Consider the following 56,542-nt stretch of genomic DNA (forward strand, 5'->3'; position numbering starts at 1 on the left):
CGTCCCACATTTGGGGATCGCTGAGCTGGCGGAGCGACCACATGTCCGCAATGACGGCGTCGTGCCGGGCGGCGACAGTCCGCAGGTTCTCGTTGTAGATGGCAACCTTGCTGCGGATCCTGCCGAGCACGGACGTGCCGGTGTCCGGGCCGTTGAACAGCACCACCGTGGCGCCGCCCATCGTAAGGATCTGAACCACGGAATCGAGCTTTGCGGCGAGGACGTCGGGATCCCCGCCCCGCCGCAGCAGGTCGTTTCCGCCCGCGGACAGGGTGACCAGGTCCGGCTTCAGCGCAAGGCACGGGGCGAGCTGCTGGTCCACGATCTGCTGCAGCAGCCGCCCGCGGACGGCGAGGTTGGCATAGGCGAAGTCCGGCTGGGTGCGGCCCAGTTCCTCGGCAACGCGGTCCGCCCAGCCGCGGAACCCGCCCGGGCTTGAGGGCTCGGGGTCCCCGATGCCTTCGGTAAAGGAGTCACCCATGGCCACATACCGGCTCCAAGGGTGGGAGCCGGCGGTCATGGATGGGGTCTCGATGGCGCTTGTGTCACTCACGGTCCTATCCTGCCTTTCGCTTCCCTGGCTACGCCAACGTAGGTAGTTACCTGTGGGTAACTGGTATGAATGGAAACCATGACTGACGCCGAAGTATTTCCTGCCCCTGTTGTCCTGTGGTCCCATCCGGAGGACCAGCGTGATGGCAAGCCCTTGCTGGTGCTCCTGCACGGCTACGGCGCGAACGAACAGGACCTGCTGAGCCTGGCCGACATGCTGCCCGGCGGCTTTGCCGTCGCGTCCGTCCGCGCCCCCATCGCCATGGGCCCGGGCTTCACCTGGTTCCCGCTCACGGCGTCCATCGACTACTCGCTGGACCGCGTCAAGGAAGCATCGGCCTACGTGCTCGAGTGGATCGACGCCATCCGGGTGGGACACCCGTCGGTTACCCTTCTTGGCTTCTCGATGGGCATGGCTATGGCCACCACCCTGCTGCGGCAGCGGCCCACCGACTTCGCCGCCGTCGTCGGACTCTCAGGCTTCGTGGTGGACGCCGGCGACGATCCCAGCTTCCGGGACAGCGAGCTGGACGGCACCGTGCCCATGTTCTGGGGCCGCGACCAGCAGGACCCCGTGATCACCCCGGACAAGATCGACTTCACCATGGCCTGGGTCCGCAAGCACGTCAAGCTCACCAAGGTCCTCTACACGGGCATGTGGCACGGGATCAACCAGCAGGAGATCGGGCACGTGGGCGAGTTCCTCACGCATGAGGTTCTCAAGAAATAGAACGTACGACGGCGGGCGGCGGCTTCAGCGGCCCGGCCGGCGCCGGAGGCCTGCCTGCCCTGTCTGCCTGCCTGCCCTGCCTGTCTTCCTGCCCTGCGGGGGCGGTCAGGCCTCCGGCGCGACGACCTTCACGGTCTGGCCGTTCACCGTGACGGTGTCGCCATTGTGCAGCTGCCGGCCGCGGCGGTCGTCGATCTCCCCGTTGACCTTGACGAGACCGTTCTTGATGAGCTCCGCCGCCTCCACTCCGTCCTCCACCAGGTTGGCGAGCTTCAACAGCTGGCCCAGGCGGATCATGCTGTCGCGGATGGTGATCTCTTCAACATTGCTCATACAAGCAATGATGCCTGACGTAGGGTTGATTCAATGACTTCCAGCCCCCGCCTGCCGCTGCTCGCAGGCCTTCCACTCGCGGTGGGCGCGGGCCTCGCCATTCCTGTCCAGGGCCGGATTAACGGCGCCCTCGGCACCCGTCTCAATGACGGCATCGCCGCAGCGGTGGTGAGCTTCAGCACAGGGCTGGTGGTGATGATCCTGATCTCGCTGCTCCTGCCGCGCGGCCGGGCCGGCCTTGCGCGGATCCTGCCCGCGGTCCGCAGCCGGGCGTTTCCACGCATCTATGTACTGGCCGGCGGCATCGGTGCGCTGTTCGTCTTCGCCCAGTCCTTCACGGTTGGCATCCTCGGCGTCGCCCTCTTCACCGTGGCAACTGTCACCGGCCAGACCGTCAGCGGCCTGCTGGTGGACAAGCTCGGTATTGGACCGGCCGGCCGGAAGTCGGTTACTGCCATCCGGGTCATCGGGTGCCTCCTGACCATCGCCGCCGTTGCCTGGGCTGTGTCACCCCGGTTCGCCGCGGCTGGCGGCACTCCGGGAATGGCGGCCGACGGCGGGGCAGGACCAGGCGGCCCCGCGGCCCTCCTGGTTCCACTCCTCCTGCCGGTGGCGGCAGGGTTCCTGATGAGCTTCCAGCAGGCCATGAACGGGACGGCCACAGTCCACTACGGCACGCCCATCGCGGCCACCCTGGTCAACTTCATTGCGGGCTCCGTAGTGCTGTGGACGGCCTACGCGGTCAAAGTTTCCGTGGCCGGGCCGGGGAACCCGCTGCCCGCCGAGTGGTGGTACTACCTTGGCGGCCCCATGGGATGCGTGTTCATCGGCCTTGGCGCGCTGCTGGTCCGGAGCCTGGGCGTGCTGGTCACCGGGCTGGGCATGATCGCCGGGCAGCTGCTGGGCTCGCTCGCCCTCGACGTGGTGCTGCCGGCTCCGGGAACAATTGTGGCTCCGGCCACGGTCCTGGGCACCATCCTTACCCTCGCCGCCATCATCCTGGCCACCCTGCCCTGGCCCCGGGGCGCCCTGCGCAGATAACGCCTGCGCAGATAACGCCTGCGCAGATAACGTCCGGGCAGGTAGCGGCCGGTAGGCTGGTACACGCAGCTTTTTCGCACTTTCCTTCACCCGCCCCGCCCTGCAGCCAGAGGTATCCCGCCGCTGGCTTCGCCGGGGCCAGAAACCGCGGACCGCACCCAGCGGCCCTGTAGAAATTGGAGTTACCCCCATGGCAGCAAAATCCGTACTCGACCAGGTCATCTCCCTCTCCAAGCGCAGGGGATTCGTGTTCCAGGCCGGTGAGATTTACGGAGGTTCGCGCTCTGCCTGGGACTACGGGCCCCTCGGCGCAGAACTGAAGGAAAACATCAAGCGCCAGTGGTGGCAGTCCATGGTCCGCGGCCGCGAGGACGTGGTGGGCCTGGATTCCTCCGTGATCCTGCCCCGCCAGGTCTGGGAAGCCTCCGGCCACGTTGAGGTCTTCTCCGATCCGCTGGTGGAGTGCCTCTCCTGCCACAAGCGCTACCGCGCGGACCACCTCGAGGAAGAGTACGAGGAAAAGAAGGGCCGCCCCGCCGAGAACGGCCTCAAGGACATCGCCTGCGCCAACTGCGGCACCCGCGGCGAATGGACCGAGCCGCAGGAGTTCTCCGGCCTGCTCAAGACCTACCTGGGCCCCGTTGCCAGCGAAGAGGGCCTGCACTACCTGCGTCCCGAAACGGCACAGGGCATCTTCGTGAACTTCAACAACGTGCTCACCACCTCCCGGAAGAAGCCGCCGTTCGGCATCGGCCAGATCGGCAAGTCCTTCCGCAACGAGATCACCCCGGGCAACTTCATCTTCCGCACCCGCGAGTTCGAGCAGATGGAAATGGAGTTCTTCGTGGAGCCCGGCACGGATGAAGAATGGCACCAGTACTGGATGAAGGAGCGCATGGCCTGGTACACCGGCCTGGGCATCCGGGAAGAAAACCTGCGCTTCTTCGAGCACCCGCAGGAAAAGCTGAGCCACTACTCCAAGGGCACCACGGACATCGAGTACCGCTTCGGCTTCCAGGGCTCCGAATGGGGCGAGCTGGAGGGCATCGCCAACCGCACCGACTTTGACCTCTCCACCCACGCCAAGGCCTCCGGCACGGACCTGAGCTACTTCAACCAGGCCACCAACGAGCGCTACACCCCGTACGTGATCGAGCCCGCCGCGGGCCTGACCCGTTCCTTCATGGCGTTCCTGGTGGACGCCTACACCGAGGACGAGGCTCCCAACGCCAAGGGCGGCGTGGACGTCCGCACCGTCCTGAAGCTGGATCCGCGCCTGGCGCCGGTCAAGGCCGCCGTCCTGCCGCTGAGCCGCAACGAGGACCTCTCCCCGAAGGCCAAGGACCTCGGCGCCCAGCTGCGCAAGAACTGGAACATCGACTTCGATGATGCCGGCGCCATTGGCCGCCGTTACCGCCGCCAGGACGAAATCGGCACCCCGTTCTGCATCACCGTGGACTTCGACACCCTCGAGGACCAGGCCGTGACCATCCGCGAGCGGGACACCATGAGCCAGGAACGCGTCTCCCTGGACAAGGTGGAAGGCTACCTGGCCGCACGCCTGATCGGCGCCTGACCATGGCCATCGAATACCGCGAATGGCGGGAAGGGGACGACCTGGCGCTGCTGGAAATCTGGGGCGACCCGGAAACCCACCAGGCCCGCCAGTTCCGTGGCGCGCTGGCTCTTTCCTCCGCCGGGACCAACGGCACGCCGTGGCGGCGCTGCATCGTGGCCGAGGACGTGATCGACGGCGTCGGGATTCCGGTTGCCGCCGGCGTCGTCTACGAAGCTTCCCTGCATCCCGAACGGCTCTGGGCCTACATCGAGGTGGCGCGGGACCACCGGCGCGCCGGCATCGGTGCCACGCTCCTGGCGATGCTGCGCCGCGAAGCTGAACACTCGCCGTCGGGCGTTACCAGGCTCCGCGCCAAAGTGGAGCCGGGCACCCCGGGTGCCGCCTTCGTAGAGGCCTTCGAGCTGGAACCCATCCAGCGCTCCCGGCTGGTGGTCATCGAACCGGGAGCCCTGCGGCTGCCGGTGTTCCCGGCCAAGGACGACGGCGGGGGGCCGGCCAACGACGAGAACGCGGGCTCCGACGTCGTAATGGACCTGGCCACGGGCTCCGTGGAACTGACCGACGTTGTGGGCAGGTACTACACCTCCATCCACGGCTGGGACTCGCCGGGCGTACTGTCAATGGGCCAGGTGCAGAAGCTCTTCCTGGACGACCTCACCGGCGCCCACGGCGCAATCGTGCTGCGGGCCCAGCCTGAGTCGGCTTTCGGGGCAGGCGTTGCACCCAGCAAGAAGGGCCGGATCCGGGCCTTCGCCGTGAGCTACGCGGCGCCGGCCAATCCGGATGGGGCACCTGGCCAGGAGGATACCGGGGCGGAAACGCCCACGGACGTCTTCGTCGGCCACGAGACCGCGCTGGCCCCGGACGACGCCGCGGAAGCCGTGCGCGACATGCTCGCGCTGATCGCGTACCAGCACCCGGTCATGCTGGAACTGGACGACTCCATGACCGCCCTCCGCGCCGCCGTCGAACCCCTGCTCGAGAACGGCAAGGCGCGGCTGGCAGGAGCAGAAACCCTGGTGGTCTCGGACTAGGCGCCGCTACCCAACCAGGTGGCAGCAGGTGTCGTTGTGGAGCCCCATTTCGACATCTGCTGCTGCCTAGTTTGGGCGGGGATCACGACGGCGGCCCCTGGCGGCGTCCTCCGCGTCGAGTACCTGCCGCTCGGGTTCGGTCGGTGCGCCGCCACCCAGGTGGGCGGGCATCCACCATGCGCCCGGCTCCGGCTGCAGCGGAAAGTCCACAATGCACTTCCCAATCCCGTCCTGGAGGCGGGCACGGAGTTCCTTAGTACCGGCCTCAACATCGTCGCCCGGCGCGAAGGCCAGCGGCTCACCCACATGGATCCGAACCGGGGCCCGCCATGTCCTTCCGGCCGAAAAACCGTGACCGCGGGTAAGGATCCGGTGGGCGCCCCAGACGGCGACAGGGATGACCGGAACCCCGGCTTCGGCCGCCATCCGGACCGCGCCGGTCCTGCACTCGCGCACGGTGAAGCTGCGGCTCACGCCTGCCTCCGGGAACACGCCAACATACTCCCCGGCGCGCAGCTTTGCCACCGCCGCATCGTAGGCGTCCGAACGTCCGCTGTACCCCACCACCACGTGGCCGGCAGCGCTGATGGCCGGTCCGGCAAGCCAGTGATCGGCCGCGCCCTGATGGACCAGGAACCGCAGCTCCGCGCGCAAGTGCTTCCACAGGAGGAGCTCGGCGACGGCAAAATCGACGTAGCCAAAGTGCGTGATGGCAAAAACGGCGCCGCTGCCCGGAACCACAGCCCTTGAGGTGCCGGTCCGCGGCCCCGGAGGCGGCAGGTGTTGCGTCCCGCTGCTGATGATCCGGGTCCGGAAGATCCGGCGAAGCAGGAGTCCACAGCGGACAATCACACGGTAGAAGGGGTCATTGGGTGCGGGCCGCCATGCCATGGAAAGTCCCTACAGGGTCACCTGGACGGACGATTCCGGCAGCAGCCTGGTGAAGTCCGCGGGGAGGGGTAGCTCCTTGCCGATGCTTTCCGAGAATGCCTTCATCACAAAGCCGGTGGTCAGCGTCTGCCACACCCCGATCTTGCGGAGCATGAAGTGGCCGGCGCCCTTGAGGGCAACGTACTGCATGCTGGCTGCCTCGGTGGAGGCACGCCGGGCGAACAGCAGGGACGCCGAGGCGCTGGTCCACCTGTCCGTGGTTCCGTGCACAATAAGCACCTTGCGGTTGGCCACTCCGGACGTGGGAGTTGCGGGGTTGAGCCAAGGGGCAAGGGCGACGACGGCCTCCACGCCTGGGTGGTCCGCGGCGATCACAGCGGTGAGCCCGCCCATGGAATGTCCTACCAGGAACACGGGCACGTCCGGGTGCTGCTCCTGGATCCGGGCGAGTGCCCAGCGCGCGTCCTGCAGTGGGGACATGTCAGGGCCATTCCAGCCGCGAACGCTGTTGCGGAGCGACCATACGGCCAGGCCGTGCTTCCGGCCGGCGCGGTGCAGGTGCCAGGCGAAGGGCACCATCCTTGCCGGACTGAGGTGCTTGGCCTCCACCGGCTCACGGCTTTGGGATTTGCCCCCATGCAGGACCAGTGCAACTCCCCGCGTGGGGCCTGACGAACTGCGGACGCTGAGTACTGCCTGGCGGGCCGCCCCGTGTCCTTCGGAAGGGCGCGTGCCATTGTTTTTGTCAGTATTGCTGTTGGCCATACCTGGTACCTCCCAGTCCCCGATGATCCATTTATCAACCCTACGGTGCCGGACGTAGAGTTCAATGTATGAGGTTCTACAGCTGATGGGGTCCGGTCACTCCCACGCTTCCACAGGTCATTCGGAGCCAACACCGCAGGCGATGGCCGCCCGGCGGAAGGCAAACCGCATCCTCGCGGCAGTACTGATTCCGCTGACGCTGCTCACCCTCGCAGGGATGGCGATGCTCTGGCCCTCCGGCAGCAAGGAGGGCATCTCCCTGGCCAACCCCTACTCCGCCGCGCCCGGAGTCACCTTCGATACCGGCGCCATCCAAAGCGTGGTGACGGAAAACTGCATGCAGGGCATTGCCCAGCAGGGCCAGGGAGAGCCGGCGCAAACCCAGCAGGGCCAGCAAAGCCAACAGGGATCTGACTGCACCTTTGCCTACACGGAACCGGACAAGGGAGGAAGCCCGGTCAAAGTGGTGATCAACCCGGACGTCGCGAAGTCGCACGGGGTGAAGCCCGGTGACCAGATCAGGTATCTGAACCTGTCCAACGCCCAGGGCGCCTCCGCCTCCCAGGGTTCGCCCGCCTTCATCTTCGTGGACTTCGTCCGGACCCTGCCGATCGTCCTGCTGGCGCTGCTGTACGCGGCGGTGGTGATCGCGGTGGCCCGCTGGCGGGGCCTCCGCGCCCTGATCGGGCTTGTCGGCGCGTACTTCGTGCTGGCCAGCTTTATGCTTCCCGGGCTGGTGGAAGGGAAACCGCCCCTCCTGCTGGCCCTGGTGGGATCCACGGTGATCATGATCGGGGTCCTGTATTTCGCCCACGGCTTCTCCGCCCGGACTTCCACCGCACTGCTGGGCACAATGTTCGGGCTGGGCATCACCGCGCTCCTGGCGGCATGGGCAACCGGCGCGGCGAACCTCGCCGGGGTGGGGAACCACGAGGCAACCACCCTGGTGAACACCTCCGCCAACATCTCCATCTCCGGCGTCATCCTGTGCGGGCTCATCATCTCCGGCCTGGGTGTCCTCAACGACGTGACCATCACCCAGTCCTCCGCGGTGTGGGAACTGTACGAACTGGCGCCGGGCAGCAGTGCCCGGAAACTCTTCACCTCGGCCATGCGGATCGGCCGGGACCACATTGCGTCCACCGTCTACACCATCGCGTTCGCCTACGCCGGCGCGGCCCTTCCCATCCTCATCATCGTGATGCTTTACGACCGCCCGCTCGCTGACACGCTCACCAGCGCGGAGCTGTCCGAGGAAGTCATCCGGACCCTCGTGGGCTCCATCGGGCTGGTCCTGGCCATTCCGGTCACCACGCTGATCGCTGTGCTGGTGGTCAAGGCCACCGGCGTCCGGGCAGGAGGCCCGGAGGCACAGGAGCCCCAGGCAGCGGAACCAGGCAGCCAGGGGGAGCCGGGCGTGGATGACAACGGGTCGCTGGCCGCAGCAGCCCTTGCCCGCCGGTCGCGGCTTTCCGCCGCTGAGCTGGAGGACGCACCGCCCACCAGGCGTGGGCGCCGGGCAGACCGCGGCTGACCACCTTGGTTGCCCAGCACGTCCGGCAGCCCGATTTGCCCGGCTTTGCAACAATGGACAGGTGACTGTTGCAGCAACCCCTCCCGCCCCCAAGCTGGAACTCCCGCCCCTGAAGCTGGGTCCCATCACCGTGGACACGCCGGTGATCCTGGCGCCCATGGCCGGCATCACCAACTCCGCCTTCCGCAGGCTCTGCCGTGAATACGGCGGCGGCATGTACGTGGCGGAGATGGTCACCTCCCGTGCCCTGGTGGAGCGGACACCGGAGTCCCTGCGGATCATTTCCCACGACGACGACGAAAAGGTGCGCTCGGTCCAGCTGTACGGCGTGGACCCGGTGACAGTAGGCGCGGCTGTGCGCATGCTCGTCGAGGAGGACCGCGCGGACCATATCGACCTCAACTTCGGCTGCCCCGTTCCCAAGGTCACCCGCAGGGGCGGCGGCTCGGCCCTGCCCTGGAAGATCGACCTTTTCACCTCGATCGTGCAGACCGCCGTCAGGGAAGCGTCGAAGGGCAACGTCCCGCTGACCATCAAGATGCGCAAGGGCATCGACGATGACCACCTCACGTACCTCGACGCCGGCCGCATCGCCCGCGACTCCGGAGTGGCCGCCGTCGCCCTTCACGGCCGCACGGCCGCCCAGTTCTACTCCGGTCAGGCCGACTGGTCCGCCATCGCGCGCCTGCGCGAGGCCCTGCCGGACATCCCGGTGCTGGGCAACGGGGATATCTGGTCCGCGGAAGACGCGGTCCGGATGGTCCGCGAAACCGGTGTTGACGGCGTAGTGGTGGGCCGCGGCTGCCAGGGCCGGCCCTGGCTGTTCGGTGACCTGCAGGCTGCCTTCGAAGGCAGCGACACCCGGCACAAGCCGAATCTGGGCCAAGTAGCCCAGGGGGTTTACCGGCACGCCGAACTCATGGTGGAAACCTTCGCTGACGAGGGCAAGGCGCTGCGGGAGATCCGCAAGCACATCGCCTGGTACTTCAAGGGCTACGTGGTGGGAGGCGAGCTCCGCACGCGGATGGCGCTGGTAAACAGCCTTGAGGAACTGCGCTCTGCCCTGGACGAGCTGGACACCGAGTCTCCCTACCCCGGGGTCGACGCCGAAGGCCCCCGCGGCCGGGCCGGCTCGCCCAAGCGGCCCGCGCTGCCAAAGGACTGGCTGGAATCCCGCGCCCTCAATGCGGACCAGTCACGGGACATCTCCGCGGCGGAACTGGACGTTTCCGGTGGCTGAAACGCGTACTGCCGCCCCGGTCCTGCCGGGCTATGACACCCACGACTCCGCGCGCTGGGTGGAGGAGCCGCCCAAGAACGTCTACCGCTCGGACTTCGAACGTGACCGCGCCCGCGTGCTGCATTCCTCGGCGCTCCGCCGGCTGGGTGCAAAGACCCAGGTGGTGGCACCGGACACGGATGATTTCGTCCGCACCCGCCTGACCCACAGCCTCGAGGTTGCCCAGGTGGGCCGCGAGCTGGGCCGTTCCCTGGGCTGCGATCCCGACGTCGTGGACACCGCCTGCCTCAGCCACGACCTCGGACACCCGCCGTTCGGGCACAACGGGGAATCGGCGCTCAACGAGGTGGCGCACGCCATCGGAGGTTTCGAGGGCAACGCCCAGACCCTGCGGCTCCTGACCCGGCTCGAGCCCAAGGTGCTGACGCCGGACGGCCAGCCCGCAGGCCTGAACCTCACCAGGGCAAGCCTGGATGCGGCAGCCAAATACCCGTGGTCCGCGCTGGAAGCCCCGGTGATCCACGGCCAGCGGACCAGCAAGTTCGGCGCCTATGAGGACGACCTGCCGATCTTCAACTGGATCCGGGAGGGCGCTCCGGAGCGCCGCTCCTGCCTGGAGGCCCAGGTGATGGACCTTGCGGATGACATTTCGTATTCCGTGCACGACGTCGAGGACGCGATCGTGGCCGGGCACTTCCAGCTGCGGTGGATGGACAACCCGGACCACCGCGCCAGGGTGGTGGGCTACGCCAAGCAGTGGTACCTGCCGCACAATGATCCCGCCGCCATTGACGCCGCCCTGGCCCGGCTCGAAGCCACGGACGTGTGGGTGCGCGAGGCCGACGGCAGCCGCAAATCCATGGCGGCCCTGAAAAACATGACCAGCCAGCTGATCGGCAGGTTCTGCCAGAGCGCGCTGGAAACCACCCGCGCCGTGTACGGCCCGGAGAACCTGACGCGGTTCAACGCCGAGCTTATGGTTCCGGACGAGACCGTCATGGAGATCGCGGTCATGAAGGGCCTGGCCACCACGTTCGTGATGACCACCGAGCACCGCCAGCCCATCTACGAGCGCCAGCGTGAGGTGCTCCACGCCCTGGTCACGGCCCTGAGCGCCACCGGCGACCGCCACCTGGAACCGATGTTCGCGGCGGACTGGCGGGACGCGCCCGACGACGGTGCGCGCCTTCGCGTGGTGATCGACCAGGTAGCGTCGCTGACCGACGGCTCGGCACTGGCCATGTACGAACGGCTGGTGGGGAGCCTGCCGTCGCTGTGGTGAGGAATCCCACGTGGCGCTCATCGCCGTCGTACCCCAAGGCTAGGATGGCTCTGTGCCAGGGCTGATCAAACGCGAAGATATTGACGAAGTCCGCCAGCGCACGGACATCAAGGAAGTGGTTGACGGCTACGTCACGCTCAAGGGCGCCGGGCTGGGGACCTTCAAAGGCCTGTGCCCCTTCCACGACGAACGTTCCCCCTCCTTCACCGTCCGGCCGCAGGTGGGCCGGTACCACTGCTTTGGCTGCGGCGAGGACGGCGACGTCATCGCGTTCGTGCAGAAGCAGGACCACAGTTCGTTCCAGGAAGCCGTGGAGAAGCTGGCCGCCCGGATCGGCTACGAGCTGCGGTACGAGGACGGCGGAACCGGCCCCAACCGCGAGGAAGTGGGGCGCCGGCAGCGGCTGCTGGACGCCCACAAAATCGCCGACGAGTTTTTCCAGGCGCAGCTGCTGACGCCCGGCGCCGCGGAGGCACGCACCTTCCTGCACGGCCGCGGGTTCGACCGGGCGGCCGCAGAGCAGTTCGGCGTGGGCTACGCCCCGCAAGGCTGGGACGCGCTGCTCAAGCACCTCCGCGGCCGGGGCTTTACGGATGCGGAACTCAAGCTGACAGGAATGTTCTCCGAAGGAAACCGGGGAATCTACGACCGCTTCCGGGGGCGCCTGGTCTGGCCCATTCGCGATATCGCCGGCGACACCATCGGCTTCGGCGCCCGCAAGCTCTATGAGGACGACCAAGGCCCCAAGTACCTCAACACCCCCGAGACCGCGCTCTACAAGAAGTCACAGGTGCTGTACGGCATCGACCTCGCCAAGCGCAGCATCGCCAAGGACCGGCAGCTTGTGGTGGTGGAGGGCTATACGGACGTGATGGCCTGCCACCTTGCAGGAATCACGACGGCGGTTGCCACCTGCGGCACCGCGTTCGGCACCGACCACATCAAGATCGCCCGCCGCCTGCTGTCCGACGACGGCACTGGGGGAGAGGTCATCTTCACCTTCGACGGCGACGCCGCCGGGCAGAAGGCGGCGCTGCGCGCCTTCGAGGAGGACCAGCGCTTCACTGCCCAGACCTACGTAGCCGTGGAGCCCACCGGTGCGGATCCCTGCGACCTGCGGCAAAGCAGGGGCGACGAAGCCGTGCACGCCCTGGTGCAGTCCCGCCGGCCCTTGTTTGAATTCGCCATCCGGACAACCCTGAAGCAGTTCAACCTGGATACCGTGGAAGGGCGCGTCCAGGGCCTGAAAGCCTCGGTGCCCGTAGTTGCCGCCATCCGCGACGCCTCCACCCGGACCGGCTACTGCCAGGCCCTCACAGGCTGGCTGGGCATGCCGGACCCGAACGAGGTGCTGCGGCTGGTCACCACGGAAGTCAAAAATGCCGGCAAGCGCGGCGACCAGGGAGGGGCTCCCGCTGCCGCCCCCCGGGCCTCCGCCCCCGCAGCCCCACCCGGCGGGCCCGGCGTAGCTGCAGGGCCGCCGTCGGGAGCTGTGCCGTCCTACCACCGGCCCGACCCCCGGGACCCCGTGGCCTCCATGGAGCGGCAGGCGCTCGAGGTTGCCCTGCAGGAGCCGTCGCTCCTGGCGGGCGGGGTCTGGGAACGCTTTTCCGCCGCCCGCTTCGCCACCCCCGCCTTCCAGGCCGTCCACGACGCCATGCGGGCCACGGATCCCGCCCTCACTGCCGACCCCGTCCGGTGGGTTGAGCATGTGATGCACGAGGTTCCGGAACCATTGCGGCCCCTGGTATCCGAGCTTGCTGTTGTTCCGTTGCCCGCCAGCACCGAAGAAGCCGTGCAGAAGTACTGCCGGGACATCCTCTCCCGGCTGTTCGAGCTTCAAATTACCCGGGTCAAGGCGGACAAGATGGGCCAGCTCCAGCGGCTGGACCCAGCGGCTGATCCGGAAACGTACCAGCGGCTCAACCGTGAACTGATGATGCTGGAGATGGAACGCCGGGCACTCAGGTCTGACGCCTGATCTGATGTTTCTGAGGTCCAGGCCCCCTCGGTCCCGTCCCCGATTTCGCTTCCAGCCGGGGACTTTGCTAGGCTAATACCCGCTTCATTCCTCCTTAGCTCAATTGGCAGAGCATTCGACTGTTAATCGAAGGGTTGCTGGTTCAAGTCCAGCAGGAGGAGCGCACAATCCCCGTTCCGGTCTCCGGAACGGGGATTTTTTATGCCCCCAACTGCCCGTTCCACCCCGGACTAGCGCCGATTTCACTTTGGTCGGAAACCTTTGCTAATGTCATACCTGCTTCATTCCTCCTTAGCTCAATTGGCAGAGCATTCGACTGTTAATCGAAGGGTTGCTGGTTCAAGTCCAGCAGGAGGAGCAACACAGAAAATCCCCGTTCCTCCTTTGTGAGGCACGGGGATTTTTGTTTCTCAGACGAAGTCCATCTCCACCTGCAGGAAGCGCTCCGCCTCCGCAATGGCGGCCAGGAACGCCTCTTTTTCGGTGGGTGACGTCCGGGGCTGGCGGGGGTTCCACTCGTGGGGAGCCGAATGGATTCGCACCACTCCGGTGTCCGGCGGCGCGTAGAAGATACCGAAGCGCTGTACCGGCCATTCGGGGGAGGCCTCAGGGGCTACCAGCAGCGCGGCATTGAAAGCGGGGTTGTACCACTGCGCGATGGGCCTCCGCCGGTCATCAGTAAACAGTCCCGCCGCATACAGCGCTGCTGACTGTTCGCCCGCCTGGGCACACAGCCGTTCCCACCACAGTGGCAGTATCCGGTGATCGCACCGTTGCCATGTGGCCGGAAGCGGCGGTTGTTCCTGCCAGGTGGGCACAAACACTATTTTATCGCGGGCGCCCTGCGGGTGGCAGGTACTCCACGCCCGCCACGCGTTTTGCTTCCGCCCCTGCGGTGCGGCGTCAGGGTCGGTTCCAGGGCCCCGGGTTGACGCGGTACAGCAGTGCCGACCCTGCAACCATGCCCAGGACAATGCCCATGGCAGGGTTGCCCAGGGCCCGGCCGGCGAAGTAGCCCGCGACGGCGCCAATCACCGCTCCGAGGAAAAGTCCCCGGCGGTTCCGGTGCGGCCTGCGCTTTGGCGTGTTCTTCACGGCGTCAGTGGATCGACGGAACGGTACGTGGCCGGACCACCAGCCACAGGGCTGCCATGGCCAGTAGGATGCATGCTCCCTGCACCGCGCCCATGGGGGCGGCGCTGGTGATGCCCAGCCAGCCAACCACCGGTGAGATGAGCCCCGCCATCATGAACGTCGAGAACCCGAGCAGGGAGGCCGCAGTGCCGGCCTGGCCCGGATGGCCGGCCAGGGCGAGCACCTGCACGCAGGGGAACATGAACCCCGTCCCCAGGATGTAGAACCACAGGGGAACCAGCACGCCCCACAAGCCGAAGCCCAGCTGGTCGAACACCACGATCAGCGTGGCCATCACGAACATCCAGGCAGTGGCGGCAGCGATGATCCACTGCGGCGGAACCCGGCGGATGAGGCGGGCGCTGGTTTGGATGCCGGCAACAATACCCAGGGAGTTGATGCCGAACAGCAGGCCGTACTCCTGCGGGGAGAAGCCGAAAACGTCCTGGAACAGGAAAGGGGAGGCCGACAGGTACGTGAAGAGGCCGCCAAAGTTCAGCCCGGCCACCAGCAGCAAACCGACAAACACCCTGTCGCTGAAAAGGACCCGGTAGCGTTGGCGGGCCGTCATGCCGCTCTGTCGGCGTTTTTCAGGCGGCAGGGTCTCACGGACCAGGAACAGGGCGGAGGTGATCACCAGCGTCCCGTAGGCGGCAAGGAACACGAAGATCCCGGGCCATTCCATCACCAGGAGCAGCTGTGAACCGATCACGGGCGCCAGGATGGGTGCCAGCCCGTTCACCAGCGCCATGCGGGAAAACATCTTCACCATGGCGTATCCGGAAAACAGGTCCCGGACCATGGCCATGGCCACAACGCCGCCGCCGGCAGCCCCCACGCCCATCAGCACGCGGAAAATGCCCAGGGTGGTGATGTCAGTGGACAGGGCGGCGCCCACGGAAGCTGCAATGTGGACGGCCGTCGCCAGGATAAGCGGGGTGCGGCGGCCGAACCTGTCGCTGAAGGGGCCCACCACCAGCTGGCCGATGGCGAATCCAACGGTGGTGCCGGCCAGGGTCAGCTGGACCTGGGCCTCGGTCACGCCCAGGCTCGCCTCCAGGGCCGGGAACGCAGGAAGGTAAAGGTCGATCGTGAACGGACCCAACGCCGTCAGGGCGCCGAGCAGCAGGATGTACAAAAGTTTCCGGCGGCGGCTCAACAGGTCGCCCGGATTGCTGGGAATGGTCACGGAGATCAATCCTAGGCCCGGCGCTGCCTAATTTTGCAGCGTTGTAGGCCACGCCGCCCGGCAAGCCCCGAAGTTCGCCCTGAACCTGAATGATAGTTTTGGTGCGGGGACTGTGCAGCTGCACTTTCCTGCAGCACACGGAAGCCGATTCGACCCATAACCAGTAAGGCGGAACCGATGAGCGGACGTCACAGCGGGCGTACCAGCCAGGGATTGCGCATCACTGCGCTGCCCAGGACGCTTAAACTCCTTTTCCGGTTGGCGCCGCGCCAGCTCAATGACGAAATCGCCTTCGCGAAGATTGAGCTTAAGCGCAAGGGAATCCAGGTTGGAGTCGCCGCTGCCTTTTTCGCCGTCGCCCTCGTTTTCCTCCTCTTCCTTGTGGTCGGCCTCATCGTGGCAGCCATCATGGGACTGGCAACCATCATGCCCGCCTGGCTGGCCGCCCTCCTGGTGTCCGCGGCCTTCCTGCTGATCGCGCTGATCGGCGGCCTGATCGGTGCCCGGAAGTTCAAGAAGGCCATGCCGCTCATGCCGGAAGAGACCATCCGCGGCATCAAGCACGATATCGGCGTGGTCAAAGAAGGCTCCGCGTTCAACCCGGCTGTCCTTGACCCGCAGAGTCCCGAAGCCAAGGCGGCGAAGGCCGCAAAGGATGAAGCGGCTGCCAAGGCCAAGGCCGAGAAGGCAGCCAAGGCCGCTGAACACGAGAAGGAATTCCCGCACGCCTCCGAACCGGAGCTGGTGCGCCGGCTCAGCCAGCGCCGCCACCACCTCACCGAAGTGCGCGACGAACTGGGCACCGAACTGGATGTCAAGCCCCAGGGCAGGTACCTGCTGGCAACCGCCCAGGACAAACTGCGCGAAGGCCAGGCCCTGGCCGGCCACGGCAGGGATATTGCCGGCCGGAAATTCGCAGCGTTGTCCGGATCCGCGGACCTGGAGCAGCGCTGGAAGCCGCTGGCAGCGTTTATCGCCGCGGGAACCGTCTTCCTGGTCCTGGTACGCAAGCTCCTCCGGACGTACTAGCACCGGCACCGGGCAGGCTCTTCGGCAGCCCCCGGAAGTTCAGGGAACGGCAATATCGCTCGCAGGGGGCAGCAGGAAGGAAGGGGGACGGGGTGAAGTTCATTGGTGCCGGCTCCCGTCCCGGACGCCCCCAGGTGGACCACGATCTCGTGTTCACCATCCCCAACCTGCTGACCGTGGTGCGCTTCATGGGGGTGCCGCTCTTCATCTGGCTTGTCCTGGCCCAGAAGGAATACGGTGCCGCCGTTGTGGTCCTTGCCGTCATGGCCAGCACCGACTGGGTAGACGGGTACATCGCCCGCCGCTTTGACCAAACCTCGAAACTTGGCAGAGTCCTGGACCCGATCGCCGACCGGCTGGCGCTGATAGCGGTCGCTGTCACGCTGGTGATTGCCGGCGTCGTCCATTGGCTCTACCTGGCCGCCCTGGTGGTTCCGGACGCTGTCCTGCTGACCATGACGCTGTTTTTCTTCCGTGGCCACCCTGACCTTCCCGTGAGCGTGGTTGGCAAGGTGCGCACCGGCCTGCTGCTGCTGGGGACCCCCATGCTGGTCCTCTCACGGCTGGACACAGGGTTCTCGGCCGGGTTGTTCGTCGCCGCGTGGATAGTCCTGGGCCTGGGGTTGATCGGCCACTGGATCGCTGCCTACAACTACTTCTGGGCCATCCTGCGAAAGGGCAGAATGCAGGCACAGCACGACGACGGGACCGCCTGATGGTATGGCTGGCAGTCGGGCTTGCGCTGCTTGGCGCGTTCTGCCTGGCCCTTGGTGCGCAGCGCCAGGGAAGCGCCGTCAAAGCCGACACGGGCGGCCTGGCCCTGAGTTCCAACGGCTTCCTGCGCCTGCTTCGAAATCCCCGCTGGGTGTTCGGACTCCTGCTCCTGTGTGCCGGCATGGCCATGAACGCCGTGGCACTCGTGTCCGCACCGCTCACTGTGGTCCAGCCCATAGGCGCGATCGCCCTGGTGATCACCACCATCATCAATGCCAAGGACCAGAACCTCACCATCAACAGGGCAACGGTGGTGGCCATCGCGGCCTGCGTGACGGGCTCTGCGCTTTTCGTCCTCCTGGCGGTCAACGTCACGCAGGAAAACCACGACGTAACCGTCGCCGACGAGGTCACCATCGTGCTGCTGCTGGCCCTCGCCGTCGGTCTCTTCGGCACCCTGGCCGTGATGTTCAGGCACCGGATCAACGCCTTCGTCTATATCCTCGGCGCCGGGGTCCTCTTCGGGTTCGTTGCCGTCCTGACCCGGATCATCGGCAAGCACCTGCTCGATCCGAACGGGCTGTTCCTGCTGAACGTGCAGTGGTACTCCGTGGTGGCCCTCATCGCCGCGGGCGGGCTGGGGTCGTGGTTTGTCCAGAGCGCCTACTCGTCGGGACCGCCGGACCTGGTGATCGCAGGACTGACCGTCATTGATCCCCTGGTGGGAATAGCCATCGGCATTGTGATCCTCGGCGAACTCCGGCCGGATGTCCACGCCGTGATGGCCATTGCCATGGGAACCGCTGCCTCCCTTGCTATCGTTGGGGTGATCGCCCTTTCCAGGCACCATCCTGAGGTCACGAAGCGCAAGAAGGACGCGCGGAAGGCCGTGGGCCGGGCGAGCCGCTAGCCACTGACCACCAGATCCCGCCGTTTTTTACGCAAGCAAGATCCACCACGAGGCCAGGCGCCACCGCGCCGGCGGCCAACTGTGCTGCCAGTACATGCTGTGCGCACCGTGACCATCAGGAGCTCTCCACGTGACCACGCCCGCAGACCAGCGTCCCCTGACCATCCTGATCGCTGCAGACACCTATCCGCCCCACATCAACGGAGCAGCACAGTTCGGCTACCGCCTGGCCAAGGGAATGACCGGCCGCGGGCACAACGTCCATGTACTGGCCTGCCGCGCGGACAACGGAAAGAGCTTCACGGAGTTTCGGCCCGAAGGGACAGTCCACAGGCTGCGCTCCCACGGCGTCCCCACGCACGAGTACTTCCGGATTTGCCTTCCCTGGGAAATCAAGAAGGAGATCAGCCTCCTCTTCGACCGGGTGAAACCCGACGTGGTGCATATCCAGAGCCACTACATGATCGGCGAGCACGTCCTGTACGAGGCCGTGAAACGCGGCGTCCGGATCGTAGCCACCAACCACTTCATGCCGGAGAACCTCAACCCGTTCCTGCCGTTTCCCCAGTGGTTCAAGGGCATTATCGGCCGGATCTCCTGGAAGGACATGGGCAAGGTCATGGGCAAGGCGGACGTGGTCACCACGCCCACCCCGCTCGCAGCCAAGGCCATGCACCAGCACGCCTTCCTGCGCAAGGTGCTGCCGCTGTCCAACGGCATTGACTCCGCAGCCTACGAACTCCAGCCCGGCGAGCAGATCGAACCCCACCCGCACCCCACCGTAGTGTTTGCCGGGCGGCTGGCCGAGGAGAAGCACGTGGATGTGCTCATCGAAGCCGTCAGCAAGACTCCGCCGGAACTCAACGTCCACCTGGAAATTGTCGGCGGCGGCGAGGTGCGCTCCTCCCTGGAGGAGCTGGTCCGCCGGCTGCGCATGACGGACCGGGTAAAGTTCCTGGGCCTCGCCAGTGACGAGGAACTGCGCCGGGCCTACATCCAGGCCGACCTGTTCTGCATGCCGGGAACGGCGGAGCTGCAGTCCCTGGTCACGCTCGAGGCGATGTCGGCCTCCACTCCTGTAGTGCTGGCGGATGCCATGGCCCTGCCGCACCTGGTGCGCGACGGCGAAAACGGCTACCTGTTCACGCCGAACGACAGCGACGACCTCGCCAAGAAGATCACCATGGTCCTGGAGCTCCCTGCCGACCAGCGTGCCGCCATGGGACAGACCAGCCGGCAGATGGTGGAGCCCCACAGCATCGATGGCACGCTGCAGACCTTCGAGGACCTGTACCGCGGAGCGCGCTTCGAGGACAAGGTGGTCTGAACGCTTTCCCGGGTTTGCTAGAGTAATTTTGCCCTGCCACCGCGTACCGATCGCGGGAGGTTCCGGGCATGAGGGGCTATAGCTCAGCTGGTTAGAGCGCGGGACTCATAATCCTAAGGTCCTCGGTTCAAGTCCGAGTAGCCCTACCCCCCAACGCGGAAACCGCGGCCGGCATGCATGCCGGCCGCGGTTTTCTTTCTTAAGCCTTCGATCTGCGGTATGTTACTGAGCAGTAACTTACCGTGCTCCTTCCCGGCGAGCTCCGGTCACCGCTGATCATTGTGAGGTAACCATGTCCACCACCGCTGCCGACCTCAACGACCTTCCCTATGCCGATGGCGACTTCTACGCCTTCGAACAGCTGCTGAGCGACAAGGAGCGGGACCGGCTGGCGGAGGTCAGGGAGTTCCTGGCCCGCGAAGTGCGGCCCATCGCCGTGGACTGCTGGAACCGGGGGGAGTTCCCGATGGACCTTATCCCGAAGCTTGCCGGCATCGACCTGGTCAGCCCCGTCCACCGGCAGGGCCACTCCAACCTGTTCGCCGGCCTGGTCCACGCCGAAGTGACACGCGCCGACACCTCCATTTCCACCTTCATGGGAGTCCATGACGGGCTGTTCACGGGCTCCATCGAAGCGCTGGCTTCGCAGGAGCAAAAGGATGCCTGGCTCCCGGACATCTACAGCATGAAGAAGATCGGGGCTTTTGGCCTCACTGAGCCGCTTGGCGGATCGGACGTCGCGGGCGGAACCCGCACCACGGCGCGTAGGGAAGGGGACTCCTGGATCCTCAATGGAGAAAAGCGCTGGATTGGAAATGCAACCTTCTCCGACTGGGTGGTGGTCTACGCCCGCGACCTCGCCGATGACAAGGTCAAGGGGTTCCTGGTGGACACGTCACTCGACGGCTTCAGCGCCAGCAAAATCGAGAACAAGATTGCGCTCCGCACCGTCCAGAACGCCGACATCAGCCTGCAGAACGTGGTGGTGCCGGACTTCTACAAGCTTGCCAACGCCAACAGCTTCCGCGACGTCAACAAGGTCCTGAAGGTCACCCGGCTCGGTGTGGCCTGGCAGGCCGTCGGCCAGCAGCTGGCTGCGTTCGACGTGGCCCGGCGCTATGCCGTGGAGCGCCACCAGTTCGGCCGGCCGCTGGCATCCTTCCAGCTGGTGCAAAGCCAGCTGGTCCAGATCCTGGGCAATGCCGTCAGCTCCATGGGCATGATGGTCCGGCTCTCCCAGCTGGAGGACGCCGGCGAGGCCAAGGATGAGCAGTCCGCCCTTGCCAAGGCTTTCACCACCGCGCGGATGCGTGAGAGCGTGGCGATCGGCAGGAGCCTCCTGGGCGGCAACGGCATTGTGACGGACTTTGAGATGGCCAAAATCTTTGCGGACGCAGAAGCCATCTATTCCTACGAAGGAACGCACGAGATCAACACGCTGGTGACCGGCAGGGCCATCACCGGGATCTCAGCCATCGTCTAGGGTCCATGGCAGGCCTCGTCCGGCCTGCTGTTCCCTAGGAGTCCAGGGGCAGCAGGATCGATGGCCTCAGGTCCATCACGAACTGCAGCGGATCCACGTAGTCTTCCCCGCGCCGGACGCCCCAGTGGACACAGGGCACGGTAGGGCAGTGCCCGGGAAGCACCGTGCCGATAACCTGGCCCTCCGCCACTGGGGTCCCGGCGGCAAGGGTGCTGTGAACGGGCTCGAAGCTGCTCCGCAGCCCATCTCCGTGGTCGATGGTGATCACCGGCCGGTCCACCACCATGCCCATATAGCTGACGGTACCCGCCGCCGGGGAGATGACCGGTGCGCCGTCGGCCGTTGCTCCCAAATCAACGCCCCGGTGGCCGCTGAGCCAGGGCTTGGGCGGGGGATCGAAATGCCGCAGCACCTGCGGGCGCGGGGCAAGCGGCCATTGCCACGAAGGCACGGCTACCGCCGGGGAGCTGGCGGCAGCAGGGTAATGCCCCGCCTGCTGCACGGAATAGGCTGGCCCGAACGCCATGGGCTCGCCGGCCGGGGCCAGCGAGGCCGGCAGCAGGAGAAGGGCCGCGAGCTGCCGTGATGGTTTCATGCCACCAGATTGCTCTTGCTCCAAAGGCGCCGGAAGTGCCCACTTCGGCTATGTGGACAAGCCCCGTGCCGGCGTCGCTACTGTCCTCGTCAGTGTCCTCCTGCTGAAGGTGCCTGTAGTACACTTGGTGGAGCAGTTTGCTGCGCCCTCAATGCTTTCGGTCCGGCGGATATCCCAGTGGTCTTTCCAACGGTATATGCCCGTGTCCGGAATGCGTCGGCACATCTCATTCAGGAGTGTGGGGGAGCAGCTGCTGACTACGCGCATCCAGCCCTCCTGCAAGCGACGCTCCGGCCTCGCCGACGGGGGATCAGGCCTCCTGCGGTCAGGACCATCGTCCTGATGGGAAGCATGGTGGATGCCAGGAGCACGGCCCAGCCTGGGCCACGCTAATAAACCGTCAACTATTGGCAGGGTAAGAGAGCCATGGGCTCTCTCATGAATGACCTGCCGGAAGGAGCGCCGGCATGCCCGTCGTAACCATGCGCCAGCTGCTTGACAGCGGCGTCCACTTTGGACACCAGACCCGCCGTTGGAACCCGAAGATGAAGCGCTTCATCTTCACCGAGCGCAACGGCATCTACATCATTGACCTGCAGCAGTCGCTGTCCTACATCGACCGTGCCTACGAGTTCGTGAAGGCCACCGTTGCACACGGCGGCACCGTTCTCTTCGTCGGCACCAAGAAGCAGGCCCAGGAAGCGATCGCCGAGCAGGCCACCCGCGTTGGCCAGCCGTACGTCAACCAGCGTTGGCTTGGCGGTATGCTGACCAACTTCCAGACTGTCTCCAAGCGCATCCAGCGCATGAAGGAACTGGAAGAGATCGACTTCGACGACGTCGCCGGTTCCGCTTACACCAAGAAGGAACTGCTGCTCCTTCGCCGTGAACTCACCAAGCTGGAAACCAACCTCGGTGGTATCCGCAACCTGACCAAGGCACCGTCCGTGCTCTGGATCGTGGACACCAAGAAGGAACACCTCGCCGTTGACGAGGCCAAGAAGCTGAACATCCCCGTTGTGGCCATCCTGGACACCAACTGCGATCCTGACGAAGTCGACTTCCCGATCCCGGGCAACGACGACGCCATCCGCTCCGTGAACCTCCTCACCCGCGTTGTTGCCGACGCCGTTGCCGAGGGCCTCATCGCCCGCAACAACCGCGGCACCGGTGCTGCCGAAGCTCCGGAAGAGCCCCTGGCTGAATGGGAGCGCGAGCTCCTCGAAGGCAGCAAGGCTGAAGAGGCTGCTGCTCCGGCCGCTGAAGAAGCTGCTGCTCCGGCTGCCGAGGAAGCCCCGGCCGCTGCCGAGGCTCCCGCCGAAGACGCCAAGTAACACAAGTACATCCGGATTTTCCGGCGCTGCCTGCAGCGCCGGAGCTGCTGACAGGATGGCGGCCCACCCGTGGGCTGCCGTCCTGTCAGTCCGTACACCACCACACATTTCTAGACAGAGGGGTTCACATGGCGAACTACACTGCCGCGGACATCAAGGCCCTGCGCGAGCGCACCGGCGCCGGCATGATGGACGTCAAGAAGGCTCTTGACGAGGCCAACGGTGACGCCGAGAAGGCCATCGAAATCATCCGCATCAAGGGCCTCAAGGGCGCTACCAAGCGTGAAGGCCGCTCCACCGCTGAAGGCCTGGTGGCCGCCAAGGTCAGCAACGGCGTCGGCGTCATGATCGAGGTCAACTGCGAGACCGACTTCGTGGCCAAGGCCGACAAGTTCATCCAGCTGGCCGACAAGGTCCTGGCCGTCGCCGTCGAGTCCGGCGCTGCCGACCTCGAGACCCTGCTCGCCACCGATGTTGACGGCAAGCCCCTCTCCGAGGTCGTCGTCGAAGAAGGCGCTGTCCTGGGCGAGAAGGTTGTTGTCCGCCGCATCTCCCGCATCGAGGGCGCAACGGTTGACGCTTACCTGCACAAAACCTCCAAGGACCTCCCGGCCCAGGTTGGCGTGCTGTTCGCTGTTGACGGTGAAGGCGAAGCCGCTGCAACTGCAGCACACGACGTCGCAGTCCACATCGCTGCCATGGCTCCGAACTACCTGACCCGCGAGGACGTCCCGTCCGACCTGGTCGAGTCCGAGCGCCGCATCGCCGAAGAGACCGCCAAGGCTGAGGGCAAGCCCGAGGCCGCGCTCACCAAGATCGTGGAAGGCCGCGTTACCGGCTTCTACAAGGGTGAGGTCCTGGTTGACCAGGCATTCGCGAAGGACGCCAAGAAGTCCGTGGCGCAGGTCCTCACTGAGGCCGGTGTCAAGGGAACCGCGTTCACGCGTTTCCGCGTCGGCTCCTAGCCGAAACTGCAAGGGGGTGGCCACTTCGGTGGCCGCCCCTTTTGCATGCGCGGGGGAGGCCTCCGTATGGGGCAGGCCGGAATAAGACCTTTGGCCGCGCAGCAGGATAACCTTTTTAGAGTCCACCAACGGGAAGGCATCATGGAAGCCGTCAACACTGTAATCCAGCCAGAGAAAAGCCGACGCCGGGTCCTCTTGAAGCTTTCAGGTGAAGTCTTCGGCGGCGGAAAGCTGGGCGTTGACCCCGAGACCGTCCGCGACGTCGCCAAGCAGATCGCTGCAGCCGTTCCCCAGGTGGAGGTGGCCATCGTCGTCGGCGGCGGCAACTTCTTCCGCGGTGCGGAGCTCTCCCAGAGCGGCATGGACCGTTCCCGCGCGGACTACATGGGCATGCTCGGCACCGTGATGAACTGCCTGGCCCTGCAGGACTTCCTGGAGCAGGCCGGCGTCGAAACCCGGGTCCAAAGCGCCATCACCATGGGCCAGGTCGCCGAGGCCTACATCCCCCGCCGTGCCATCCGCCACATGGAAAAGGGCCGCGTAGTCATCTTCGGTGCCGGCGCGGGCCTGCCGTACTTCTCCACCGACACCGTCGCCGCCCAGCGGGCCCTCGAGGTCCACGCCGACGTTGTCCTGATGGCCAAGAGCGGCGTGGACGCCGTCTACACCGCCGACCCCAAGAAGGACCCCACCGCCGAGCGGCTGGAAACCCTCAGCTACGACGACGCCCTTCGCCGCGACATCCGCGTCATGGACCAGACCGCCATGACCATGTGCAAGGACAACGACCTTTCCATGGTGGTCTTTGGCATGGAAGGCGAAGGCAACGTCACCAGGGCCATCCTCGGCGAAAAGCTGGGCACGCTGGTCACCACCTAGCTACAGCTAGGATGATTTCAGGACTGTTCCGTTCCTGCCCCTGCGGGCGGGCACGGGCCGGCATCAAAGAACCACGTTTGTGCATGGACCCGGCGCCCCGGACTGCACCAGAATCTGAGGAGAGACCGTGATCGAAGAAACCTTGCTCGAAGCCGAAGAAAAGATGGACAAGGCCGTAGAGGTAGCCAAGGAAGACTTCGCTTCCGTCCGCACCGGGCGTGCCAACCCGGGCCTGTACAACAAGGTCCTGGTGGAGTACTACGGGTCACCCACCCCGCTGCAGCAGCTCGCCTCGTTCGCCATCCCGGACGCCCGCACCATCCTCATCACGCCCTTCGACAAGACGGCGCTGCGGGATATCGAACGTGCGCTCAGTGATTCCGAGGTCGGCGCCAACCCGTCCAACGACGGCAACGTCATCCGGATCACCATCCCGGAACTGACGAAGGAACGCCGCAAGGAATACGTCAAGATCGTCAAGACCAAGGGCGAGGACGCCAAGGTCTCCATCCGCAACATCCGCCGCAAGGCCAAGGAAACCCTGGACCGCCTAGTCAAGGACGGCGAAGCCGGCGAAGACGAAGGCACCCGGGCCGAGAAGGAACTGGACAGCCTGACCAAGGCGCATGTGGACGGCATCGATGAGCTGCTCAAGCGCAAGGAAGCAGAGCTGCTCGAAGTCTGATGGGCCAGGCAGATCAGGCCCCGGCATCCAGGGCGCGCATACGGGGGAAGCAGCCCAGGAGCAACCCGACGCCGAAGGCAGGGAGGAACCTCCCCGCCGCCGTGGTGGTGGGCCTGGCCATGCTCTTCGCCGTATTGGGCGGACTGCTGTTGCTCCCGCTTGCCTTCGTAGCGGTCACCACCACCTTCGCCATTTTCGGCGTGTGGGAAATCTACCGCGCCCTGGAGGCCAACGGCACCAGGATGCCCATCATCCCGGTCATGACGGGTACTGTCGCCATGCCGTTTGCCGCCTACCTCGGAGGCATTGAGAGCCTCCTGTTCGCGATGCTGCTGAGTTCAGTGGCCGTGCTCCTGTGGCGGTCCATCGAAAGCGCGGCAGGTTCCGCCAACAGCATCTTCGCCGGCGTCTTCACGCTCGGCTGGGTGCCGTTCTTCATCAGCTTCGCCATCCTGCCGCTGCACGCGGCCGGCGGTGCAACGCCCCTGGGCCTCTGGCCGGGCGGCACGGTTCCCCACGGCGCGTGGCAGGTGGCCGTGATGCTCCTGCTGGTGGTCTCCAACGACACCTTCGGATACCTGGTGGGTGCGTCCCTGGGCAAGCACCCCATGGCGCCCAAGATCAGTCCCAAGAAGTCCTGGGAAGGTTTCGCCGGCTCCATCGGCGGGGCCATCCTCATTGGAATCCTGGCCTGCCTTTATGTGCTGGACCAGCCCTGGTGGGTGGGTGTCGTCCTGGCGGTCGGCCTGGTGGCGGCTTCCACGGCTGGCGACCTGGCTGAATCCATGGTCAAGCGCGAACTGGGCATCAAGGACATGAGCAGCATCCTGCCCGGGCACGGGGGAGTCATGGACAGGCTCGACTCAATCGTGTTCGCGTCCCCGGCCGCGTTCATCCTGTACGGACTGGTGTCCGTCGCCTGACACAAACCCTGCCGGACCTGCAGAGAACCCCCGGCACAAATAAGCTGGTGCAGAAGCACCACAGCGGAAGAGCATTGAAGGAAGCATAGTGGCATTGGACATTCATCGGCAGATCCCTGCGTCCTTTGAGCGCGTCCAGCGCGGTGAGTACGGCTACAACGCCAAACAGGTGGACCAGTTCCTGCAGCAGGCGCGCGTATCGCTGGAGAATCCGGAATCAGCACCACAGCCCATCAACAGCGCGGACGTGCGGGCTGTCTCCTTCGATCCCGTCAAAGGCGGATATTCCGCCGCCATCGTGGACGCAGCCCTGGACCGGCTCGAGGATGCCTTCGCACGCCGGGAACGTGATGAGCTGATCGCTGCCAGCGGCGAGGAAGCTTGGCTGCGCGAGATCGGACACCTCTCGGGCATCCTGCGCGGCCGCCTGCACAGGCCCGACGGCGACCGCTTCCGCCGCCCCGCCAAGAAGAAGGCCCGCAGCTACAACACGGCCGACGTCGACCGGCTGTGCCGTGAGCTCATCGCCTACCTTGAGCAGGACAAGCCGCTCAGTGTGGACAGTGTCCGCCGGGCGGTCTTCCGCCCCGCCGCGGGCCGCGACGGGTACGAGGAAGCCCAGGTGGATGCCTTCCTGGACCGGGTCGTCGAGCTCATGGCTGCCATCGACTGATCCTGCCGGCCCCGCCTCAGCGTTCGGTGGCCAGCGGCCGCTCGGGGGTGTGCAGCCGGGTCATCACCTTCGACATGGTTTTGGGGATCCGTTGCGACGTTGCGCGGGACACGATGACCATCACCGCAAAGGCGGCGGGAACCGTCCACGCCGCCGGCTGGGCCAGCCAGCCGGGCGTGCTGGCTGCCCCGGCCAGGGCTCCGGCGATCATTGCCCCGCCGCACAGGACCCCGCCGGTCAGCATCCCGGCGATAGCGCCGGCGTCGGTCAGCCCGCGCCACCAGATACCCAGCAGCAGCACCGGGCAGACCGTTGAGGCCGTGAATGCGAACACCAGCCCGACGCTCCCGGCGAGGGCGAACGAATCGGTCATGAAGGCAAAGCCCAGCGGCACCACGGCGGAAATGACTGCTGCCAGCCGGAAGCTGCCCACGCCTGCCCCCAGGACGTCCTGGCTGATAACGCCGGCCAGGGAAACCACCAGCCCCGACGTGGTGGACAGGAACGCGGCGAAGGCTCCCGCCACCACCAGGGCTGACAAAAGGTCGCCCGCCGTTCCGCCCACCAGTTCCCCCGGGAGCAGCAGCACCATGGCGTCCGCCTGGCCCGCAGTAGCCAGGCCGGGAGCGAACATACGTCCCACCAGCCCGTACGCGGTGGGGAACAGGTAGAACACGGACAGCAGGCCCAGGACGATCAGCGTGGTGCGGCGGGCGGACTGCCCGTCCGGGTTGGTGTAGAAGCGCACCAGGACGTGCGGCAGGCCCAGGGTTCCGAACAGGAGGGCCACCAGGAGCGAAACGTTCTGGTAGAGGCCGGCAGGGGGCGCGCCGGTGGGGTTGACCGACGGCTGGGCGAGCGGGGCGGTTCCGCTGCCGGCAAGGACAAAGATGATGAACAGGATGGGTACGGCAAGCGCGGTGAGTTTGAGCCAGTACTGGAACGCCTGGACGAACGTGATGGAGCGCATGCCGCCCGCCACCACGGTGAGGCACACAACGATCACCACCGCCACGGATCCCACCCAGGACGGCAGGCCCGTGGTGATGCGGATGGTGAGGGCAGCACCATGGAGCTGGGGCACGATGTACAGCCAGCCCACCAGCACCACCACCAGGCTGGTCACTTTGCGGACCGGCAGGGAGTCAAGCCTGGCCTCGGTGAAGTCCGGGATGGTGTAGGCCCCGGACCTCCGCAGCGGTGCGGCCACAAAGAGCAGCAGCATCAGGTACCCCGCGGTGTAGCCCACCGGAAACCACAGCGCATCCGTGCCGGACAGCAGGATCAGGCCGGCAACACCCAGGAAGCTGGCGGCGGAAAGGTACTCGCCGCCGATGGCCGAGGCGTTCCACCACGGCCGGACCGTCCGGGAGGCAACATAGAAGTCACCGGTGGTCCGTGAAATTCGCAGGCCGTAGAAGCCGATGACCGCTGTGGCCACGGACACCCCAACCAGGGCAGCTATCGCCACTCCGGGGTTCACGGTGCCCTCACTGGTCCTCGGCCAGGTCCCGGTAGCGCGCCTCGTTGCGCGCCGCCGTCCGGATGTACAGCCACGCGCTGAGCCCGATGACCGGATAGATGCCGGCTCCCAGCAGCAGCCAGGCGAACGGAATGCCGGCCACCCGGGTTTCCGCCAGGCCGGGGACGGCCGCGAGCAGCAGGGGGAAGGCGCAAAGGATCAGCAGGAACCCGGCGGCCACCACCAGGGCCAGCCGCAGCTGGGATCTGATCAGGGACCTGACGAACACCTGGCCCACTTCCGAGTCCTGCGCGGCCTCCCTCGTCTCCTTGGCCGGACGCGCCGCTGTACGTGGAGCCGTCACCCGCACCCTGGTCATGTATTGGGCCTGATCCGGGTGGCCTCAAGCTTTTCCCGGACCGTGGGCAGGTGCCGCCTGCTGATGGGAAGGCTCGCACCCGCCACGGTGACGCTGGGACCGTCCGCGGCGAGCTTCATCGAGGTCACGTGCTTGAGGGCCACCAGGTAGGACCGGTGCGTCCGGATGAACCCCGCATCCGCCCACTGCTGTTCGAGGTCCGCAAGCGGAACCCTGATCAGGTAGCTGGCTTCGGCGGTGTGGAGCCGCGCGTAGTCCCCCTGTGCCTGGACGTACGTCACGTCGTCGCGCCTGATCATTTTGGTGGTCCCGCCCAGGTCCACCGTGATCATCTCCGGGGCGGCGCCGCCGTCGCGCAGTTCACTGATGCGGCCCACGCAGCGTGACAGGCGTTCCACCCGCACGGGCTTGAGCAGATAGTCCACTGCCGCGAGTTCGAAGGCGTCCAGTGCGTGGTCCTCGTCCGCCGTCACGAACACGACGGCGGGCGGGCGGCTGCTCCCGGCGATGGCACGGGCAATGTCCAGGCCGGACACCGCCGGCATGTGGATGTCCAGGAAGACGGCGTCAACAGGGGCGGAGGCGAGCGCTTTGAGCGCATCGCTGCCGGAGGTGGCCCGGAGGATTTTGCCCACGCGCTCGTCCTTGCCCAGCAGGAAGGCCAGTTCCTCTACGGCAGGCAGTTCATCATCAACGACGAGGACGTTAATCATGCTCCTAGGGTAGCTTTCCGGAGCCGTGACACCGTGCCGGCACCCGCGTGCAGGGCCCCGCCAGGGTCACGCATCGTGCCCGGGCTGGGACTTGGGGACCCGCATGGTAATCAGGGTTCCCTCGCCGGGCGCGGTCTCGATGACCAGCCCGTGGTCGTTGCCGTAGACCTGGCGGAGGCGGGCATCGACGTTGCGCAGGCCCACATGTTCGCCGTCCGTGTGGCCGGCCAGCATGGACTGCAGCTGCTCCGGATCCATGCCCACGCCGTCGTCCTCGATGGTCACCTCCGCGAACGCGCCGGCGTCGTTGGCGGTGATACTGATGTGTCCCGGCCCCTCCTTGGCCTCGAGCCCGTGCCGGACCGCGTTCTCCACCAGCGGCTGCAGGCTGAGGAACGGGATAACGGTGCTGAGCACTTCCGGCGCCACCCGCAGGCTGACCTGCACCCGTTCACCGAACCGGGCGCGTTCCAGCAGCAGGTACCGGTCGATGCAGCGGAGTTCCTCAGCCAGCGTGGTGAAGTCCCCGTGCCGCCGGAACGAGTACCGGGTGAAGTCGGCGAACTCAACCACCAGCTCGCGGGCGCGGGCTGGGTCCGTGTTGATGAAGGATGCGATGGCATTGAGCGAGTTGTAGATGAAATGCGGGCTGATCTGCGCGCGCAGGGCCCGCACCTCGGCCTCCATCAGCTGGGTGCGGGAGGCGTCCAGCTCCGCGAGTTCCACCTGCACGGCCACCCAGTCCGCCACTTCGCTGGTGGCCCTGACCAGCCCCGCGCCGGCGGAGGGAGCGAAGGCGGCGACGGCGCCCACCACCCGGGTGCCGGCACGCACCGGTGCGATCACGGCGGCAAGCGGGCCGCCGGTGGCCTCCGTGGCGGCGCCTGCCTCCCCGGCCGGAAGGACAGCTGTCCGGCCGCTGGCCAGGACCCCGGCAGCAAGATCCATCATCCGCGGCTTCAGGTCCTCGCCGGCACCGTCCCACGCCAGCACTCCGGAGGTGTCCATGATGGCCAGGGCGTCACAGCCCAGCAGGGTGCGCAGCTGGCGGCTGGCCTTGGCAGCGCCGGCGGGGTTGAGGCCCCGGCGCAGGTGCTGGCCCGCCTGGGACGCGGCATGCAGGGTGTGGTAAGTGGCGCGTTCAGCATCAGTGCCCAGGTCGCGGAAGGACCTGAGTACCTTGAGCCCCACGCCGACGACGACGGCGATGGCCATGGCGATGACGGCCACGGCCGCGGCGGTCAGGAGGGGGGAGTCCGGCATGGTGCCCAGCGTAGCCGCGGGTGCCGTTTGTCGCAGCATCCCGACCGTTGAGCGCCCGCAGGCCTGCAGGCACTGGAACTGGCGGGATGCAGCCCGCAGAGTGATTGCAGTCACATTTGCGGTATCCCGTCTTCCGGGCCTGCCGTTGGGTGTGTTCAGGCAAGTCTCAACGAGGAGGAACGATGGGTAACGATGCCCACACTCCGGACGCAGCGGCGTCCGTGGACTTCGAGCAGGTCCAGTCGACGGAGCAGTTCAAGGAACTGCGCAAGCGTCACCGCAGCTTTGTCTTCCCCATGGCAGTCGCATTCCTGCTGTGGTACTTCGCATATGTCCTGCTCGCCGACTATGCCGTGGACTTCATGTCCACCAAGGTCTGGGGCAACATCAACGTGGGCCTGATCCTCGGCCTGCTCCAGTTCGTCTCCACGTTCGCCATCACCGGCTGGTACGTCCACTACTCCAACAAGCGCCTCGACCCCATCGCCAAGGAAATCCGGGACGAGATCGAGGGCCACGAATTCGATAAGCACGGAAACCGAGTAGGCGGAGTCACCAAATGATCAATATCGCAACAGCGGTGGACGTGGCCGCCCTCAAGGAAACCACGCTGCTCAACATGGGCATCTTCGGCATCTTCGTGGCCGTCACCATGGTGATCGTGCTCCGCGCCAGCCGGAACAACAAGACCGCCGCGGACTACTACGCGGCCGGCCGCTCCTTCACCGGCTCGCAGAACGGAACCGCCATCGCCGGCGACTACCTTTCCGCCGCCTCCTTCCTGGGCATTACCGGCGCCATCGCCATCAACGGCTACGACGGCTTCATGTACTCCATTGGCTTCCTGGTGGCCTGGCTTGTAGCACTGCTGCTCGTTGCGGAGCTCCTGCGCAACACCGGCAAGTTCACCATGGCCGATGTGCTGTCCTTCAGGCTGAAGCAGCGGCCCGTCCGCATTGCCGCCGCCATCTCCACCCTCGCCGTCTGCTTCTTCTACCTCCTGGCCCAGATGGCAGGCGCAGGAAGCCTGATCTCGCTGCTGCTGGGCATCAGCGATTGGGGCGGCCAGGCCCTGGTGATCATCGTCGTCGGCGCCCTGATGATCATGTACGTCCTGATCGGCGGCATGAAGGGCACCACCTGGGTGCAGATCATCAAGGCCATCCTGCTGATCGCGGGCGCAGCCGTCATGACCCTGTGGGTCCTGGCAATCTACGGCTTCAACCTCTCCAGCCTTCTGGGCGCCGCAGTGGAGACGGCCAACAACCCGGCTGTCCTGAATCCCGGCCTGCAGTACGGCAAGACGGAAACCTCGAAGATCGACTTCATGTCACTTGGCCTCGCCCTGGTCCTGGGCACCGCAGCACTGCCGCACGTACTCATGCGCTTCTACACAGTCCCCACGGCCAAGGAAGCCCGTAAGTCCGTGGTGTGGTCAATTTGGCTGATCGGCCTGTTCTACCTCTTCACCCTGGTGCTTGGTTACGGTGCAGCTGCCCTGGTGGGTGCTGAGACCATCAAGGGCGCACCGGGCGGCGTGAACTCGGCTGCCCCGCTGCTGGCCTTCTACCTGGGTGGGCCGCTGCTGCTGGGCTTCATCTCGGCCGTGGCCTTCGCCACCATCCTCGCCGTTGTGGCCGGCCTGACCATCACGGCTGCCGCCTCCTTTGCCCATGACATCTACGCCAGCGTCATTTCCAAGGGCAAGGCCGACGCCGACACCGAGGTGAAGGTGGCCCGGCGCACCGTTGTGGTCATCGGCGTCCTCGCCATCCTGGGCGGCATTCTTGCCAACGGACAGAACGTGGCGTTCCTCGTGGCGCTCGCATTCGCCGTCGCCGCCTCCGCCAACCTGCCCACGATCGTCTACTCCCTGTTCTGGCGGAAGTTCACCACCCAGGGTGCGGTCTGGAGCATGTACGGCGGCCTGGGTTCCGCGATCATCCTGATCATCTTCTCGCCGGTGGTTTCCGGCGGAGCAACATCCATGATTAAGGACGCCAACTTCGCACTCTTCCCGCTGAGCAACCCGGGCATCGTGTCCATCCCCCTCGCCTTCTTCCTGGGCTGGCTCGGAACGACGCTCGACAAGAAGCGGGAGGACACCGCCAAGCAGGCCGAAATGGAAGTCCGCTCCCTTACGGGGGTGGGTGCCGAAAAGGCCGTCGACCACTGACCTGACGGCTCAATAACAAAGCCTCCGCACCGGGAACAAGTTTTCCGGTGCGGAGGCTTTGTTGTGCTGCCTGAGGCTCCCGTTAGCCTGCCGGCCGCAGCTTGATTTCGGTCATCCTGAGTTCTTCAGTGCCCTCGAAGCGGTAGGCGAGGTCCACTTCTTTGCCGTCGCAGGCGATGAGCCCGGCAACATTTGCAGACTTCACGCCGTTCTCGGTGACCACGTTGAGGTCCCTGTAGTCCGGTGTGCAGGTTTCATCCATCCCAAGACTGTTAACCCCCTCAATGAACGCTTCCTTGGACAGCTGCTCCTGGAGGGCGGGGTCAAGGTATTCGTCGTAGGCCCTTGAGCTGTCTCCGGCGAGGACCAGCTTGGTGAAGCCGTCAGCCAGCCCCCGGGCCTGGTTGGTGGCGCTGCCCACCACGTTCACCAAAATGACTATGCCCAGGACCACCAGGAGGAGGACGCCGCCGGCGCCAGCCAGGATGATCCACAGTTTCCGCCGGCTCCTGGGCGGAGGCTGCCCCGGAAGCCCGAACGGGGATGCCTGTTCCTGCCCGTAGTAGGGAGGATGTGACAGCTGCGGGGACGCCGGCCCGGCGTGGCCCGGCTGAAACGGTTCCTGGGGAGTGCTCAAGGTGGAGCCTTTCCGGAAAAATGGTGCAGCGCACCGCCTGGATGCGGGGCGGCGCTGGGCCTGTCCCGCCAATTAACTGGCATTCAGCCTATAGCGCGGCCCGCCTGGTCCGAACTCCAGCCCCCGCCGCCGTCGTGCTTTCCGCCATTGGGGGCGCCGGCTGCTAAGCCCGCCCGGGTCCACGTTCAAGGAGGGGCTGGACGCGGAAGGGAATAAGCTCTCCCATGGCAAGCGCCGTGTCGGTCCGGTCCACGCCTTCGCACGCCAGGATTTTCCCGTTGATCCGGAACAGGTCCTCGGCGTCCACCGCCACCACGCGCAGCAGCAGGTCCGCCGAACCGGTCAGGCCATAGCCCTCGAGGATCTCGGGAATGTCAGCGAGTTCCTTCGCCAGCTGGGCGAGCCGCTGCTGCTGGACATGGACGGAGATGAAGGCCATCAGCGGGTAGCCCAGGGCCGCCGGATTGATGCGCCGTTCGAAGGACAGGAAGACATGTTTCTTCTCCAGCTGCGCCATCCGCGCCTGCACGGTGTTCCGGGAGAGGCCAAGCTTCTGGGCAAGTGCCACAACGGTTTGCCGCGCATCCTGGGCCAGGGCGGAGAGCAGGCGGGCATCGGTGCCATCCAAGGCTTGCATAATGCGCAACGCTAGCACGGTCCCATGCCCTTCCGCAGAGCATTTTGCTCAGTGATCGCGCCGGTAGTTGTACCTCCTGAGCATTGTGAGTAGGGTCACAAATATCCGGGGCAACGGCGCCCGGGCGGCCGGCGGCTGAAGGGGCCACAAGTCCCAAAACCGCGGGTCAACGACGTGAGAAGGTTGCGGGCTATCGTGTCTACAGACGAAACGGGCCAGGGCGGACCAGCCGCCCCCAACAGCGCCCGGCACCCCCATGGGCAGGGGCGGGATCTGGTCCAACTGGTCACCCCAACCGGAGAGCGGATCAGCCACCCGGAGTTCGACTATTGGGTCAGGGATGTCACTGACGAGCAGTTGTGTTCCCTCTACGAGGACATGACCGTGATCCGGCGCATCGACGTCGAGGCAACTGCCCTGCAGCGGCAGGGCGAACTCGGACTGTGGCCGCCGCTGCTGGGGCAGGAAGCCGCGCAGATCGGTTCGGGCCGGGCGCTCCGCACGGACGACTTTGTGTTCTCCAGCTACCGGGAGAACGGGGTGGCCTACTGCCGGGGAGTGGACCTGACGGACATCCTCCGGGTATGGCGCGGCACTGCGTCCTCGGGCTGGGATCCCTACACCATCAACATGGCCACCCCGCAGATCATCATCGGCGCCCAGACCCTCCACGCCACCGGCTATGCAATGGGCATCCAGAATGACGGCGCCGATTCCGTCGCCGTGACCTATTTCGGTGACGGTGCCACCAGCGAGGGCGATGTCAACGAGGCCATGGTCTTCGCGGCAAGTTTCCAGGTGCCCGTGGTGTTCTTCTGCACCAACAACCACTGGGCCATCTCCGAGCCCGTACGGCTCCAGTCGCACATCCAGCTGGCCGATAGGGCAGCCGGATTCGGCATCCCCAGCCTGCGCGTGGACGGCAACGACGTCCTGGCCGTGATGGCAGCCACCCGCGTGGCCCTGGACCGGGCCCGCCGCGGCGGCGGCCCCACGTTCATCGAGGCCGTCAGTTACCGCATGGGCCCGCACACCACGGCGGATGACCCAACGCGCTACCGCGACGCCAACGAACTCGAGGACTGGGCGGCCCGGGACCCGATCAGCCGGATAGCCGCTCTTCTCGAGCGGAAGGGCCTGCTGTCCGCGGAACTGCAGCAAGACGTTAAGGACAAGGCCGACGCCGTGGCACGCGAGATGCGGACGGGCTGCACCACCATGCCGGACCCGGAGCCCCTGGACGTTTTCAAGAACGTCTACAGCACGCCCAACTCGTGGCTGGACCGGCAGCAGGACCACTACGCCCGTTACCTGGCCACCTTCGGTGATCCCGCAGGAGCCGTTTCAGAAGAAGGTGCACGCTGATGACCCAGATGACCTTTGCCCGCGCCATCAACGCGGGCCTGCGGAAGTCCCTGGAGAACGACCCCAAAGTGGTGCTCATGGGTGAGGACATCGGCACCCTCGGCGGCGTGTTCCGGGTGACCGACGGGCTGCAGAAGGACTTCGGCACGCACCGGGTGGTGGATACCCCCCTGGCCGAATCAGCCATTGTGGGCACCGCCGTCGGCCTCGCCTACCGCGGGTACCGCCCAGTGGTGGAGATCCAGTTCGACGGATTCATCTATCCGGCGTTCGACCAGATCGTCAGCCAGGTGGCCAAGCTCCACTACCGCACCCGCGGGGCAGTCAAGATGCCCATCACCATCAGGGTTCCGTTCGGCGGCGGGATCGGCTCTCCCGAGCACCACTCCGAATCGCCGGAGGCCTACTTCACGCACACATCCGGCCTGCGCGTGGTCACAGTTTCCAGCCCGCAGGATGCCTACACGGTGATCCAGCAGGCCATCTCCTGCGATGACCCCGTGCTCTACTTCGAGCCCAAGCGGCGTTACCACGACAAAGGCGACGTTGATGAGTCCCTTGACCACGCCGCTCCCGTGCCCATGGGCCAGGCGCGCGTCCTCACCCAGGGCACCGACGTCACGCTGGTGGCTTACGGCCCGCTTGTAAAGACGGCTCTGGACGCCGCGTCGGCCGCCGCCGATGAAGGAGTCTCCATCGAGGTCATCGACCTGCGCTCGCTGGCACCGGTGGACTACGAAACAATTGTGGCCTCCGTCCGCAGGACCGGGCACCTGGTCATCACCCACGAGGCCGCACAATCGGGCGGCCTGGGGGCGGAAGTGGCCGCCAGCATTACCGAGCGGTGCTTCTACCACCTGGAGGCGGCACCTGTCCGGGTCACCGGGTTCGATATTCCCTACCCATACTCAAAGCTTGAGATGCACCACCTGCCGGGCCTGGACCGGATCCTGGACGGCGTGGACCGTGCCCTGGGCCGGCCGAACTCCCTCAGCGGGCTGGAAGGATGAGCGGGACCATGATCAAGGAATTCCGGCTGCCGGACCTGGGCGAAGGCCTCACCGAATCGGAGATCCTCAGCTGGAAGGTGGGGGTGGGCGATACCGTCACCCTCAACCAGGTGATCGCCGAGGTTGAGACTGCCAAGGCAGTGGTGGAGCTCCCGTCCCCGTTTGCCGGGGTTATCAGGGAGCTCCACGAACAGCCGGGCGCCGTCGTGGAGGTGGGCAAGCCGATCGTCTCCTTCGAGGTGGCGGATGACGCCGGCCCGGCACCGTCCGGGACAGGCGGCGCCTCTGCTGGGGCCAGGGATGCGGGCCAGGATGCGGTCGAGGATGTTGGCAGGGCCGCGGGGCAGGCAACGGGGGAGAGCTCCGCCGGGACCCCCAAGAGGGAGCCAAACCTCGTGGGCTACGGTGCCGTCGTCGAAAGCACCGGCCGGCCCGCACGGCGCCCGCGGACCTTCCCGGCGGCTGGTCCTGCCGATGCCCTGCCTGCGGAAACCAGGCCCGCGGCAACCACGCCTGCCGAGATCATGCCTGCCGACCCCATGCCCGCGGAGACCACGCGTGACACAGACAAAACTCCCGCGGTTGAGCACACCGCGGCTGCGACGGGCCAGCTCGCAGGCGAGCGCCCACGGTCCACTCCTCCTGTCCGGAAGCTGGCCAAAGACCTTGGCGTGGACCTGGCCAGGGTTACCGGCACTGGACCCCAGGGACTGATTACCCGGGAGGACGTCCAGCACTTCATGGGCAGCCAGTCTGCGGACGCAGGGTCGGCCGGCGGGGATGCCGCGGACCTTGCGGGTGTGCGGGCCGGCCAGGGTGAGCGGGAAACGCGCACGGCCATCAAGGGGGTCCGCAAGTTCACGGCCGCCGCCATGGTGCAGAGTGCTTTCACCGCGCCGCATGCCACTGAATTCCTGACCGTCGACGTCACTCCTTCCATGGAGCTGCTGGCGAGGCTTCGGGACAGCAAGGAGTTTGCGGGCGTCAAGCTCACTCCGCTGACCCTGGCCGCGAAAGCGGTGCTGATCGCCCTCCGGCGGAATCCTGCGCTCAACTCGCGCTGGGACGGGGAGAACCAAGAGATCGTCACGTTCCATTACGTGAACCTGGGCATAGCAGCCGCCACGCCCCGGGGGCTGACGGTACCCAACATCAAGGATGCGGATTCGTTGTCCCTGGTCCGCCTGGCGGAAGCGCTCTCGGCGCTCGCGGACACAGCCCGTGCCGGCAAAACCGCGCCACCCGATCTGTCCGGAGGGACAATCTCGATCACCAATATCGGTGTTTTTGGCATTGATGCCGGCACCCCCATCCTGAACCCGGGCGAAGCGGCGATCCTCGCCCTGGGAGCCGTGCGAAAGATGCCTTGGGAGGACCGCGGGAAAGTTGCCCTGCGCCAGGTGATGACCCTCAGCCTCTCCTTCGACCACCGGCTGGTGGACGGCGAACAGGGCTCGCGCTTCCTTGCGGACGTCGGTGCCATCCTTGCTGACCCCGGCCTGGTGCTGACCATGGTGTGACCCGGGTAGTTTTTGTCCAGATATGCAGGGTTCCAGCCGGTTTAAGCCTGCATACCTGGACAAACTCCGGATTCAGTGGTTGGTGTGGCAGTCCGCCAGCAGTGCGGCGAGGGCCATGCTCTCGAGCAAGGGCCGGGCTGTTCCGGACGCCATCTTCCGGCCGTGGCTTCGGACCGAGTGGGGGGTGGAGTTGATGAGCCCGAACGTGGCATGGGCCCGCATCCGGAGCTCCGAAGCGTCGGTCTCGGGACGGAGCCCCGCGAGGACCTCCACCCACACCTCCACATAGCTCCTTTGAAGGGTCCTGACCGCCTCCTGGTCCTCATCGGAGAGGCAGCTGAAATCCCTGTCCTGGACCCTGATGACGTCCGGCTTGCCCAGCGCGAAGTCCACCTGGAACGCCACCAGGCCGCGCAGGGCCACCAGGGGATCCGCATTTTCTGCCGCCACCCGGCGCCCGCCGTCCAGGAGTTCCTGGCTGACGGTGACCAGCAGGTCCGCCAGGACCGCCTGTTTGCCGGGAAAGTGGCGGTATACGGCCGGGCCGCTGACGCCGGCGGCAGCCCCCAGATCCTCCAGGGAGACACGGCTGAACCCGTGCAGCGCAAACAGCGAAGCTGCAGCGGACAGGAGCGCCTGGCGGCGGTTCTCCTTGGCCCGGCTGCGTTGGGTTGTGCTGGTGGACTGGTTTGGCCTGGCGGGCTCGGGTGGGCTGCTGGGCCGGGTTGCGCTGCCGGGCTGGGTTGTGCTGCTGGCCGCAGCGGCGTCGGTGCTTGGCACAATTCCTCCTCGGACCCCGGAAGTCTAGCAAGGCAGCTGTCGTGTTGGACATCACAGTTAATCGAGACTAACCTGAATTTCAGTTATTGAGCACTAACCGAGTTGGCTTCTTGCCCCCGGCCGGAACAGGAACAGGACGCGTCGATGGAGACCCTTGCCAGCAGGATCGACCCCGCCAGCAGCACTTTCCTGGCAAACCGCGAAGCGCAGCTGCTGCTGACGGAGGACCTGCGGAAAAGGCTCGCGGACGCTGCCCTGGGCGGACCGGAAAAGTCGAGGCAGCGGCACACCGGCAGGGGCAAGCTCCTGCCCCGCGAGCGCATCGACCGGCTCCTGGATGACGGCAGCCCGTTCCTCGAAATCGCCCCGCTGGCAGCCAACGGCATGTACAACAACGAGGCCCCCGGCGCGGGGGTCATTGCAGGCATCGGCCTGGTCCACGGCCGCCACGTGCTGGTGATTTCCAACGACGCCACCGTCAAAGGCGGGACGTACTATCCGCTGACGGTGAAGAAACACCTGCGGGCCCAGGAAATAGCCCTCGAGAACAGGCTTCCGTGCATCTACCTGGTGGATTCCGGCGGCGCTTTCCTGCCCAAGCAGGACGAGGTGTTTCCGGACCGGGACCACTTCGGCCGCATCTTCTACAACCAGGCCCGGCTGTCAGCGGCCAAGATTCCCCAGATCGCCTCGGTCATGGGGTCCTGCACGGCCGGCGGCGCGTACGTGCCTGCCATGAGCGACGAAACAGTGATTGTCCGCAACCAGGGCACCATCTTCCTGGGCGGGCCGCCGCTTGTGAAGGCTGCGATCGGCGAAATCGTCACGCCGGAGGAGCTCGGCGGCGGGGAAGTGCATTCGAGGATCTCCGGCGTCACCGACCACCTCGCCGAAAACGACGAGCACGCGCTGCAGATCATCCGGGACATCGTGTCCACGCTCCCGCCCTCTGCGCCGCCCGCCTGGGAGGTGGACGCCGCCGTCGAACCAACAGCTGCGCAGGCGGAGCTTTACGGTGCCGTCCCCACGGACGTCAACGCCGCCTACGACGTCCATGAGGTCATTGCCCGGCTGGTGGACGGCAGCCGGTTCCACGAATTCAAGAAGGAGTACGGCGCCACGCTGGTCACCGGGTTCGCGCGGCTGCACGGGCACCCGGTGGGGATCGTGGCCAACAACGGCGTGCTCTTCAGCGAATCCTCCCTCAAGGGGGCCCACTTCGTCGAACTCTGCGACCAGCGCGGCATCCCGCTGGTCTTCCTGCAGAACATCTCCGGCTTCATGGTGGGCAGGGACTCGGAACAGGGCGGCATCGCCAAGAACGGGGCCAAGATGGTCACCGCCGTAGCCACCGCCCGGGTACCCAAGCTGACAGTGGTCATTGGTGGTTCCTTCGGCGCCGGCAATTACTCCATGTGCGGGCGTGCCTACTCACCACGGTTCCTGTGGATGTGGCCGGCCGCCCGGATCTCGGTCATGGGCGGCAACCAGGCCTCCAGCGTGCTCGCCACCGTCAAACGGGACCAGTACGAAGCCGCCGGACAGGATTGGTCCGCCGAGGACGAGGAAGCCTTCAAGGAACCCATCCGCCGGCAGTACGAGGACCAGGGCAGCCCGTACTACTCCACAGCCCGCCTCTGGGATGACGGAGTGATCGATCCTGCCGATACACGCACCGTCCTGGGCCTGGCACTGGACGTGGTGGCCCGTACGCCGTTGCCGGAAACCTCATTCGGCCTCTTCAGGATGTGAGCGAGCACATGACCACACCTTCCCTTACCGGAACGCCCGCCGCCACCCGGCCGATGTTCGGAACTGTCCTGGTGGCCAACCGCGGCGAAATCGCCTGCCGCGTGATCCGGACTCTCAGGGCGCTGGGCATCCGTCCGGTGGCCGTCTACAGCGATGCCGACGCCGGTGCCCGGCACGTGCGCGAAGCGGAGACCGCCGTCAGGATCGGCCCGGCAGCGGCCACGGAGAGCTACCTGAACATCGGGGCGATCATCGATGCCTGCCGCAGGACCGGGGCGGAGGCGGTGCACCCCGGCTACGGCTTCCTCAGCGAGAACGTGGAATTCGCCCGGGCCCTGGAACAGGCCGGGATCGCGTTCATCGGCCCGGGCGTGGAGGCCCTGAACATCATGGGGGACAAGATCCGGTCCAAGAACCATGTGGCGGGCTACGGCGTCCCCGTGGTGCCCGGCGTGGCAAAACCGGGGATGACCGATGCGCAGCTGGTTGACGCGGCCGCCGGCGTGGGTTTTCCGCTGCTGATCAAGCCCTCCGCGGGCGGCGGGGGCAAGGGCATGCATGTGGTGCAGCGCCCAGAAGACCTTGCGGCCACGCTGGCCACGGCCAGGCGGGTGGCGGCCAGCGCCTTCGGCGACGACACCCTGTTCCTGGAACGCCTGGTCACCACCCCGCGGCACATTGAGGTGCAGGTCCTGGCGGACAACCACGGCAACGTTATCCACCTGGGCGAACGCGAATGTTCACTGCAGCGGCGGCACCAGAAGGTCATCGAGGAGGCGCCGTCGCCGCTGCTCGAGGCCCTGCCCGACGGCGCCGCCATCCGCGCCCGGATCGGTGAAGCTGCCTGCAGCGCGGCCCGCAGCGTGAACTACAGCGGCGCGGGAACGGTCGAATTCCTCGTCTCCGACGACGCGCCGGACCAGTTCTACTTCATGGAGATGAACACCAGGCTGCAGGTTGAGCATCCCGTCACCGAGATGGTTACCGGCATCGACCTCGTCGAGTGGCAGGTGCGGATCGCCGCCGGCGGGGAACTCACCGTCCGGCAGGCCGACGTCGAACTTCACGGCCACGCCGCGGAAGCGCGCGTCTACGCAGAGGTACCCGAGAGGAACTTCCTGCCTTCCACCGGAACGGTGCTGCTGCTGGACGAACTGCCCGGTCCACAGCAACGTCCCAGTGCCCCCGCCCGCGTGGCAACGGAAACGCCCCGCGGCAGGGTGCGGGTGGACTCGTCCCTGGTGGAGGGTGTGGAGGTTTCCTCCAGCTACGACCCCATGATTTCCAAGGTCATCGCGTGGGGGGAGGACCGTACAGCCGCCCTGGACACCCTGGATGCGGCGCTCGCCGGCTATACGGCGCTCGGCCTGGACACCAATGTGGAATACCTGCGGCTGCTGATCAATGATGCCGATGTCCGCGCCGGGCGGCTGGAGACCGGGCTGATCGAACGCAAACTGCCCGGTTTGTCCTTCCGGAGGGCTGCCGACGCCGAGCTGGCGGCGGCAGCGCTCTTCACCCTCGCCATGGAGGAACAGAACAACACGCCGCCGGCCCCGGGGCCCTGGCAGGCACGCAACGGCTGGCGGCTCGGCGCGCAGGCGCCGCGCCTGGTCAGCCTGGGAACGCCCGACGGCGGCGTTACGGCCGTGCGGGTCAGCGGCGCCCGGGATGCGGGCGGGGACAGGGACGGCGCTGTTCCGGACGGCACGGCTTCGGACGGCACTGTTTCCGGGAGGATGTTCCTCGTGGCCGTGGGGGACGGGCCTGCCCGGCCGGCGCGGCTGGAATTCCCCTCCCGGCGGCAGGCAGTGCTGACCCTCGACGGCCGCACCAGTACGTACTCCATTGCGTCGGTCTTCCGCGGCCCGGCCGACCCAACCCGTGATTCGCCAGTTGTCGGCATACCCGCGGAACTGTTCCTGGGCAATGGGGGCTGGTCCTGCCGGCTGGACGTACTGAGCCGCGAAGCGAGGCTTGACCGGGTGCTTGCGGCCCTCCAGCGGGAGGAGGGCGCCACCGATCCCGCGGTGCGTTCACCCATGCCGGGAACAGTGGTCTCCGTTCCGGTCAGTGACGGGGACACCGTGGCGGCCGGCCAGCTTCTCGTCTCGGTCGAGGCCATGAAGATGGAGCACCAGCTGGTGGCCCCGCTGGACGGCACCGTCCATCTCACCGCCCGCCCCGGCGACCTGGTGAAGGCGGACCAGGTGCTGGCCACCATCCACCCCCACACAGGCGCCGCAGGCGAAGATACGGGCGCAGAAACAGACACACCCAATGGCGAAGGAGCCTAGGCATGGCAGGTTTTGAACTCAACGAGGAATACCAGGACCTCAGCGACACGGTCCGGGACTTCGCGGACAACGTGGTGGCGCCGGTGTCCGCCAAGCACGACGAAGAGCACAGCTTCCCGTACGGCGTGGTCAAGCAGATGGCGGAAATGGGGCTGTTCGGGCTGCCCTTCCCCGAGGAATTCGGCGGCATGGGCGGGGACTACTTTGCCCTGGCCCTCGCCCTGGAGCAGCTGGGCCGGGTGGACCAGTCCGTGGCCATCACCCTGGAAGCCGGCGTCTCGCTGGGAGCCATGCCCATCTACCGCTTTGGCACGGACGCCCAGAAACAGGAGTGGCTGCCCATGCTCGCGTCCGGCCAGGCGCTCGCCGGATTCGGGCTGACCGAACCGGAAGCCGGATCGGACGCGGGCGGCACCAAAACCACGGCGCGGCGCGAGACCGTCGGAGACAAGACAGAGTGGGTGATCAACGGCAATAAGGAGTTCATCACCAACTCCGGAACGGACATCACCCGGCTGGTGACGGTCACCGCTGTTACCGGGCAGAAGGACCGCGGGGACGGCACGGTGCAGAAGGAAATCTCCACCATCCTGGTGCCCACGGACACTCCCGGTTTCAAGGCGGAAAAACCGTACAACAAAGTGGGCTGGAACGCCTCGGACACCCACCCGCTGACGCTGAAGGATGTCCGCGTTCCGGAAGGGAACCTGCTCGGAGCGGAGGGCCGCGGCTACGCCAATTTCCTGTCCATCCTCGATGAAGGGCGGATCGCCATTGCCGCGCTGGCTGCGGGCGCAGCACAGGGCTGCGTGGACCTGTCAGTCAAGTACGCCAAGGAGCGCAGCGCCTTCGGCCACCAGATCGGCAAGTACCAGGCCATCTCCTTCAAGATCGCACGCATGGAGGCCCGTGCCCACACCGCCCGCCTGGCGTACTACGATGCGGCGTTCCGCATGCTTGCCGGAAAGCCGTTCAAGACCCAGGCAGCCATCGCTAAGATGGTCGCAGGCGAGGCAGCCATGGACAACGCGCGGGATGCCACCCAGGTATTCGGCGGCTATGGCTTCATCAACGAGTTCACCGTGGCACGCCACTACCGCGACTCCAAGATCCTTGAAGTGGGGGAAGGCACCACGGAGGTGCAGCTGATGCTGATCGCCCGCGAACTGGGTCTGTAGTACTGGCACTGTAGTAACTGGCACCGTAGCCCGCCTGAGAGGATCACCGATGATTGACAAGGTTGTTGCCAGCGCTGACGAAGCCATAGCGGACATCCCGGACGGCGCCTCCCTGGCCGTGGGCGGATTCGGCCTCTGTGGAATCCCGGTCACCCTCATTGACGCACTGCACCGGGCAGGCACAACAAACCTGGAAACCATCAGCAACAACTGCGGCGTGGACGACTGGGGACTCGGCATCCTGCTCCGGGACGCGCGGATCCGCCGCACCATCAGCTCCTACGTGGGCGAGAACAAGGAGTTCGCCCGGCAGTACCTGGCGGGTGAGCTTGAGGTGGTGCTCACCCCGCAGGGCACCCTGGCCGAGAAGCTGCGCGCCGGCGGCGCCGGGATCCCTGGCTTCTACACCAAGGCAGGGGTGGGCACGCAGGTATCGGAGGGCGGGCTGCCCCAAAAGTACGACGCCGAGGGCGGGATTGCCGTGGCTTCCGCGCCTAAGGAGGTGCGCTCCTTTGGCGGGGTCGACTATGTGCTGGAGGAAGCCCTGACCCCGGACTTCGGGCTTGTCCATGCATGGAAAGGGGACCGGCACGGAAACCTGGTCTTCCACGCCACCGCCATGAACTTCAACCCCCTGTGTGCCATGGCCGGCAGGATCACCATTGCCGAGGTGGAGGAGCTCGTGGAGCCGGGCGAGCTGGACCCGGAACACATCCACACCCCTGGCATCTTCGTCCAGCGTGTGGTCCTCGCCGCAAACGCTGAGAAACGCATCGAAAAACGGACCGTGGCCCTGGCCCGGCCCGGACAGGCAGCATCCGCACACAACGCCGGCAGCCCCCGGCAGGCAGGAGCATAGCCATGGACCCCAACAGCCCCGACGCTCCCCGGCCCGAAGGCGTGCGGCCAGAGTACCGCCGGGCGGCCGCGCAGCAGCACGAGGTGGAGGCTGACGGAGCCGGCGCCAAAGGGTGGACCCGGAACGAACTGGCGGCCCGGGTGGCCAAGGAGCTCAGCAACGGCCAGTACGTCAACCTGGGCATCGGCATGCCCACCCTCATCCCCAACTACATCCCCGATGGCGTGGAAGTGGTGCTCCACTCGGAGAACGGAATCCTCGGCGTCGGCCCCTATCCGGAGGAAAACGCCATTGATCCGGACCTGATCAACGCGGGCAAGGAGACAGTCACCGTCAACAAAGGTGCCGCGTTCTTCGATTCGGCTTCTTCCTTCGGCATGATCCGCGGCGGCCACGTGGACGTGGCCGTCCTGGGCGCCATGGAGGTGGCCGCCAACGGTGACCTGGCCAACTGGATGATTCCGGGCAAGATGGTCAAGGGAATGGGCGGCGCCATGGACCTGGTGTTCGGCGCCAAGAAGGTCATCGTGATGATGGAGCACGTGGACCGCAACGGGAACCCGAAGATCGTCCAGGAGTGCTCCCTGCCGCTGACCGGCAAAGGCTGCGTGGACCGGATCATCACGGACCTGGCCGTCATCGACGTCGTGGCGGACGAATACGGGTCCCGGCTGGTGCTGCGCGAGCTGGCGCCCAACGTGTCAGCGGAGGACGTGGCCGCCGCCACCGGGGCCGAGCTGTTCGAAGAGGACCAGGAACTGACCGTATGAGCGGCGGTGGCGGTGCTGCGGCAGGCTCAACCGGCGGGGAACCGCGGGTGGTCGAACAGCGGGGACTGTACTTCGAGGAACTGGAAGAAGGGGTCACGTACGCCCACCGCCCTGGCCGCACCGTGACAGAGGCGGACAACGTCCTGTTCACCACGCTCACCATGAACACCCAGGCCCTGCACCTGGATGCCGCCTGGAGCGCCGGGCAGCCCTTCGGCCAGCGCCTCATGAACTCCATGTTCACCCTGGCCACCATGGTGGGACAGTCCGTTTCCCAGCTGACCCAGGGGACCATCATTGCGCAGCTTGGCCTTACTGATGTTTCCTTTCCGCACCCGCTCTACCACGGTGACACGCTTTACACCGAGACGGTCATCAGCGGAAAGCGGCTCTCGGGCTCCCGGCCCGGGCAGGGAATCGTCACCATGGAGCACACAGGCCGCAACCAGGACGGCACGGTGGTGGCACTTGCCACGCGGAGCTGCCTGATGTGGACGCGGGAGGCCCATACGGGCCAGCCCGGCAGAGGGCAGGGGAACGGACAGGAGACAATGCCGGTATGACTTTTGTAATGGGTCCCGCCCTGCTGTTCTGCCCCGCCGACCGGCCCGAGCGCTACCAGAAGGCCGCTGCCAGGGCGGACGCCGTGATCCTGGACCTTGAAGACGCCGTGGCGCCGGCGGACAAGCAGCGCGCCCGCGGCGCCATCCTCGCCCAGCTGGGAACCACGGGGGTGGAACCGGAGCTGGAACCCAGCTGCACCATCGTGCGGGTGAATCCCGCGGGCACCGAGGAGTTCGAGAAGGATCTTCACTGCCTGGCCCACACGCCCTACCGGACGGTCATGCTGGCCAAAGCGGAAACCGTCCAGCAGCTCGAAGCCCTGGACGGCTACAAGGTCATCGCTCTGTGTGAAACAGCGCTGGGAGTCCTCAACGCCCCCGCCATGGCAGCCGCCCCCAACGTGGTGGGCCTGATGTGGGGGGCAGAGGACCTGCTGGCATCGCTGGGCGGCACGTCCAGCAGGAAGGCCGACGGCGGTTACCGGGCCGTGGCGCTGCACGCCCGTTCCGCCGTGCTGCTGGCTGCGCGCGCCCACGGCAAGGAGGCGGTGGACGCGGTGTACACGGACATCCCGGATCTTGCCGGGCTGGAGGAGGAAGCGGCCGACGCCGTGGCCTCCGGCTTCAGCTCCAAAGCGTGCATTCATCCGAGCCAGGCCGCCGTGGTCCGGGCCGCCTACGCACCCTCCGCCGCCGACGTCGCGGATGCTGAAGCCCTCCTCGAGGCTGCAGCAGCCGCCGGCTCGGGAGTGTTCAAGCACCAAGGAAAGATGATCGACGGTCCCATCCTCAAGCACGCCCAGGAAATCATCCGCCGCGCCCAGGCCATCGGTTAGCCGCCCGGCTCATCCCATCTGCCCGGGCGGGAGCCGCAGTGACAGCGGCGGAATCGGCTCGTAGAGCAGCGTCCGCACCCAGCGGTTCCCGGTCTCCCGGAACTCTTTCCGGCCGGCAAACCGGTAGTGGTAGCTGCGCACGCGCACCCAGCGCGGCGGTGCGCCGTCGAACGGGTCATGGCGGAGGAGCCGCAGGGTCTGCCGGTCCGCCTCCAGCAGCTTTCCCAGGAAGGCGTAGAACCATTCCTCGTGGACGGTCCTCAGCGGCAGGAACCACATCAGCCAGTCAAGCCGCAGGTGGTAGGGCGCCCACTGCCGGGGGAGCCTGCGGACATCACCCGGCTTGCCCCTGAAACCGTACTCCCGCCAGTCGGAGGACTCGTCCGGATCCTCGTCGAGGGTTCCCTCCACCACAATCTCAATCCGCTGCTTGGTGACGGTGCCGAATGCCCCGTAGGTATTGACCAGCTGCCACCGGTTGAAGCTGGCATTCATCAGCTGGCGGCGGGAGAAAAGGTTGCGCAGCGGCCAGTAGCTGAGGACCACCAGCAGCAGCGTGGCCTGGGTGAGGGCCAGCCACCACAGGGGAGTCTCCCTCTCCACGCCGGCCTGGCCGTGCCAGTCCAGGGGGATGGCCGGCAGCACGGCATGCGCAACGGGATCGCTAACGGCGGCGAAGGCGAGCACGATGGCAATCCAGTTCAGCCAGGCGAAGTTGCCTGTGGCCACCAGCCACAGCTGCGTGAAAATGACGATCCCCGCGGCCACGCTGGCGACGGGCTGGGGTGCGAACAGGAAGAACGGCACCACCAGCTGGGCGAAGTGGTTGCCGAGGACTTCAACCTTGTGCAGGGGCCTCGGCAGGAGGTGCGCCTGGCGGCTCAGCGGCCCCGGCATCGGCTGGGTCTCGTGGTGGTAGTACAGGGCCGTCAGGTCACGCCACTCCTGGCCGCCGCGGATCTTGATCATCCCGGCACCGAATTCCAGCCGGAACACCAGCCACACGATCAGGATCAGGATGGTGCGCGGCGGGTCGGTCTGGTCCGAGCCCAGGAAAGCGACGGTGAAGCCGGCCTCCAGGAGCAGCATCTCCCAGCCGAAGCCGTAGAACGTCTGTCCCACATTGACGATGGACATATACAGCAGCCACAGGGCCAGGAACGCGATGAGTGGAACCCAGGGCGGGCCCTGCTGCGGGATGCCGGCCACCAGCAGCGCCGACACCAGCAGCCCGGTGGCACACACCCAGCGCAGCAGCCGGTCCGTGTACCGCCAGCGGAACAGGGTGGGCCGCCGCAGGCGGCTGAAGCCGGACAGGAAGTCAGGTACCGGGAGGAGGCCACGCTCACCCAGGAGCGCCGGGAACTGGTTCAGCGAGGACAGGAACGCGACGAAGTACAGGGCCGCCACACCCCGCTGCAGCACCTGCCGCGCGAATTCGTATTCCGGCGCATCGAACCAGGAGAGCCAGTCCACGCACTCCACGTTACGCCGACGCCCGTCAGGGATGCCACAGAAGGATGCCGCCAGGGGATGCCACTAGGATCGAGGGATGTTCGTGCTGGTGCTGATCGCCGTTATTGCAGGCGCGCTGGCCCAGCGGATCGCGGGCCTGGGCTTTGGGCTGCTCGTTTCCCCGGTGCTGGTGGTGCTCCTGGGCCCCTTCGACGGCGTGATGATCGTCAACCTCTGCGGTGCCACGTCATCGCTCCTTATCCTCTCCCGGGTGTGGCGGCACGTGGCCTGGAAGAAGTACTTCGGGCTGGCGCTCGCAGCACTGGCCGGCGTATTGCCCGGTGCCTGGCTGGCAAGCAACGTGCCGGAGGCCCCGCTGCAGATCTGCATCGGCGTCCTGCTCCTCATCGCCCTGCTCGCGTCCCAGCGGCTGACCAGGAGTTCCTGGCGCGCCAGCGGCCCGGTCCCCATGGCATCCCTGGGGTTTTCCAGCGGCCTGATGAATGCCGCCGCGGGCGTTGGCGGTCCTGCCATCACGGCCTATGCCATCGCCACCCGCTGGGAGCAGAAGAGCTTCAGCGCCACCCTGCAGCCGTACTTCATCACCACAGGGTTCACGTCGCTGCTCAGCAAGTACGTGCTGTCCGGCGGGCACGTCCCTGCCTTGGAAGGCTGGCAGTGGCTGGCGATCCTGGCAGCGATGATTGCGGGCATCGTTGCGGGGGACCTGCTGGCCGGCCGGGTGCGCCCCGCGTCCGCCCGCCGCATCGTCACGGTCATTGCCTACCTGGGTGCCGTGGCCACGCTGGCCAAGGGCCTGGTGGAACTCGCGGCCGCCTGAGTGCTTGGCCCGGTGCGCCGGGCTGCACAAACATGTTTTGCTGGATCCATGACACGTGTTGCGGTAATAGGTGCAGGTATCGTCGGGCTGTCCACAGCCCATGCCCTCCAGAAGGCGGGTGTGGACGTCATCGTCTACGAGTCCGGGACCCCGGGCTCAGGACAGTCCGCCGGGGAGTCGAGGATCTTCCGGCACGCCCACGACGACGTCCGGCTGGCCGCGTTCGTGCGTCACAGCCGCGCCCTCTGGCGGGAGTGGGAGGCGGAGTTCGGTGTGGAACTGGTCTCCGGCGCCGGTGCGGTGGCTATTGGGGACAGCGTGGAGGACAAGCTCCGCGTTCTCAGCGGCCTGCCGGAGATTCCAGTGAGGCTGCTGGCACCGGCAGAACTCGCGGCGGCGCTGCCGATCCTCGCGGACTTCCAGGGCAAGGCGATGTTCGATGCCCAGGGCGGGGCAATCCGCACCCGCGCCGCGTTCCGCGCCCTGGCCGGGACACTTGAGGACGCCCTCGTGGCGGACCACGTGCTGACTGTCCGGCCTGCCGGCCGCAGTGTGGAGGTCCGCACCGGGACACGGGTAGACCGGTTCGACCATGCGGTCCTGTGCGCCGGCCGCGGGACGGCAGCGCTGGCCCGGGGCGCGGGGCTGGACATACCCGTTGAACACGCCGCGCATGCCCGGGTGACGTTCCGTGTGCGGGATGGCGCGTCCGCTCCGCTGCCAACATTCCAGGACGGCAGCGGAGTATTCGGTGAAACCGGCGTCTATGCTGCGCCCTCGGCCGACAACCGGCGTTACGCGGTGGGCCTGAGCGAAACAACAGACGTGCGCCAGGACGGGAGCCTCGCCGATCCCGCTGCCCTGGAATCACTGTCGGCCCGTGCGGCGGCCTACGTAAGGACGGCACTGCCCGGCCTGGATCCCGAACCGGACGGCTACGTCCACTGCTGGGTGACGCGACTGCCGTGGGGCGATGACGGCGTGGGAATCTGGTCTGCCGGCAGCGTCAGCGCCGTGGCCGGGCACAACCTCTTCAAGCAGGCACCGGCGCTGGGGGAGGCGCTGGCAGAAACAGCACTGTCCGGCGTCGTTCCCGCTGTCCTGCGGCCTGAATCACAGCTCGGAAAGTCCTGAACGGCCGGGCACCACGGTGCGCGATACTTAAGCAATGCAGCCACGCAGAATCGTCCTCCTCGGATCCACCGGTTCCATCGGCACCCAGGCGATTGACGTCGTCGACGGCGCCCCGCACCTTTTCGAGGTAGTGGCCCTCAGCGCCGGGGGAGGGAACCTGGAGCTCCTCGCCCGCCAGGCGGTGCACACTGGCGCGTCGGTCATCGGCATTGCCTACGGTGACCCCGGAACGCTGGCATCGCTCATTGCCGACGCTGCCGCGGCGGCAGGAAAGCCCGGCTACCGGCCCGAAATCTTCGCCGGACCGGACGCCTCCACCCGGATCGCCGGCGTTGAAGCGGACGTGGTGCTCAATGGAATCACCGGATCGATCGGCCTGGCACCCACGCTGGCGGCCTTGAATTCCGGGGCCACGCTTGCCCTGGCCAACAAGGAATCCCTCATCGTGGGCGGATCGCTGGTGAAGGCGGCAGCCCGGGAGGGCCAGATCGTCCCCGTTGACTCCGAGCACTCAGCGATCGCCCAGTGCCTGCGCTCGGGCTCGGCCGCGGAAGTGGAAAAACTGATCCTCACAGCATCCGGCGGTCCTTTCCGCGGCAGGAGCAGGGACGAGCTGCATGGGGTGACCCCCCAGGAAGCGCTGGCCCACCCCACCTGGGACATGGGGGTCATGGTCACCACCAACTCCGCCACGCTCGTCAACAAGGGCCTGGAAGTCATCGAGGCACACCTGCTCTTCGACGTGCCGCTTGACCGCATCGACGTGGTGGTCCATCCCCAGTCCGTGGTGCACTCCATGGTGCAGTTCATCGACGGGTCCATCATCGCCCAGGCGTCCCCGCCCGACATGCGCCTTCCCATCGCCCTGGGGCTGGGCTGGCCGGACCGGGTGCCGGGAGCGGCGGCCGCCTGCGACTGGACGCGGGCAGCCACCTGGACGTTCGAGCCGCTGGACACGGAAGCCTTTCCCGCCGTCGGACTTGCCAAGCACGCAGCGAGGCAGGGCAGCACGTTTCCCGCCGTGTTCAACGCCGCGAATGAGGAAGCCGTCACAGCTTTCCACGCCGGGCGCATTAGGTTCACGGACATCGTGGACACGATCGATGCCGTCCTCAGCAAACACCCAGGGTCCTCCGGGCTGACAGTGGAGTCAGTGCTGGATGCTGAAAGCTGGGCACGTGCCCGCGCCAATGAACGTTTAGCAGTCAGAAGTCTCTAGGAAGCAGCAGCACGTCCATGACCCCCGTCCTCCTTTTTGTCCTCGGCGTCGTCTTTGTGGCGATCGGCATTGCCGTGTCCATCGCGCTGCACGAAGTAGGGCACCTGGTGCCCGCCAAGCTGTTCAAGGTCCGCGTCACCAAATACATGATCGGCTTCGGCCCCACCCTCTGGTCCAGGCGGAAGGGTGAAACCGAATACGGGGTGAAGGCCATCCCGCTGGGCGGCTTCGTGTCCATGATCGGCATGTACCCGCCCAACAAGGACGACGGGTCCGTCCGCCCCTCCAGCACCGGCATGTTCCAGACCCTTGCCACCGAAGCCAGGTCCATGGCCCACGAGGAAGTGGGGCCAGGTGACGAAAAGCGGGTGTTCTACCGGCTTCCGGTCTGGAAGAAGGTCATCGTGATGCTGGGCGGCCCGGCCATGAACATGGTCCTCGGCGTGCTCCTCACCGCGGTCCTGCTCATGGGCTTTGGCATGGCCACGGCCACCACCACCATCTCCGAGGTGTCCAAATGCCAGGTGGCGGCGGGGGAGACCGTGGACCCGGATTCGGCGGACTGCCAGCCCACGCCCGCTGCCGCGGCCGGCCTCAAACCGAACGACAGGATCACCTCCTTCGACGGCAAAGCCGTGACCGGCTGGGACCAGCTGACGGAATGGATCCGGGCCTCCGCGGGGCGCGAGGTGGGCATCACCGTTGAGCGGGACGGTGCCCAGGTGTCCACCACGGTGACCCCGGTGCTCTCGGCCCGGCCCGTCATCGGGGCGGACGGCCGGCAGGAAACGGACGACGCCGGCACCCTCCGCTACCAGGACGTCGGCTTCCTGGGCATCGGCTCCCAGACCGAACTTGTGGCCCAGCCGGCGTCGTCCGTCCTGCCCATGGCGGGGGAGAACATCCGCCAGGTGGCAGGGGTGGTCTTCAACCTGCCCGCCCGCGTGGTGGGTGTGGCAAAGGCTGCCTTCAGCGAGGAACCCCGCGACCCCAACGGCCCCATCAGCGTGGTGGGCGTAGGACGGGTCGCCGGGGAAGTGGCCGCCATGGAAGAAATCCCGGTGCAGTCCCGGCTGGCCGCACTGGTCGGGCTGCTGGCGGGCCTGAACTTCGCACTCGCGGTCTTCAACCTGATACCGCTGCTGCCCCTCGACGGCGGCCACGTTGCCGGTGCCCTGTACGAGGGGGCCCGGCGCCAGGTGGCCAAGCTGTTTGGCAAACCTGACCCGGGCGCCTTCGACATCGCCAAGCTGCTGCCGGTGACCTACGTGGTGGCCGCCCTGCTGATGGGCATGAGCGCCCTCCTTATCTACGCTGACATCGTGAAGCCGGTGAACCTCTTCGGCTGACACCTGGAGCCCAGCCTGACCAGGAGAAGCCCGGCGTGGTTCAGCCCCGCAGGAGCGGGAGTTAGCTCCTGCGGGGTGATTATCAAAAATCAGCCTATTTCGACTGATAGTAAATAATCAGCCAAATATGTTTGATCGGGGATCGTCACCCGCGTACGGTTGGGGCATGTACGTCCTCACGATCGACCAGCAGGGCAGCACGTCCGATATTGACCGCGTCCCTGAGCTGATAACCGCCCTGCGGAACCTTACGCCCGTGCCCTTTGAACGTTCGGTGGGCGACGAACTCCAGGGGGTCGTGGAACAGGCCGCCGATGTGGTGGATGTGGCACTGCACGCGCTCCGCGACGGGCACTGGTACGTGGGCATAGGAATCGGGGCGGTGGGGCTGGTACCAGGTGCCAGCCCGCGTGAGGGCTCCGGAAGCGGCTTTGTGGCGGCACGCAAAGCCGTGGAACTCGCCAAGGGTGCCGCCGGCCAGGTTCCGTTGTCAGTGGTGTCCGGCACCATGGTCCGCAGTAAGGATCTTCAAGCCCATGCCGGGGAGGACGCCATGGCCAGCGCAAATGCCCAGGCGGTGCTTCGCTTGATTGGACGCCTGGTGCAGCAGCGCACCGACGCCCAGTGGCGGGTGGTGGACCGGCTGCGGGCCGCCCAGGGTGAAGCCAGGCATGGCAGCCAGAAGCAGGTGGCCCGGGAGTTGGGAATAACCGAACAGTCGGTGAGCCGGGCCGTGCTGAGGTCCGGGTGGCAGGAAGAATGGGCGGCGAGGCCGGCAGCCGCCATGCTGCTGGACTACGCCCATTCCCTGGCCGCCCGCACTTCAACGGAAGGAAACCCGTGAACGTACTCTGGATTACGGTTGCGCTGCTCGTTGCCGGATTCGCCGGGTGGCCAGTGACCGCGCTGGTGTTCCGGCTGGCCAGGACCATCGATGACAGGGCAGACGCAGCCAAGGCTGCGGAGGAAGCCAAAAGGGCCGCCGAAGATCCGTCCGCGGATGTGACAGTTGACCTGCCGCCAGCGGGCGGGTCCCAGGGCGTCGACGGAGAGCTGACCGCAGCTGCCGACACGCCGCCGTCGGGCCTTGCCGGCTCCGGGGCGGCCGCTCCCGCCCAGCGCATCCTTCGGGGCGGTGCCATTATCGGAATCCTCGAGCGGCTGGGAGTCTGCCTCGCCATCCTCACCGGCCAGCCGGTGGCCATCGCCTACATTGTGGCCATCAAGGGCCTGGGCAGGTTCGCGGAGCTCAAGGAAACGCCGGTGGCTGCTGAACGGTTCATAATTGGAACGCTGGCGTCCATGCTGTGGGCGGCGGGAACAGCCGCAGCCATCAAGGTCCTCTTCCTGGCCTGAACGCAGGCATCCCTGACAGCTGCCACGCCGCCCCTCCGGCCGGGCGCGTCCACCCTCCGGATGGGTGCGAAGGCAGGCAGGGAGATAGGGTAGCGGTATGACAGTTTTTGCCGTTGAGTACGTTTATGCCGCCGATTCCACAGAAGACCGCAACGCAGCCCGGGCAGCGCACCGCGAATGGCTCTCGGGCCTTGCGGAGGACGGTGCCGTCCTTGCCAGCGGACCATACGGTGACGGGGCCGGCGCGCTGCTGATTTTCAAGGCAGCAGACGAGGCCGCCCTCAACTCGATCCTCAAGCAGGATCCCTTCGCCGCTGCCGGAGTCGTAGCCGGGACACGCATCACGGAGTGGTCACCCATCATCGGCGTGCTCGCCGGCCTCACCGCCTAAGCCACCTCCCTTTTTTCAATCTCTAGGAGTCCTCGTGACCTCGGTCAGCCTGGGAATGCCCTCAGCACCGCCTCCCGTCCTTGCCCCCCGCCGCAAGACCCGGCAGATCAAAGTCGGTTCCGTGGGCGTGGGATCGGACTCGCCCATCAGCGTGCAGTCCATGACGACCACGCCCACCACGGACATCAACGCCACCCTGCAGCAGATCGCCGAACTGACGGCGTCCGGCTGCGACATTGTGCGCGTGGCCTGCCCGTCCGCCGATGACGCCGAGGCGCTGCCGATCATCGCGCGGAAGTCGCAGATCCCGGTCATTGCGGACATCCACTTCCAGCCCAAATACGTCTTCGCGGCGATCGAGGCCGGCTGCGCAGCGGTACGCGTGAACCCCGGCAACATCCGCAAGTTCGATGACCAGGTCAAGGAGATCGCCGCTGCGGCGCGCGACCACGGCACGTCCATCCGCATCGGCGTCAACGCCGGATCCCTGGAGCCGGGCATCCTCAAGAAGTACGGCAAGGCAACCCCCGAAGCGCTGGTGGAATCCGCCGTCTGGGAAGCGTCCCTCTTCGAGGAGCATGGTTTCCACGACTTCAAGATCTCGGTCAAGCACAATGACCCCGTCATCATGGTGGCGGCCTACGAAATGCTGGCGGAGAAAGGCGACTGGCCCCTGCACCTCGGCGTCACCGAGGCCGGCCCGGCGTTCCAGGGAACCATCAAGTCGGCCACGGCCTTCGGCGCGCTCCTGTCCAGGGGCATCGGCGACACCATCCGGGTTTCCCTTTCGGCCCCGCCGGTGGAGGAAATCAAGGTGGGAAACCAGATCCTGCAGTCCCTCAACCTGCGTCCCCGCAAGCTCGAAATCGTCTCCTGCCCCTCCTGCGGCCGCGCCCAGGTGGACGTGTACACGCTGGCCGAGCAGGTCACTGCCGGACTGGAAGGAATGGAGATTCCGCTGCGCGTCGCCGTCATGGGCTGCGTGGTGAACGGACCCGGGGAGGCCCGCGAAGCCGATCTTGGCGTTGCCTCAGGCAATGGCAAGGGCCAGATCTTTGTGAAGGGAGAGGTCATCAAGACTGTGCCCGAGAGCCAGATTGTTGAGACACTGATCGAAGAGGCCATGCGTATCGCGGAAGAGATGGGGGAGGCCGATGGCGAAGATGCTGTCAAGGGTAGCCCCGTGGTTAGCGTCTCGTAAGGACGTCCCCGACCCGCCGGGGATTTCCGTCCGCATCCTTGACGGGGACGACACCGCTGCCTTGGTGCTCCTGGCGCAGCGTGATCCGGTCTCCAACGTGTTCATCCTCGCGCACCTGCGCGCAGCCGGCACCGCCGCTCCCACCAGCGGCGGTGCCGGTGTCCTGGGCGTGTTCGACGACGGCGTCCTGGCAGGTGCGTGCTGGGCCGGGGCCAACCTGGTGCCCGTCCAGCTTGATCCCACCCTGGCCGGAGTGGTGGCCGCCGCCGCCAACAGGTCCGGACGCCGCTACGCATCCGCCTTCGGGCCGGCCACTGCCGTGCTTGCGCTGCACGCCGAACTGGTTGAATTGGGACACCGGGCCCATGAAGTCCGCCCGGACCAGCCGTTGATGACCATCAGCGAGCCGCCGTCCGCGGAGCCGAACCCGGGGCTGGCGCTGGGAAACCTCGCGGACTTCGACCGTATCCTGCCGGCCTGCGCCGCCATGTTCGAAGAAGAAGTGGGGTACTCGCCCTTCCTGGGCGGCAGGGAATTCTACAGCCGCCGCGTGGAGGGCCTGATCCGGCAGGGCCACTCCCTGGTGCATCTGAACGA

Annotated in this window: 56 protein-coding genes and 3 tRNA genes (2 of these 59 running past the window's edge); 43 read left to right on the top strand and 16 right to left on the bottom strand. The window is 66.4% G+C overall.

Annotated elements, in window-relative coordinates; genetic code table 11:
- Positions 1-553 carry the 5' portion of an SGNH/GDSL hydrolase family protein gene (locus IEX43_RS04750; RefSeq protein ID WP_377102432.1) on the bottom strand. Its footprint begins 317 nt before the window's first position, so the window shows 553 of its 870 coding nt (coding positions 1-553); its start codon is at positions 551-553; its stop codon lies off the left edge, out of view.
- A gap of 78 nt (positions 554-631) precedes the next feature.
- On the opposite strand from IEX43_RS04750, the gene IEX43_RS04755 reads away from it, so the two are divergent.
- The gene (locus IEX43_RS04755) at positions 632-1,282 is read left to right on the top strand and encodes an alpha/beta hydrolase (RefSeq protein WP_104185258.1); all 651 of its coding nucleotides are present in this window, start codon (positions 632-634) and stop codon (positions 1,280-1,282) included.
- 105 nt (positions 1,283-1,387) lie between these two features.
- Here IEX43_RS04755 and IEX43_RS04760 read toward each other — a convergent pair whose 3' ends face one another.
- Complete coding sequence (locus IEX43_RS04760) at positions 1,388-1,615, bottom strand: RNA-binding S4 domain-containing protein (RefSeq protein ID WP_174178903.1); 228 nt, start codon at positions 1,613-1,615, stop codon at positions 1,388-1,390.
- A gap of 33 nt (positions 1,616-1,648) precedes the next feature.
- Between IEX43_RS04760 and IEX43_RS04765 the strand changes: the two genes are divergently transcribed.
- The 3 genes from IEX43_RS04765 (at position 1,649) to IEX43_RS04775 (ending at position 5,269) form a co-directional block, all read left to right on the top strand.
- A complete protein-coding gene (locus IEX43_RS04765) occupies positions 1,649-2,656 on the top strand; it encodes a DMT family transporter (RefSeq protein WP_188809305.1) in 1,008 nt (335 codons plus the stop codon).
- Positions 2,657-2,846: 190 nt separating this feature from the next.
- Complete coding sequence (locus IEX43_RS04770; protein ID WP_104185255.1) at positions 2,847-4,232, top strand: glycine--tRNA ligase; 1,386 nt, start codon at positions 2,847-2,849, stop codon at positions 4,230-4,232.
- 2 nt (positions 4,233-4,234) lie between these two features.
- On the top strand, positions 4,235-5,269 hold the full coding sequence (locus IEX43_RS04775; protein ID WP_188809306.1) for a GNAT family N-acetyltransferase: 1,035 nt from the start codon (positions 4,235-4,237) through the stop codon (positions 5,267-5,269).
- A gap of 66 nt (positions 5,270-5,335) precedes the next feature.
- On the opposite strand, the gene IEX43_RS04780 is transcribed toward IEX43_RS04775, so the two are convergent.
- Together IEX43_RS04780 and IEX43_RS04785 are read right to left on the bottom strand one after the other, a co-directional pair.
- On the bottom strand, positions 5,336-6,160 hold the full coding sequence (locus tag IEX43_RS04780) for a lysophospholipid acyltransferase family protein (RefSeq protein ID WP_188809307.1): 825 nt from the start codon (positions 6,158-6,160) through the stop codon (positions 5,336-5,338).
- Between the two features lie 9 nt (positions 6,161-6,169).
- Positions 6,170-6,925, bottom strand: coding sequence for an alpha/beta hydrolase (locus IEX43_RS04785; RefSeq protein ID WP_188809308.1), 756 nt, complete (start codon positions 6,923-6,925; stop codon positions 6,170-6,172).
- A gap of 142 nt (positions 6,926-7,067) precedes the next feature.
- Between IEX43_RS04785 and IEX43_RS04790 the strand changes: the two genes are divergently transcribed.
- From IEX43_RS04790 to IEX43_RS04815, 6 genes are all read left to right on the top strand, one after another.
- Positions 7,068-8,459 (top strand): YibE/F family protein, encoded by a 1,392-nt coding sequence (locus IEX43_RS04790; protein ID WP_188809309.1) that lies wholly within the window; start codon positions 7,068-7,070, stop codon positions 8,457-8,459.
- A gap of 61 nt (positions 8,460-8,520) precedes the next feature.
- Positions 8,521-9,699, top strand: a complete 1,179-nt coding sequence (gene dusB, locus IEX43_RS04795) for a tRNA dihydrouridine synthase DusB (RefSeq protein ID WP_188809310.1) — start codon at positions 8,521-8,523, stop codon at positions 9,697-9,699.
- Positions 9,692-10,981 (top strand): deoxyguanosinetriphosphate triphosphohydrolase, encoded by a 1,290-nt coding sequence (locus IEX43_RS04800; protein WP_104185250.1) that lies wholly within the window; start codon positions 9,692-9,694, stop codon positions 10,979-10,981. The genes dusB and IEX43_RS04800 overlap by 8 nt, the downstream gene beginning before the upstream one ends.
- A gap of 52 nt (positions 10,982-11,033) precedes the next feature.
- On the top strand, positions 11,034-12,962 hold the full coding sequence (dnaG, locus tag IEX43_RS04805) for a DNA primase (RefSeq protein WP_188809311.1): 1,929 nt from the start codon (positions 11,034-11,036) through the stop codon (positions 12,960-12,962).
- A gap of 88 nt (positions 12,963-13,050) precedes the next feature.
- Positions 13,051-13,123, top strand: a tRNA-Asn gene (locus IEX43_RS04810).
- 124 nt (positions 13,124-13,247) lie between these two features.
- Positions 13,248-13,320 (top strand) — tRNA-Asn (locus IEX43_RS04815).
- A 52-nt stretch (positions 13,321-13,372) separates the two neighbouring features.
- Here the strand turns inward: IEX43_RS04815 and IEX43_RS04820 are convergent.
- The 3 genes from IEX43_RS04820 to IEX43_RS04830 form a co-directional block, all read right to left on the bottom strand.
- Positions 13,373-13,780: a hypothetical protein gene (locus tag IEX43_RS04820; RefSeq protein ID WP_188809312.1), complete on the bottom strand. Its 408-nt coding sequence runs from the start codon at positions 13,778-13,780 to the stop codon at positions 13,373-13,375.
- An 85-nt stretch (positions 13,781-13,865) separates the two neighbouring features.
- Complete coding sequence (locus tag IEX43_RS04825; protein ID WP_188809313.1) at positions 13,866-14,057, bottom strand: hypothetical protein; 192 nt, start codon at positions 14,055-14,057, stop codon at positions 13,866-13,868.
- Between the two features lie 4 nt (positions 14,058-14,061).
- Entirely contained in the window at positions 14,062-15,285 is a 1,224-nt protein-coding gene (locus tag IEX43_RS04830) for a multidrug effflux MFS transporter (protein ID WP_188809314.1), read from the bottom strand.
- Positions 15,286-15,462: 177 nt separating this feature from the next.
- On the opposite strand from IEX43_RS04830, the gene IEX43_RS04835 reads away from it, so the two are divergent.
- From IEX43_RS04835 to IEX43_RS04860, 6 genes are all read left to right on the top strand, one after another.
- Positions 15,463-16,314: a phage holin family protein gene (locus IEX43_RS04835; RefSeq protein ID WP_104185247.1), complete on the top strand. Its 852-nt coding sequence runs from the start codon at positions 15,463-15,465 to the stop codon at positions 16,312-16,314.
- A gap of 92 nt (positions 16,315-16,406) precedes the next feature.
- A complete protein-coding gene (locus IEX43_RS04840; protein ID WP_188809315.1) occupies positions 16,407-17,030 on the top strand; it encodes a CDP-alcohol phosphatidyltransferase family protein in 624 nt (207 codons plus the stop codon).
- Positions 17,030-17,938: a DMT family transporter gene (locus IEX43_RS04845; RefSeq protein WP_188809316.1), complete on the top strand. Its 909-nt coding sequence runs from the start codon at positions 17,030-17,032 to the stop codon at positions 17,936-17,938. The genes IEX43_RS04840 and IEX43_RS04845 overlap by 1 nt, the downstream gene beginning before the upstream one ends.
- A 130-nt stretch (positions 17,939-18,068) precedes the next feature.
- The gene (locus IEX43_RS04850) at positions 18,069-19,265 is read left to right on the top strand and encodes a glycosyltransferase (RefSeq protein ID WP_188809317.1); all 1,197 of its coding nucleotides are present in this window, start codon (positions 18,069-18,071) and stop codon (positions 19,263-19,265) included.
- Positions 19,266-19,337: 72 nt separating this feature from the next.
- Positions 19,338-19,411 (top strand) — tRNA-Ile (locus IEX43_RS04855).
- 146 nt (positions 19,412-19,557) lie between these two features.
- Entirely contained in the window at positions 19,558-20,748 is a 1,191-nt protein-coding gene (locus IEX43_RS04860) for an acyl-CoA dehydrogenase family protein (RefSeq protein WP_188809318.1), read from the top strand.
- Between the two features lie 34 nt (positions 20,749-20,782).
- On the opposite strand, the gene IEX43_RS04865 is transcribed toward IEX43_RS04860, so the two are convergent.
- Positions 20,783-21,343 (bottom strand): M23 family metallopeptidase, encoded by a 561-nt coding sequence (locus IEX43_RS04865; RefSeq protein ID WP_188809319.1) that lies wholly within the window; start codon positions 21,341-21,343, stop codon positions 20,783-20,785.
- A gap of 467 nt (positions 21,344-21,810) precedes the next feature.
- Here IEX43_RS04865 and rpsB point away from each other — a divergent pair, with 467 nt between their 5' ends.
- The 6 genes from rpsB (at position 21,811) to IEX43_RS04895 (ending at position 26,802) form a co-directional block, all read left to right on the top strand.
- Complete coding sequence (gene rpsB / locus IEX43_RS04870; RefSeq protein ID WP_188732164.1) at positions 21,811-22,677, top strand: 30S ribosomal protein S2; 867 nt, start codon at positions 21,811-21,813, stop codon at positions 22,675-22,677.
- Positions 22,678-22,805: 128 nt separating this feature from the next.
- Entirely contained in the window at positions 22,806-23,642 is an 837-nt protein-coding gene (gene tsf / locus IEX43_RS04875) for a translation elongation factor Ts (protein WP_066274704.1), read from the top strand.
- 141 nt (positions 23,643-23,783) lie between these two features.
- On the top strand, positions 23,784-24,521 hold the full coding sequence (gene pyrH / locus IEX43_RS04880; protein WP_066274706.1) for a UMP kinase: 738 nt from the start codon (positions 23,784-23,786) through the stop codon (positions 24,519-24,521).
- Between the two features lie 127 nt (positions 24,522-24,648).
- On the top strand, positions 24,649-25,206 hold the full coding sequence (frr, locus tag IEX43_RS04885) for a ribosome recycling factor (protein WP_066274709.1): 558 nt from the start codon (positions 24,649-24,651) through the stop codon (positions 25,204-25,206).
- A complete protein-coding gene (locus tag IEX43_RS04890; protein ID WP_188732163.1) occupies positions 25,206-26,129 on the top strand; it encodes a phosphatidate cytidylyltransferase in 924 nt (307 codons plus the stop codon). Before frr ends, IEX43_RS04890 begins: the two co-directional genes overlap by 1 nt.
- Positions 26,130-26,217: 88 nt before the next feature.
- A complete protein-coding gene (locus IEX43_RS04895) occupies positions 26,218-26,802 on the top strand; it encodes a DivIVA domain-containing protein (protein WP_188809320.1) in 585 nt (194 codons plus the stop codon).
- A 16-nt stretch (positions 26,803-26,818) separates the two neighbouring features.
- Here the strand turns inward: IEX43_RS04895 and IEX43_RS04900 are convergent, their stop codons facing one another.
- The 4 genes from IEX43_RS04900 to IEX43_RS04915 form a co-directional block, all read right to left on the bottom strand.
- A complete protein-coding gene (locus tag IEX43_RS04900; RefSeq protein ID WP_188809321.1) occupies positions 26,819-28,285 on the bottom strand; it encodes a sodium/solute symporter in 1,467 nt (488 codons plus the stop codon).
- A gap of 7 nt (positions 28,286-28,292) precedes the next feature.
- Positions 28,293-28,643, bottom strand: coding sequence for a DUF485 domain-containing protein (locus tag IEX43_RS04905; protein ID WP_104185237.1), 351 nt, complete (start codon positions 28,641-28,643; stop codon positions 28,293-28,295).
- Positions 28,640-29,356: a LytR/AlgR family response regulator transcription factor gene (locus IEX43_RS04910; protein WP_188809322.1), complete on the bottom strand. Its 717-nt coding sequence runs from the start codon at positions 29,354-29,356 to the stop codon at positions 28,640-28,642. Before IEX43_RS04910 ends, IEX43_RS04905 begins: the two co-directional genes overlap by 4 nt.
- A gap of 66 nt (positions 29,357-29,422) precedes the next feature.
- Entirely contained in the window at positions 29,423-30,619 is a 1,197-nt protein-coding gene (locus IEX43_RS04915) for a sensor histidine kinase (RefSeq protein WP_066280479.1), read from the bottom strand.
- A gap of 182 nt (positions 30,620-30,801) precedes the next feature.
- Here IEX43_RS04915 and IEX43_RS04920 point away from each other — a divergent pair, with 182 nt between their 5' ends.
- Together IEX43_RS04920 and IEX43_RS04925 are read left to right on the top strand one after the other, a co-directional pair.
- Positions 30,802-31,182: a DUF485 domain-containing protein gene (locus IEX43_RS04920; RefSeq protein ID WP_066274718.1), complete on the top strand. Its 381-nt coding sequence runs from the start codon at positions 30,802-30,804 to the stop codon at positions 31,180-31,182.
- Entirely contained in the window at positions 31,179-32,795 is a 1,617-nt protein-coding gene (locus IEX43_RS04925) for a solute symporter family protein (RefSeq protein ID WP_188809323.1), read from the top strand. Before IEX43_RS04920 ends, IEX43_RS04925 begins: the two co-directional genes overlap by 4 nt.
- Before the next feature lie 82 nt (positions 32,796-32,877).
- Here IEX43_RS04925 and IEX43_RS04930 read toward each other — a convergent pair whose 3' ends face one another.
- Both IEX43_RS04930 and IEX43_RS04935 read right to left on the bottom strand, forming a co-directional pair.
- On the bottom strand, positions 32,878-33,432 hold the full coding sequence (locus tag IEX43_RS04930) for a hypothetical protein (protein WP_188809324.1): 555 nt from the start codon (positions 33,430-33,432) through the stop codon (positions 32,878-32,880).
- A gap of 163 nt (positions 33,433-33,595) precedes the next feature.
- Positions 33,596-34,069: an Lrp/AsnC family transcriptional regulator gene (locus IEX43_RS04935; protein WP_188809325.1), complete on the bottom strand. Its 474-nt coding sequence runs from the start codon at positions 34,067-34,069 to the stop codon at positions 33,596-33,598.
- A gap of 195 nt (positions 34,070-34,264) precedes the next feature.
- Between IEX43_RS04935 and pdhA the strand changes: the two genes are divergently transcribed.
- The 3 genes from pdhA to IEX43_RS04950 are packed head-to-tail and all read left to right on the top strand — an operon-like array spanning position 34,265 to position 37,964.
- Positions 34,265-35,434 carry a pyruvate dehydrogenase (acetyl-transferring) E1 component subunit alpha gene (pdhA, locus tag IEX43_RS04940; RefSeq protein WP_188809326.1) on the top strand — a complete coding sequence of 390 codons (1,170 nt, stop codon included), beginning with the start codon at positions 34,265-34,267 and terminating at the stop codon, positions 35,432-35,434.
- A complete protein-coding gene (locus IEX43_RS04945) occupies positions 35,434-36,444 on the top strand; it encodes an alpha-ketoacid dehydrogenase subunit beta (RefSeq protein ID WP_188809327.1) in 1,011 nt (336 codons plus the stop codon). The genes pdhA and IEX43_RS04945 overlap by 1 nt, the downstream gene beginning before the upstream one ends.
- Entirely contained in the window at positions 36,441-37,964 is a 1,524-nt protein-coding gene (locus tag IEX43_RS04950) for a dihydrolipoamide acetyltransferase family protein (protein WP_188809328.1), read from the top strand. Before IEX43_RS04945 ends, IEX43_RS04950 begins: the two co-directional genes overlap by 4 nt.
- Positions 37,965-38,036: 72 nt before the next feature.
- Here IEX43_RS04950 and IEX43_RS04955 read toward each other — a convergent pair whose 3' ends face one another.
- On the bottom strand, positions 38,037-38,744 hold the full coding sequence (locus IEX43_RS04955) for an SACE_7040 family transcriptional regulator (protein ID WP_188809329.1): 708 nt from the start codon (positions 38,742-38,744) through the stop codon (positions 38,037-38,039).
- 144 nt (positions 38,745-38,888) lie between these two features.
- Here IEX43_RS04955 and IEX43_RS04960 point away from each other — a divergent pair, with 144 nt between their 5' ends.
- Genes IEX43_RS04960 through IEX43_RS04990 form a run of 7 tightly spaced genes read left to right on the top strand, consistent with a single transcriptional unit; the run spans position 38,889 to position 46,999 of the window.
- Positions 38,889-40,496, top strand: coding sequence for a carboxyl transferase domain-containing protein (locus IEX43_RS04960; protein WP_188809330.1), 1,608 nt, complete (start codon positions 38,889-38,891; stop codon positions 40,494-40,496).
- Between the two features lie 8 nt (positions 40,497-40,504).
- Positions 40,505-42,793 (top strand): acetyl/propionyl/methylcrotonyl-CoA carboxylase subunit alpha, encoded by a 2,289-nt coding sequence (locus tag IEX43_RS04965; protein ID WP_188809331.1) that lies wholly within the window; start codon positions 40,505-40,507, stop codon positions 42,791-42,793.
- Between the two features lie 2 nt (positions 42,794-42,795).
- Complete coding sequence (locus IEX43_RS04970) at positions 42,796-43,971, top strand: acyl-CoA dehydrogenase family protein (protein ID WP_188809332.1); 1,176 nt, start codon at positions 42,796-42,798, stop codon at positions 43,969-43,971.
- Between the two features lie 49 nt (positions 43,972-44,020).
- Complete coding sequence (locus IEX43_RS04975; RefSeq protein ID WP_188809333.1) at positions 44,021-44,830, top strand: CoA transferase subunit A; 810 nt, start codon at positions 44,021-44,023, stop codon at positions 44,828-44,830.
- 2 nt (positions 44,831-44,832) lie between these two features.
- Positions 44,833-45,600, top strand: a complete 768-nt coding sequence (locus IEX43_RS04980) for a CoA transferase subunit B (protein ID WP_229666314.1) — start codon at positions 44,833-44,835, stop codon at positions 45,598-45,600.
- Complete coding sequence (locus IEX43_RS04985; RefSeq protein WP_188809334.1) at positions 45,597-46,163, top strand: MaoC family dehydratase; 567 nt, start codon at positions 45,597-45,599, stop codon at positions 46,161-46,163. The genes IEX43_RS04980 and IEX43_RS04985 overlap by 4 nt, the downstream gene beginning before the upstream one ends.
- Complete coding sequence (locus tag IEX43_RS04990; RefSeq protein WP_188809335.1) at positions 46,160-46,999, top strand: HpcH/HpaI aldolase/citrate lyase family protein; 840 nt, start codon at positions 46,160-46,162, stop codon at positions 46,997-46,999. The genes IEX43_RS04985 and IEX43_RS04990 overlap by 4 nt, the downstream gene beginning before the upstream one ends.
- A 9-nt stretch (positions 47,000-47,008) precedes the next feature.
- Here IEX43_RS04990 and IEX43_RS04995 read toward each other — a convergent pair whose 3' ends face one another.
- A complete protein-coding gene (locus IEX43_RS04995) occupies positions 47,009-48,475 on the bottom strand; it encodes a lipase maturation factor family protein (protein WP_188809336.1) in 1,467 nt (488 codons plus the stop codon).
- 76 nt (positions 48,476-48,551) lie between these two features.
- Between IEX43_RS04995 and IEX43_RS05000 the strand changes: the two genes are divergently transcribed.
- The 9 genes from IEX43_RS05000 to IEX43_RS05040 all read left to right on the top strand — a co-directional run.
- On the top strand, positions 48,552-49,295 hold the full coding sequence (locus tag IEX43_RS05000) for a TSUP family transporter (protein ID WP_188809337.1): 744 nt from the start codon (positions 48,552-48,554) through the stop codon (positions 49,293-49,295).
- Between the two features lie 48 nt (positions 49,296-49,343).
- Positions 49,344-50,429 carry an NAD(P)/FAD-dependent oxidoreductase gene (locus tag IEX43_RS05005; protein WP_188809338.1) on the top strand — a complete coding sequence of 362 codons (1,086 nt, stop codon included), beginning with the start codon at positions 49,344-49,346 and terminating at the stop codon, positions 50,427-50,429.
- Between the two features lie 34 nt (positions 50,430-50,463).
- The gene (dxr, locus tag IEX43_RS05010) at positions 50,464-51,648 is read left to right on the top strand and encodes a 1-deoxy-D-xylulose-5-phosphate reductoisomerase (protein WP_188809339.1); all 1,185 of its coding nucleotides are present in this window, start codon (positions 50,464-50,466) and stop codon (positions 51,646-51,648) included.
- A 17-nt stretch (positions 51,649-51,665) separates the two neighbouring features.
- The gene (locus tag IEX43_RS05015) at positions 51,666-52,997 is read left to right on the top strand and encodes a M50 family metallopeptidase (protein ID WP_188809340.1); all 1,332 of its coding nucleotides are present in this window, start codon (positions 51,666-51,668) and stop codon (positions 52,995-52,997) included.
- A gap of 166 nt (positions 52,998-53,163) precedes the next feature.
- Positions 53,164-53,841: a MarR family transcriptional regulator gene (locus IEX43_RS05020; protein WP_188809341.1), complete on the top strand. Its 678-nt coding sequence runs from the start codon at positions 53,164-53,166 to the stop codon at positions 53,839-53,841.
- Entirely contained in the window at positions 53,838-54,353 is a 516-nt protein-coding gene (locus IEX43_RS05025) for a hypothetical protein (RefSeq protein WP_188809342.1), read from the top strand. The genes IEX43_RS05020 and IEX43_RS05025 overlap by 4 nt, the downstream gene beginning before the upstream one ends.
- 97 nt (positions 54,354-54,450) lie before the next feature.
- Complete coding sequence (locus IEX43_RS05030; protein ID WP_188809343.1) at positions 54,451-54,744, top strand: YciI family protein; 294 nt, start codon at positions 54,451-54,453, stop codon at positions 54,742-54,744.
- A 34-nt stretch (positions 54,745-54,778) separates the two neighbouring features.
- Positions 54,779-55,945, top strand: coding sequence for a flavodoxin-dependent (E)-4-hydroxy-3-methylbut-2-enyl-diphosphate synthase (gene ispG, locus IEX43_RS05035; protein ID WP_013600504.1), 1,167 nt, complete (start codon positions 54,779-54,781; stop codon positions 55,943-55,945).
- On the top strand, positions 55,908-56,542 hold the 5' portion of the coding sequence (locus IEX43_RS05040) for a GNAT family N-acetyltransferase (protein WP_188809442.1). Its footprint extends 256 nt past the window's final position; 635 of the gene's 891 nt are visible here — the first part of the coding sequence; it begins with the start codon at positions 55,908-55,910; its stop codon lies beyond the right edge, outside the window. The genes ispG and IEX43_RS05040 overlap by 38 nt, the downstream gene beginning before the upstream one ends.

Source organism: Pseudarthrobacter polychromogenes, from assembly GCF_014644495.1.
GTDB lineage: Bacteria > Actinomycetota > Actinomycetes > Actinomycetales > Micrococcaceae > Arthrobacter > Arthrobacter polychromogenes.

Coding starts and splice junctions, on each gene's coding strand:
- IEX43_RS04975 (WP_188809333.1), top strand. CDS start 44,021: ATGATTGACAAGGTTGTTGCCAGCGCTGACGAAGCCATAGCGGACATC.
- IEX43_RS04945 (WP_188809327.1), top strand. CDS start 35,434: ATGACCCAGATGACCTTTGCCCGCGCCATCAACGCGGGCCTGCGGAAG.
- pyrH (WP_066274706.1), top strand. CDS start 23,784: ATGGAAGCCGTCAACACTGTAATCCAGCCAGAGAAAAGCCGACGCCGG.
- IEX43_RS04860 (WP_188809318.1), top strand. CDS start 19,558: ATGTCCACCACCGCTGCCGACCTCAACGACCTTCCCTATGCCGATGGC.
- IEX43_RS04990 (WP_188809335.1), top strand. CDS start 46,160: ATGACTTTTGTAATGGGTCCCGCCCTGCTGTTCTGCCCCGCCGACCGG.
- IEX43_RS04790 (WP_188809309.1), top strand. CDS start 7,068: ATGGCCGCCCGGCGGAAGGCAAACCGCATCCTCGCGGCAGTACTGATT.
- dxr (WP_188809339.1), top strand. CDS start 50,464: ATGCAGCCACGCAGAATCGTCCTCCTCGGATCCACCGGTTCCATCGGC.
- IEX43_RS04985 (WP_188809334.1), top strand. CDS start 45,597: ATGAGCGGCGGTGGCGGTGCTGCGGCAGGCTCAACCGGCGGGGAACCG.
- IEX43_RS04910 (WP_188809322.1), bottom strand. CDS start 29,356: ATGATTAACGTCCTCGTCGTTGATGATGAACTGCCTGCCGTAGAGGAA.
- IEX43_RS05015 (WP_188809340.1), top strand. CDS start 51,666: ATGACCCCCGTCCTCCTTTTTGTCCTCGGCGTCGTCTTTGTGGCGATC.
- IEX43_RS04915 (WP_066280479.1), bottom strand. CDS start 30,619: ATGCCGGACTCCCCCCTCCTGACCGCCGCGGCCGTGGCCGTCATCGCC.
- IEX43_RS05030 (WP_188809343.1), top strand. CDS start 54,451: ATGACAGTTTTTGCCGTTGAGTACGTTTATGCCGCCGATTCCACAGAA.
- IEX43_RS04970 (WP_188809332.1), top strand. CDS start 42,796: ATGGCAGGTTTTGAACTCAACGAGGAATACCAGGACCTCAGCGACACG.
- IEX43_RS04785 (WP_188809308.1), bottom strand. CDS start 6,925: ATGGCCAACAGCAATACTGACAAAAACAATGGCACGCGCCCTTCCGAA.
- IEX43_RS04960 (WP_188809330.1), top strand. CDS start 38,889: ATGGAGACCCTTGCCAGCAGGATCGACCCCGCCAGCAGCACTTTCCTG.
- IEX43_RS04925 (WP_188809323.1), top strand. CDS start 31,179: ATGATCAATATCGCAACAGCGGTGGACGTGGCCGCCCTCAAGGAAACC.
- rpsB (WP_188732164.1), top strand. CDS start 21,811: ATGCCCGTCGTAACCATGCGCCAGCTGCTTGACAGCGGCGTCCACTTT.
- IEX43_RS04865 (WP_188809319.1), bottom strand. CDS start 21,343: ATGAAACCATCACGGCAGCTCGCGGCCCTTCTCCTGCTGCCGGCCTCG.
- IEX43_RS04780 (WP_188809307.1), bottom strand. CDS start 6,160: ATGGCATGGCGGCCCGCACCCAATGACCCCTTCTACCGTGTGATTGTC.
- IEX43_RS04920 (WP_066274718.1), top strand. CDS start 30,802: ATGGGTAACGATGCCCACACTCCGGACGCAGCGGCGTCCGTGGACTTC.
- IEX43_RS05000 (WP_188809337.1), top strand. CDS start 48,552: ATGTTCGTGCTGGTGCTGATCGCCGTTATTGCAGGCGCGCTGGCCCAG.
- IEX43_RS04980 (WP_229666314.1), top strand. CDS start 44,833: ATGGACCCCAACAGCCCCGACGCTCCCCGGCCCGAAGGCGTGCGGCCA.
- IEX43_RS04765 (WP_188809305.1), top strand. CDS start 1,649: ATGACTTCCAGCCCCCGCCTGCCGCTGCTCGCAGGCCTTCCACTCGCG.
- IEX43_RS04760 (WP_174178903.1), bottom strand. CDS start 1,615: ATGAGCAATGTTGAAGAGATCACCATCCGCGACAGCATGATCCGCCTG.
- IEX43_RS04835 (WP_104185247.1), top strand. CDS start 15,463: ATGAGCGGACGTCACAGCGGGCGTACCAGCCAGGGATTGCGCATCACT.
- IEX43_RS04950 (WP_188809328.1), top strand. CDS start 36,441: ATGAGCGGGACCATGATCAAGGAATTCCGGCTGCCGGACCTGGGCGAA.
- IEX43_RS04890 (WP_188732163.1), top strand. CDS start 25,206: ATGGGCCAGGCAGATCAGGCCCCGGCATCCAGGGCGCGCATACGGGGG.
- IEX43_RS05020 (WP_188809341.1), top strand. CDS start 53,164: ATGTACGTCCTCACGATCGACCAGCAGGGCAGCACGTCCGATATTGAC.
- IEX43_RS05005 (WP_188809338.1), top strand. CDS start 49,344: ATGACACGTGTTGCGGTAATAGGTGCAGGTATCGTCGGGCTGTCCACA.
- IEX43_RS04935 (WP_188809325.1), bottom strand. CDS start 34,069: ATGCAAGCCTTGGATGGCACCGATGCCCGCCTGCTCTCCGCCCTGGCC.
- IEX43_RS04775 (WP_188809306.1), top strand. CDS start 4,235: ATGGCCATCGAATACCGCGAATGGCGGGAAGGGGACGACCTGGCGCTG.
- IEX43_RS04770 (WP_104185255.1), top strand. CDS start 2,847: ATGGCAGCAAAATCCGTACTCGACCAGGTCATCTCCCTCTCCAAGCGC.
- IEX43_RS04905 (WP_104185237.1), bottom strand. CDS start 28,643: ATGACCAGGGTGCGGGTGACGGCTCCACGTACAGCGGCGCGTCCGGCC.
- IEX43_RS04755 (WP_104185258.1), top strand. CDS start 632: ATGACTGACGCCGAAGTATTTCCTGCCCCTGTTGTCCTGTGGTCCCAT.
- IEX43_RS04845 (WP_188809316.1), top strand. CDS start 17,030: ATGGTATGGCTGGCAGTCGGGCTTGCGCTGCTTGGCGCGTTCTGCCTG.
- IEX43_RS04965 (WP_188809331.1), top strand. CDS start 40,505: ATGACCACACCTTCCCTTACCGGAACGCCCGCCGCCACCCGGCCGATG.
- tsf (WP_066274704.1), top strand. CDS start 22,806: ATGGCGAACTACACTGCCGCGGACATCAAGGCCCTGCGCGAGCGCACC.